Genomic DNA, 57,671 nt, shown 5'->3' with positions numbered 1-57,671 from the left:
AGCGCGTGATGATCGCCATGGCGCTTGCCTGCCGCCCAAAGCTGCTGATCGCCGACGAGCCGACCACCGCGCTCGACGTGACCATTCAGGCGCAAATCCTCAACATCATGCGCGACCTGCAGAAGACACTCGGCATGGGCATGGTCTTCATCACCCATGACATGGGCGTGGTTGCAGAAATGGCCGACCATGTCGTCGTCATGTGGAAGGGCCAGAAGGTCGAGGAAGGTCCGGTCAACGAGATTTTCGCCAACCCGCAGCATCCCTATACCCGCACGCTTCTCTCCGCCGTGCCTCGCCTCGGCAGCATGTCCGGCGAAGATTTCCCGAAGCGCATGCCGCTCACCGTTCTTCAGGATGGCGAACCGACCGTGGTCGGTGAAGAGCGCGTGCAGGACACCGCGAAATACAACGAAAAGCCGCTTCTGTCGGTCAAGGACCTGTTCGTTCGTTTCGACATCAAGAAGAACCTGTTCGGCAAGGCCACCCATCGCTGCAGCGCCGTGCAGAAGGTTTCCTTCGACATCCATCCGGGCGAAACGCTCGCACTGGTGGGCGAGAGCGGGTCCGGCAAGTCGACGATCGGCCGCACGATCCAGCAGCTGCAGTCGTCCATGGGCGGCGAGATCGCCTTCAATGGCCGCACCTATTCGTCCATGTCCGCCGCCGAGCGTTTTCGCATGCGTCAGGAAGTGCAGTATATCTTCCAGGACCCGTTCGCCTCGCTCGATCCGCGCAAGACGGTCGGCTTCTCGATCGCCGAACCGATCAACACCCATGGCCTGATCAACGATAGCAAGGCAGTCAAACGCCGCGTCGATGAACTGCTGGAGCGGGTCGGCCTACCTTCGAATGTCGCCTCGCGTTACCCGCACGAATTCTCCGGCGGCCAGCGCCAGCGTGTCTGCATCGCCCGTGCGCTTGCGTCCGATCCCAAGCTGATCATCGCCGACGAAGCACTGTCGGCACTCGACGTGTCGATCCAGGCGCAGATCATCAACCTGTTCATGGACCTTCAGGCAGAGCGTGGCCTCGCCTATCTGTTCATCAGTCATGACATGGCCGTTGTCGAAAAGATGAGCCATCGCGTCGCCGTGCTTTATCTCGGCCAGATCATGGAAATGGGTTCGCGCCGTCAGGTGTTCGGAAACCCGAGCCACGATTATACGCGCCGCCTTCTCTCCGCCGTTCCGGTTGCCGATCCGACGGCATCGCGAAACACGGCGCTGATTGAGGGCGAAATTCCAAATCCCGTCCGTCGCGTCGGCGACGAGCCGGCCATTCTTTCCCACGAGGAAATCAATCCGGGTCATTTCATCGCCAAAAGCGCCTGAAGAAACCCGGATCACAAACCGCGACACAATCGCAAGCATCTGAAGAGGAACAGGTAATGACAACGTTCAAAAGGGGACTGGCGTCGGCGTTCGTAGCTTTCGCTCTCGCCGGCACCGCACTTTCCGCCGCCCCGGCCTTTGCCGCAGGCAAGATGACCATCTCGTCGCCGCAGGATCCGGGCAGTTGGGATCCGATCGACACGTTCCTTGTTCAGTGGGCGGCGGTTGCCACAAATATCTTTGACGGCCTGACCTATCGCGGTCCCGACCTCAAGCTCGTTCCCGGTCTTGCCGAGAGCTGGGAAGAACTGGACGAAGGCAAGCGCATACGCTTCAAGCTGCGCCAGGGCGTGAAATTCCATAACGGCGAAGACTTTAACGCCGCCGCGGTCAAGTTCACCTTCGAGCGCCTTCTCGGCGAACAGGGTGCCAAGGGCCCGCAGCGTTCCAACTATATCGCCATCGAAAGCGTTGACGTCATCGACGATTACACGGTCGACCTGAAGCTGAAGGCGCCGGATCCGGTCCTCTTGACCAAGCTCGCCGGTTACGGCGCGATGATCGTTCCGCCGAAATACATCACCGAAAAGGGTGAGGACAATTTCAACCTTAACCCGGTTGGAACAGGCCCATTCAAGTTTGTCTCCTATCAGCCGAAGGTCGACATCAAGCTTCAGGCCAACCCGGATTACTGGGGCGGGGCGCCGAAGCTGTCGGAACTCGAATACCGCTTCATCTCAGAGCCAGCGACCGCGGTTGCCGAACTGCAGGCCGGCCGCGTCGATCTCGTCATCCCGCCGACCATTCCGATCGGCATGCTGCCGGTCATCCAGGGCGACGACAAGCTTGAGATCGTTTCCGTTCCCGGCCCGACCGTCGATGCGCTGCGTTTCAACACCCGTGACGGCATCACCGCCGATCCGAAGGTGCGCAAAGCGATCATCATGGCCGTCGATCGCGGCACGATCGTTAAGTCGATCCTCGCCGGCCAGGCCTCCGAGATCACCAGCTTCCAGAGCGCGCTTTCCTTCGGTTTCGATCCGGACCTGAAGGCGATCCCGTATGATCCGGCAGGTGCGAAGAAGCTACTGGCGGAAGCCGGCGTAAAGGCTGGTGCGACGCTGCAGATCGACATCCGCGGCAATGACGCGACGATGAACGAAGTTGCGCAGGTTATTTCCAGCTATCTGTCGATGGTTGGCATCACCGCCACGATCAAACCTTACGAAACCAACGTTCTGCTGAACGACATCATCCCGCAGGGCAAGACCGGCGCGATGTTCCAGCAGAAATGGGGCGGCTGGACCTTCGATTACGACAACACGGCGTATTCGATGTACCACTCGGGCGAAAAGTGGAACCCCTACGACAAGGACGAAAAGCTGGACAAGCTGCTGGAATCGCAGCGCCCGCTGACCGACCGTGCCGAGCGCGAAAAGATCCTCAAGGAAGTCGGTGCCTATGCATCCGAACGCGCCCTTGAGCTGCCGCTCTACAACACCAACGCGATCTTCGGCATCAATAAGCGGGTCAAGGGCTTCATCGCGCCTCCGGACAACCGCATGAAGCTGACCGACGTCACCGTCGAATAATCTTCGCGGCGATTTTTCTGTCAAATCGCTTCGCCCGCGTTGCGGGCGAAGCTGAACTTCTCTTTTAGGAACTAGAACTTGGCCGGTTTCCTCATTAAGCGACTGCTACAGGCGATCTTCGTCGTTATCGCCATCACTCTCGTTGTCTCCTTCGCCATTCGCCTGACCGGTGATCCGGCAGTGACGATGTTTCAGGGCGGTGGCAGCATGACGGAGGACGATCTTGCGCGCATTCGTGCAGCGCTCGGCACCGACCAGCCGTTCTTCGTGCAATATCTCAACTTCCTCAAGGGTCTGGTCACGCTCGATTTCGGTCGCAGCTTCTCCGGCGGCACCTCTGTCTCACTGCTGATCGGCCACGCCCTGCCCGCCACGCTGCTGCTCGCCTTCATCTCGATGTTCGTGTCGATCGCGCTGTCTATCCCACTCGGCATCAAGGCCGCCACCTCGCGCGGCAAGGCCGCTGACCAGGCGATCCGTATCTTCTCGCTAATTGGCCTGTCCTTCCCGAATTTCTGGCTGGCAACCATGCTGGTCCTACTTTTCGCCATCACGCTCGGCTGGCTACCGCCAAGCGGCATGTCTGGCTGGGCAAGCTATGTCATGCCGGCTGTCACCATGGGCGTCATCCTGACAGCGACCAATGTCCGCCTCGTGCGCACGTCGATGCTGGAAACCCTGCAATCACAATATATCATGGTGGCCCGTGCCAAGGGGCTTTCCGAAAGCAAGGTTCTCTACAAGCACGCGCTGCGCAACTGCGCCATTCCGCTGATCACCTATTTCGGCCTGCAATTCGGCGGCCTGCTTGGCGGCATCGTCGTCATCGAGCGCGTCTTCAACTGGCCGGGCATGGGTACGCTAGCCTTCGATGCCGTTGGCGCACGCGATTTCCCGGTGCTCCAGGCCGTCATCACCGTTCTGTCGCTGATGATCGTCGGCATCAACCTTCTGGTCGACATCGCCTATGGCCTCGTCGACCCGCGCATCCGCACGGAGTAACCGACCATGGCTTCCAAAACCTCCCGCCTGTCGCGCTTCGCGAACCTGGAATTTATTCTCGGTGCAGCACTGACCATCATCATCTGCCTCGCCGTGCTGTTCTCCGACCTGCTGTTTCCCGGTGGCGCAGACAAGATCGACCTGATGGCACGTCTGGCAAAGCCCTTTGCGTCAGCGGCGCATCCGTTCGGCACCGATCCGCTTGGGCGTGACGTGCTGGCCCGTGTCGTTGCCGGCGGCAAGATCTCGCTTCTGGTCGGTTTCACCTCCGTCATCGGCGCCGTCATCTTCGGCGTGGTGGTCGGCCTGATCGCCGGTTACTATCGCGGCTTCTGGGACATGCTGGTCATGCGTTTTGCCGACCTGCAGCTCGCCATGCCGTTCATCCTTCTCGCAATCACCTTCATCGCCATCGTCGGCGGCAGCCTGACGAACACGATCATCCTGCTGATCGTGTCGCAATGGGTGCAATATGCCCGCCTCGTGCGCGGCTCCGTCCTGACGCTGCGCGAGCGTGAATTCATCCTTTCGGCGCGTGCCATCGGCGTGAAGGACTGGCGCATCATCTTCCAGCATCTTCTGCCGAACCTGATCGGCCCGGTAATCGTGCTGATGACGCTCAACGTCGCCAACAACATCCTGCTTGAAAGCAGCCTGACCTTCCTCGGCCTCGGCGTTGATCCGACCATTCCGAGCTGGGGCGGCATGCTGGCCGACGGCCGCACCTATCTGCAGACCGCATGGTGGGTCAGCGTCTTCCCGGGCCTCGCCATCTTGCTCACCGTGCTTGGCCTCAACCTGCTCGGCGACTGGCTGCGCGACAGCCTCGACCCGACCGGTCGCACCTCAAGATAAACACTTCGATACACAGCAAGGCATGACACCATGACCACGATATTCGAGACTTCAATCGAGCGTACTCTTGAAACTCTGGTCACCGGTGCCAAGCCCGGCCTCGCTTTCGAAGCCTGGACATTTGACGATACAAAAAGCCGCCGTGCCACCGAGCAGGCGCTGAAGGACAACGGCATCACCGCCCGCATCCGCAGCGCCTACAAGCCGCTTCTCTTCACCTTTCTGGAAGAGATCGACCTTACCGGCGTGACGGAAATCGAGGTGCGTTATCCGGTACATGCCAATGCCCCGGCAAACCGTTTCCGCCTCGAAGCTTATCCGCTTGCATCGCTCGTTGGTGACGCGAAGATCGAATTCATTGCCCGCGAGGACGGTGAGTTCTTTTACGACGTGACGCTGACCCGCAATGGCCAGAGCGAAACGCTGAAAATTCTCGTGCCGAACCGCGTCCACGAAGATGTCGTAGGCGAAACCAATGTCTCGCCAACCGGCTGGTATCGCGCCGAAGGCGATACGACCGGCGAGCGTCTGGAAACCGATTACGAGCGCCTGTTCCACGGCGCAATCAACGCGGTTGCCGGTTACGATTGGGGCTCCACCGAACCCTATTTCGAAGAGCTGAACATTCGCGTCGCGCACCCAGCCGAAGACATGGACCTGCCGGTCGGCGACGAAGTCGTCAGCCTGCGTGAAGCCCTTCACGAGGATTTCTACTTCTCGCTGCTTGAATTTTTCCAGAAGAAATCCGGCCGCCCGCTCGGCGACCGTGGCCTGAAGCCCGGTCAGATCGTGCCGGAAATCATTCAGAGTGCTGGTGATATCAACATCCGCGTCGAAACCCGGCCTCTGACGACCGGTTTCCTCGACGGCAAGGAACAGGCGATCGATACAGCCATCGAACCACCGGCTGCCGCACAGATGGCCAAGCTACTGGCCGAGATCGGTGGTGAAGAGTTTACCGCCAATTCCCGTTCCGGCCGCATTCTCAAGGCTCACTACGTCAAGGGCAGCGAAGCGGCCGTCATGATCAGCGGCGGCCAGCATCCGAACGAAACGACCGGCATCGTCGGCGCCATCCGCGCCGCACGCGTGCTGAAAGAACGCGCCAACGCGCATTTCACCATCTCGCCGCTAGAAAACCCGGATGGTTACGCGCTGCACCAGCGCCTGCGCGTCGACAACCCGCGCCACATGCACCACGCCGCCCGTTATACGGCTCTCGGTGACGACCTCGAATACCGCACCCGCGAAAATTCAGGCGAGCACCTGAACGAGAAGGCAATCCGCTTCAAGGCGCAGGAAATCAGCGGCGCGAAACTGCATGTGAACCTGCACGGCTACCCGTCTCATGAATGGACACGCCCGCTTTCAGGTTACGTGCCGCGCAATTTCGCCATGTGGACATTGCCGAAAGGCTTCTTCCTCGTGATGCGCCACCACGCAGGCTGGACGGAACAAGCCGAAGCCATGCTCGACCACGTGACACGGCATCTCGGCGCCATTCCAGGCATTCTCGACTATAACAACCGCCAGATCGCGCTTTACGAAACCCATGCCGGCGAAACGGGTTTCCGCATCATCAACGGTTTCCCCTGCCTGTCATCGATCGACGACCGCCACACCGTGCCGCTGACGCTGATCACCGAATATCCGGACGAGACGATCTACGGCAACGATTTCATCACCGGCCACACGGCACAGATGGAAACCGTCATTTCGGCCTACGAATCCTGGCAGATGCTGCAATCAAAGGCATCGGTCTGACAGCCAGACCAGACGGGACGGACGGAGGCTCGCGGCCTTCTGATCCGCATCGTCTGCCATAATCAGATCGGCTGGATCAGCCGATCTGTACCACATGTCCGGGTGACACTTCCTTGTATTCCCGCTTCGGCGGCTCATAACCCATTGCCCGCACCGGGCTCTTCAGCTCGTCGTTGGAAATGCCGCGACGGATGCCGCGTCGCGCCGGGTCCGGCACCGGTACTGCGGACATCAGCTTCTTCGTATAGGGATGCTGCGGATTGTCGAAGACCGCCGCGCGCGGCCCGATTTCGACGATCTCGCCCAGATACATGACCGCAACCCGATGGCTGACCCGCTCGACCACCGCCATGTCATGGCTGATGAAAAGGAAGGCGAGGTTGAGGCTCTGCTGCAGATCGAGAAGCAGGTTACAGACCTGTGCCTTGATCGAAACGTCGAGCGCCGAGACGCTTTCGTCGGCGACGATCACCTTCGGGTCGAGAGCCAGCGCGCGGGCGATGGCAATGCGCTGACGCTGGCCGCCGGAGAATTCGTGCGGATAACGGCTCGCCATATCGGCGGAAAGACCGACCTTTTCGAGTAGATCCGCCGTTTTTTCCTTCGCCTGTTTTGCCGTGCCCAGACGATGTTTGATGAAGGGTTCGGAGATCGCCGTGCCCACCGTCATGCGCGGATTGAGCGAGGAGAACGGATCCTGGAAGATCATCTGTACCGACTTGCGCATCTGCCGCAGACCCATCGTGTCGAGCCGCATGACGTCATAACCGTCGAGCGCAACGTCACCTCCGGTCGGTTCGACGAGACGCATGATCGAACGACCGGTCGTTGACTTGCCGCAGCCGGATTCGCCGACCAGCGACAGGGTTTCGCCCTGGAAGAGATCGAAGGAGACGTTTTCGACCGCATGGACGGCACCCGTCTGACGCGACCAGAGGCCGGAACGGATCGGGAAACGGGTGACGAGGTTCTTCACCTCTAGAACCGGACGCTTCGACAGGACGACGGTATCGGCCACCTCTACCGGTTCGGCCGGTCTACCCGTCTCGGCGTCAAGAACCGGGAACCGTGTCGGCCAGTCGTGCCCCTGCATCGAGCCGAGCTTCGGTACCGCCGAGAGAAGTGCCCGCGTGTACGGGTGCTTGCCGCGGTGGAAAATCTCCTCGGTCGGGCCGGTCTCGACCTCGTCGCCGCGGAACATGACGATGGTGCGGTCGGCGATTTCTGCAACGACACCCATGTCATGGGTTATGAACAGGACGGACATGCCCTCCTCTTCCTGCAGCACCTTGATCAGGTCGAGGATCTGCCCCTGAATGGTCACGTCGAGTGCGGTCGTCGGCTCGTCAGCGATCAGCAGCTTCGGCCGCGAGGCGAGCGCCATGGCGATCATCACACGCTGGCGCATGCCGCCGGAGAACTGGTGTGGATATTCATCGAAACGGCCGGCAGCATTGGGGATGCGAACCTTTTCGAGTAGCCGGATCGTTTCGGCACGGGCTTCGGTCTTCGACATCGCCTTGTGTCTGACGAGAACCTCGGAGATCTGCCTTCCGATGGTAAAGATCGGGTTGAGCGAGGTCATCGGCTCCTGAAAGATCATCGAGACCTCATTGCCGCGCACCGCCCGCATCTCCTTTTCAGACAGCGCGAGAAGATTGCGGCCATTCAGCATGACCTCACCTTCTATGCGGCTGGTTGCCGACGCCAGAAGACGCATCAGCGACAGCGAAGTGACGGACTTGCCGGAGCCACTTTCGCCGACGATGGCGACAGTCTCACCCGGCGCAACATCGAAGGACATGTTGCGGACAACGCTCTTCCATTCTCCATCGACGAGGAAAGAGGTCGAGAGGTTCTTGACGGACAGGACGGGAGCTTGGGTCATAGAGGTTTCCAGGGTGTAGCAAAGGAGGCGGGGGCACGGCCTTCCGCGTCGCGGGCAGCCTCGAGGGCAGCAATTTTCTGATCGATGACCGAACGGTCGATCATGCCATGTGGATTGTCACGGGTCGGCATGGTCTCGGCCACATGGAGATACCGCTCCTGCGCCACGGCATAGAGCCGGCGCAGTTCCGCAAGTGGCGCTGCGTGATCGTCGGCATGAATGCGCAGCCACGGATAATCCTGATCGCGATAGATGACGATCGCCGCCGACTGTCGCCCGCGCTTATCGCCGCCTGCCGCCTCGCCTGCATCCATCGCGTCGAGCAAGCATTCGGCCATCGGCATGCCGGAGGCTGCACGGTCTCTGTAGACCCGCAGCGTCTCTGCTATGACTTCAGGCCCGATAAGCATGTTTCCGGCGACGGAAACATTCTCCGCGACCAGATGGCCCGCCCAATCAACGCATTTTTCGCCCGTGAAGGCAGCGTTGCGGCCCTGACCGTCGATCAGATGCATCTGGCGCTGGCGATGGCCGTCGTCACGCGCGGTCAGCGTCGCAATGATCTCCTCCGGTGCAAGCCCCTCTTCGAGGAGCTTGAGGCCATCGGTTCCGTAGATCGGGCTGACAAAGGCCTGGGTGGCGATTGCCCCCACTCTGCCTCTGATATGCGGCACCGCGCAGCCGACCGCGAAAAAGCGGCTGGCAACTGCAATACCGAAATCTCCCGTTTTGGGATCACGTGCGACGATCGACCAGGTCATGGTGTCAGCGTCCTATCGCATAGGCCTGCATCAGGCGCGGAGTTGCGGCAGCCCGCAGCAGGCCATCGGCATCGCGGCGGGCGGCTGTCAGGCGACCGACCGACCACGCGTCGGCAACCTTGACCTTGTGGCCGCGGCGGCGGAGTTCTTCGAGCGTTGCTTCGCCGATTGTGCTTTCCACCATGATCTCGCCCGGCGAGCTGGTGCGCGGATAGAACGAGCCCGGGAAATGGGACGTGTGGAAGAGCGGCATGTCGATCGCCGCCTGCAGGTTCTTGCCGTGATGGGCATACCGCAGGAAGAAAGGCAGCTGCCATTGGTCCTGCTGGTCGCCGCCCGGCGTGCCGAAAACCATAGAGGGCTTGCCCTGATGCAGCGCCAGCGACGGGGTCAGCGTCGTGCGCGGACGCTTGCCCGGTGCAAGCGAAGTCGGCAGGCCGTCCTTCAACCAGAACATCTGGGCGCGGGAATTCAGCGCGAAACCGAGCCCCGGCACGATCGGCGAGGACTGCAGCCAGCCGCCCGACGGCGTGGTCGAGACCATGTTGCCCCAGCGGTCGATGACGTCGATATGGACGGTATCGCCACGCTTTTCGGTCAGGTGCGACATGGTCGGCTCGTAAACTGTGCCCGTGCCGCTCATCTCGGCCAGCATCGCCATGGTCGCGTCGACCTGATGCTCGTAACCCGGCACTGTACCCGGGCGAAGGTCGAGCGAAGCCGTCGAGCCGATCAGCTTGCGTCGCTCGGCATTATAGCCTTCCGAGAGAAGATATTCGGTCGGGATCTGACCAAATTCCGGATCGCCGTAATAGACCTCTCGGTCGGCGAAGGCGAGTTTCATCGCCTCGACCACCGTATGGACGAAATCCGGGCCAGACGGGTCCATGGCGGCAAGATCAAAACCCTTCAAGAGCGCGAGCGACTGAAGAAGCACCGGCCCCTGCCCCCAAGCCGGCGTCTTGGCGATCGTCCAGTCCTGATAATCCAGCGTCTGCGGTGCTTCGACGGTGGCGCTCCAGTTCGCCATGTCTTCAGCGGTCAAGACACCCTTGTGCTTGGAACCGCTCGCATCCATGACTTCGGCGGTCTTGAGGTAGCTATCGATCGTTTCCGCCACGAAGCCGCGATAGAAGGCGTCACGCGCCGCCTCGACCTGATTTTCGCGGCCGGTCCTGGCTTCCGATTCCGCGATGATGCGCTTGTAGGTCTCGGCCAAGACCGGGTTCTTGAAATTGGCATGTGCTTCCGGTGCCGAACCACCCGGTAGCCAGGTTTCGTAGGAGGTCGGCCATTCCTTCTTGAAGAAATCGGCAAGGCCCTTGATCGTATTCGACACGCGCGGCAGCGTCGGATGACCGTGCTCGGCGTAATAGATCGCAGGCTCCAGAACCTCGCGCACGCTCATCGTGCCGTAATCGCGCAGCATCAGCATCCAGCCGTCGAAGGCGCCGGGGATGACCGTGGCAAGCAGACCGTCGCCGGGGATCAGCTTAAGACCTTCCGACGTGTAATGCTCGATCGTGGCACCGGCCGGAGCCGGGCCCTGTGCGCAGATGACCTCAACCTTGTCGGTCTTCTTGGAATAAAAGACAGCCGGCATGTCGCCACCCGGACCGCAGAGGTGCGGCTCGACGATCTGCAAAACGAAGCCGGTGGCAACAGCGGCGTCAAAGGCATTGCCACCCTTTTCGAGGATGGCCATGCCGACGGCGGATGCGATCCAATGCGTGGAGGTAACGACGCCGAAGGTGCCGAGGATTTCGGGGCGAGTGGTAAAATCGGACATTCTTGGAATTCCCTATGAGATTTCAGGCTTCGCCCAGTCTTAGGCTTCGCGAGGATCGAGTGCGTCGCGCAGGCCGTCGCCAAGCAGATTGAACCCGATGACGACGAGGAAGATTGCGATACCAGGCCACATGGTCATCCAAGGTGCCTGGCTCAGAAAGTTCTTGGCGGTGTTGAGCATCGAACCCCAGCTTGGTGCTGGCGCCTGCTGGCCCAGCCCGAGGAAAGAAAGGCTTGCTTCCGCGATGATCGCGGTCGCCACCGTAAGCGTTGCCTGAACGATGATCGGGGCAAAGACATTGGGCAGGATGTAGCGGGTCATGATGTCGAAATGGTTCAGGCCGATCGAACGAGCGCCCTCGACATAGTCCTCCGTCTTGACCGCAAGCACCTGGCCGCGGGTCAGCCGCACGAAGATCGGCATGGCCGAAAGACCGATGGCGATCATCGCATTGGTCAGGCTCGGGCCGAGAAAGGCGGCAAGCGCAATCGCCATGATGAGAAAGGGCATGGCAAGCAGAGCCTCGGTGACACGCGAGATCACCATGTCGACCCAGCCGCCGAAATATCCGGCGAGCAGGCCAAAGGGCACGCCGATCACCACGGCGATCAAAACCGAGACGACACCAGCCATCAGCGAGGCCTGCGCGCCGTAGATCATCCGCGAGAGAATGTCGCGTCCGAGATCGTCAGTGCCGAGCCAGTGGGCGGCGGATGGTGCCTTGCGGATCGCGCCCCAGCTTGTGGCAATTGGATCGGCGATCGGCAGGATCGGAGCGGCGATGGCGAGAATGGCGAAGAAAAGCACGATGATCAGGCCGGCAAGGGCCGACCTGTTGCGCTTCATCTTCTTCCAGGCGCGGCTCTCCTGTCGCTTGGCGGGGATGGAGACGGTTGAGTTGATGGAAGTCATATCGTCGTCCTCAGATAGTCGCCCTGAGGCGCGGATTGAGCAGGACATAGGCAATGTCGGCGAGAAGGTTCATCAGGATGAAGCCGACGGCGGTGCACAGCACGATGCCCTGGACGACGGCATAATCGCGGGTGAACACGGCATCGACGGTCATCTTGCCGAAGCCCGGAATGGTGAAGATCTGTTCGGTCAGGACGGCACCGGCAAGCAGCTCGCCGAAGAGCAGCGCCAGAAGCGTGATGACCGGCAGAAGCGCGTTGCGGAAACTGTGCGACAGGATGATTTCGCTTGGCGACAGCCCTTTGGCGCGGGCGGTGCGGATATAATCGGAGCTCAAAACCGCGACCATGGCCGAGCGGGTATGGCGCATCAGGGTTGCGGCAAGCGCGTTGCCAAGCACGAAAGCCGGCATGATCATCGTCTGGATGGAGCGGACCGGATCGACGAAGATCGACTCGTAACCGGAAGCCGGAAGCCATCCGAGCTGCACTGAGACCAGCAGGATCAGCATGATGCCCAGCCAGAAATTCGGGATGGAGAGGCCGGAAAGCGCCACGATATTGGCGGTGTAGTCGATCCAGGTATTCTTCTTCACCGCAGCCAGAATACCGATCGGGATGCCGATGATCATCGCGAAGAACATCGCCATGACGGCAAGCTGAATGGTGACCGGCAGTTTCTGTCCGATCAGTTCCAGCACAGGCTGGTTGGTTCTGAGCGAAATGCCGAAATCGCCTGTCACGACGCCGCCCAGCCAGTTGAGGTACTGAATCGGCATCGGATCGTTGAGACGATATTTCTCGCGCAGGAATTCGATCGTAGCCGGATCGCGTTCTTCACCGGCCATGGCCAGAACCGGGTCACCGGGCAATAGCTTCTGCAATGAAAAGACGAAGATCGAAATGATCAGCAGCGTCGGGATCGCGACCAGTAGTCGCTTGCCGATGTAAACAGGCATGGCATCGCCCTCGTTCAGGCTAGGTCTCGGTATGGTCAGTGTGGGCGCCGCACGAGGAATGTCCCCGTGCGGCTGCCTTTATGAAATTAGCGATCAGTCCTTGCTGACGCCGAGCAGACGGATCATGCCGTCCGGCGACGGAGCCCAGCCCTTGACCTTCTTGGAAAGGGCGTAGGCATAAGGCTGGTGGCCGAGGTAGATGATCGGCATGTCCTCATCGAGGATCGTCATGGCCGCGTCATACTTTTCCTTGCGGACAGCGTCATCGGTTGAGGCGCGGGCCGCGTTGAGCAGCTCGTCGACCTTCGGGTTGCAATATTTCACGTCGTTAATGCCGCCCTTGCAGGTGACGAACTGGTGAATATTGCCATCCGGATCGATACGGCCGGACCAGTCCGAACGGGACAGCTGATAGTTGCCGGCGGTCTGTTCGGAAAGAAGCGTGGCGAATTCGGTTGCCTTCAGCGTGACGTTGAAGCCGGCTTCGGCCACCATCGACTGGATGACCTGCATCATCTGCGTTTGGGTGGTATTGTTGGCGTGCTGCAGCTCGATATCGAGCTTCTCATAGCCCGCTTCCTTCATCAGCTGCTTGGCCTTTTCTATATCGCGGGCCGGAACCGGGATATCCTTGTCGAACCAGGGACTCGACGGCGGGAACGGCTGGTTGCCGGCCTTGGACGTGCCTTCGAAAACGATCTGGCCGATTGCTTCGCGATCGATCGCCAGCGAAAATGCCTGGCGCAGGCGCTTGTCCTTGCCCAGCGGATTGTCCGCACGCGGGCCGTTGCCGATGTTGACATACATCGCCATGTAACCCGGACCGATGACGTCGGCATAGGTGAGGTTCGCGTCGTTCTTCACCGATTCCGCGTCGGAAGCGGAAATACGCTCGGCCATGTCGAGATCGCCCGAACGCAGGTTGGCGAGCTTCACGGTCGTGTCGGGGATCGGCAGGTAGGTCACCTTGTCGACCAGAACCTTATCCTTGTCCCAGTAGTCGGCGAATTTTTCCAGCACAATACGATCCTGCTGGATACGCTCGACGAACTTGAACGGGCCGGCGCAAACCGGCTTGGAGCCGAAATTGGCGCCGAGTTCCTTGGCAGCCTTCGGCGCAACGATCATGCCGGCGCGATCGGAGAGCTGGGCAAGCAGCGTCACGTCAGCGGATTTCAAGGTGAACTTGACTTCCAGCGGACCGGTTGCCTCGACCTTGGCGACCGAGGAAAGCTCGCTCTTGCGGCGCGATTCCGGCAGCGTCATGTTGCGTTCGATGGTGGCGACAACGGCTGCAGCATCGAGCACTTCGCCGTCATGGAACTTGACGCCATCACGGATCTTCATCGTCAAAACCTTGCCCTCTTCGGACCAGGCCCATTCGGTGGCGAGCTGCGGGACGACCTTCATGTCCTGGTCGATATCGACAAGCTTGTCGCACATCGCGGTATAGACGATGCGGCCGACAAAGGTGCGCGACTGGGCAGGATCCAGCACGTCCGCGTCGTCGTTGAGACCGATGCGTAGTTCAGACGACATGGCCGGCATGGCCATCAAGGCACTGGCGAGCAGCGCCGCACTCAAAGCGGTAATTCTCTTCATGTTCTATCCTCTGGTCTGACTATCTTTGACGTTATTTTTCTTGTTGGCCGGCCCGACGGGCCAGGCGGTCTTCAGTCGGCGGATCACGAGGCGGCGCTGATGTCGCCTCCGTCGGTTTCCTCCGTATCGGACGACGACACCGCCGAAGCAGTGTCGTCGAGAAACTCAAGTGAGGTGGCGCGGATCAGGCGCTCCTGGTGCATCAGAAGGTGCTGGCGCATGGCTTCGCCCGCCCGCCCGGGATCCCGGGCGGCAATCGCATCGACGATCGCCATGTGCTGTTCGTAAGAGGTTCGCCCATTGGTTCCGGTGCGCCGGGCGCGTTCGCGGATGGACTGCCATGCCTCGTCCTGACGAACGCGGTTGACCAAGTCGAAAATCGACAAGAACAGGCCGTTGCCAGCGCTCTGGGCGATCTGGCGATGCAGCGAACCGTCCCAAAGCTCCTTGGAATCGGCATCCGTGCTCTGGCCGGTCTTTTCAGCGAGAGCGCGCATCCGCTCGATCTCGGAAGGCTTGGCACGCATTGCCGCAAGTTGCGCAAGCTGCGGCTCGATGCGAAGGCGAACCTCCATGATTTCCATGAAGTCGGTACCGGCAACCAGTTCATCGACCTGAGCAGACCAGCCATCCGGCTTTTCACCCAGAAAGGTTCCGGCTCCCTGACGCCGCCAGACCAGCCCCTCCGCCTCCAGGACTTCCAGCGCACGGCGGACTGCCCGACGGCCGACATTCAAGGTCTCCGCAAACGCCCTTTCCGTCGGCAGGCGGCCATCTTTCGCCAGTTCTTCATTGCGGATGAACTCGCGAAGCCTCGCCAGCGCAAAGTTGGAATTGTCGTTAGGGTTTGCAGTCAACTCGCACTATTTGGTCGAACCAATTGTCTATTGGTTCATCTTGGAGGATTTTTCTCACGCCCGTCAAGCCATTTTTTAGGCTTCGCCAACCATCGCTCAAAATGTAAGCAAACAAGGTTAGTTGGTCCGGCAGTCTTCAACCTGCCGCCACATCTGCACAGCAAAACGCCAGCATCTCGGGTGAGGCGCCGGCAAGGTTGCAGACATCGGAACTGGTGCCGGAGACGGTGTTTCAGACCGTTGCGCGCATGATGACGCGTGGGGACTTTGTGAGGCGAATACCGCCCTGCTTGGCGACCACCACGGTTTCACTAAAGCCGAGGCCCTGCGCTGTGGCATAGAGATGGAAGACCATGCCTTCCTCCAGCGGCCAGTCGGATGTCGGCAGGAAGGTGCCGGAAAGGTCACTGGTACGCGGGGTCCGGGTGTAGAGACCGAGCGTATAGGCAGTGACATTGTCGTAGACCGGCCGCAGGCCGGAATCGAGCGCGCCGTTGCGCATGATCGCGTCGACATCGCTGGCGATAGCGCCGGGTTTCATCGCAGCGATCTGCAGATCCTGTAGCTCGATCAGCTTCCCGGCAGCGGCTGTAAGCGCATCCGATGGCTTGCCCACCACGATCGGCCGCATCATCCGCGCGCCGTAATTGCCGACGCGTGGAATGAGCTCGACATGCAGCACGTCGCCCTCCTCGATCGCCTCGGTCTTGAACACGCCGTGAAGAAACTCATGGCTGCCGGAGGCCTTGACCACCGGACCGACCTCACCGGTATCGGCGCCCTCGCGCAGGAACACACCTGATGCAATGGCGGCTGCATCGCGCGTCGTCATGCCGGGCTTTGCCTGTCTTGCGATCTCCGCCATCGCCTTATCGGCAATTTCGGATGCCTGGGCAAGAACGGCAATCTCTTCCTCGGATTTCACCCAGCGCAGGCTGTCGCTCAGGCCGGGCATCGGCACGAAAATGGCTTCGGGCAGAAGCGCCTGCAGCCGCATGAAAGTGGCGGCACTCATGCTGTAGGAATTTGTATCGAGAGCAATCCGCGCTCTGCCAAAACCGTGGTCGCGGATGCTTGCGGTAACGGCCGACTGCGCTTCATCGGTATCGGCAAAGCCGACGACATCGGTAATCCAGCTCTTCTCCCGGCATGGGGCTTCATCGAGCGCACGCAAACAAAACCAGGCTTCACCTTCGCGCGGCAGGAACGCCGCGCGATACATGGTTTCGGAGACAGTATAGCCCGTCAGCCATGCGAGAAGTTCGCCGCTGTCGACGAGAAGCAGATCGGCGCCAGAAGACGCCATGGCGTCCCGGGCGAGAGCGATACGACGATCATATTCCGCCCGGGAGAACATCTTATGCCACCTCGCAGATATCGAGGATGGTCAGCATGTAGACGCGGATCATGTCGAGGAAGTCGATGATATCGACGCGCTCGTCCGGCATGGTGTTGTACCGGCCACCCGGACCGCAGACGATGCCTTCCATGCCAAGTTCATGATAGAGATGGCCAGCATCGGTGCCGTAGAAACGCGTGGGGGTGATAGCACCGGTTGGCTGCTTTTCGCCGCGAACGGCTTCGTAAGCGGCATTGATCGACTTGACGATGCGGCTATCCGGCGAAACCTCGAAAGGCGGCATCAATGGGCGGCCTTCGATCATGTCCGGAACCAGCTTGGCCTGAAGCCCGGGGAAGCGGCCTTCGAGCAGACGCAGCTCCTTTTCGACGTCTGCCAGCACGCTCTCCTGCGTCTGGCCCGGCGCATACCGCAGCGAACCGCGCAGACGAACGAAATCGGCCACCTGCGGCGGACGCCATTCGGCGAAGTCGCGGCCGAGCGCGCCATGCACGACACCGACATGGCCGCGGTTGATCGAGCGATGCGCATCGCTCTTGGCGCCGCTGAAGGTCATCGCATTGATGCGCGGAATGATATCGCAGGCCGCTGCAATCGCATCGACGGATTCTTCACGCTTCGAAAGATGACGCGTATCGCCAGTCAGTTCGATGACATAGCTGAGTGCCGCCGCATGCATGGTGACGGCAACGAGGTCGCTCGGCTCGCTGTTGATGAAATAGTCGGCCTTCACGCCGCTCCTGATCGCAGCCAGCGTGCCGACGCCGCCCTGCAATTCGCCAACGACGAAGGTCAGGACCACATCGCCCTTCAGCTTGACGCCCGCATCGAGCAGTGTCTTCACCGCGCAGAAATAGGCCGCATCACCGGCCTTCATGTTGGACACGCCGATGCCGTAGATGAACTTGTCGTCGACGAGGCCCGCGTAAGGATCGACCGTCCAGCCTTCGGTCACCGGATTGGTGTCGAGATGGCCGTTGAACAGCAGGCTCTTTCCGCCGCCCTCACCCTTCAGGTGACCGATCGTGTTGAAGCGGCGGCCTTCGTCAAACGCCTGAAGCTCGGCCTCGACGCCGATCTTTTCGAGTTCCTTGGCCATCCAGCGGGCGAGATCCTTCTCGCCTTCGGTCTCCGAATGGCTCTTGTGCTGGACCATTTTCGACAGGAAATCGAGGCAGGCCTTTTCGTCGATCCGATCCACGAGGGACTTCGGGTCCATTGTCATGCTCCTTGATGCAGTATCACTGGTATTGGTCATTGAAATTGGGCGGCCGCGCGCGGCACCGCTTCGATCAGCCGGCGGGTATAGTCGGCCCGATCAGGGCTATCGATCTCGTCTGCCTTCACCACCTCGATCAGGTCGCCGCGATACATGACGGCGATCCGGTGGGCGATCTGGCGGATAAGGTTGAGATCGTGGGTGATGAAGAGATAGGCCGTGCCGCTCGCCTTCTGCAGTTCGAGCAGCAGCTCTACCACGGAAGCCTGAACTGAAACGTCGAGCGCCGAGGTGATCTCGTCACAGATGACCAGCTTCGGCTTCGAGGCAAAGGCACGGGCAATTGCCACACGCTGTTTCTCGCCACCGGAAAGCTGGTGCGGATAACGGTTGGCATGGGTGCGTGGCAGGCGCACCTGTTCCAGCATGTCGCCGACCTGCTTTTCGAGATCGCTCCCATCACCGAACAGTTTCAGCGGCCGCGAGAGGATCTCAAAGATCTTCTGGCGCGGATTGAGCGAGGCATCCGGATGCTGGAAGATGATCTGCACGTCCTTGCGATAGGCATTGTCCATATCGCCGAGATGCCGGATCTCACGCCCGTCGAACCAGATCTTGCCTTCGAACCGGTTGAGGCCTGTCATGGCCTTGGCAAGCGTCGACTTGCCCGACCCGCTCTCGCCGACGATGCCGAGAATCTCACCCGGATTGACGCTGAGGCTGATCGCGTTATTGCCGGTAACACGATCGGTCTTCTTGCCGGTCAGTGCCGCGAGGAACGACTTGCGGCCGAAATGCACGCTGACATTCTCGACCTTCACCAGCGGCTTTTCGGCCACGACCACATCCTCCTTCACCAGACGGTGAGCCGGGTCAGGAACGGCATCGATCAGCTCGCGGGTATAGTCCTGCTGCGGATTGGTGAAGATGTCGCGGACCGGGCCCTGCTCGACGATATCGCCACGCTTGATCACGGCCACGCGGCTTGCCGTGCGGGCAACCAGCGCCAGATCATGCGAGATATAGAGCGAAGCGACACCCGTCTCGGCCTGCAACTCGACGAACAGATCGAGGATCTGCCGCGAGGTAATCACGTCGAGCGCCGTGGTCGGCTCGTCGAAAATGATGCATTCCGGGTTGCAGGCAAAGGCGGATGCGATGACGACACGCTGCTTTTCGCCGCCGGAAACCTCATGCGGCATGCGGTGCATCATCTGCCCCGGCGTCTTCAGCCCCACATGCGCAAGCCGTTCCTCGCCTTCCTTCCACGCCTGCTGGCGGGTCAGACCGCGATGGCGGATGAGAACCTCCGAGAGCTGTGTCCCGAGCGACAGCGTCGGGTTGAGCGACGTGCTCGGGTCCTGAAACACCATGCTGATACGCCGGCCGCGGATGGCCTCCATCTGCCGTTCGGATTTATCCAGCAGGTTGTCGCCGCCGAGCAGGATGCGACCGCCCGGTTCACGGGCATTTTTCGGCAGGTAGCGCATGATCGACCATGCGAGCGAGGTCTTGCCTGAGCCGCTTTCGCCGACGAGGCCGAGGATTTCGCCGCGGTTGATGGCGAGATCGATGTTTTTCAGCGCGTGAAACGTGCCGTTAGCGGTCTCGTAATCCAGCGAATAGTTCTCGATGGAGAGCACCGGCTTGTTCTCGGTATTTGTCATGGGTGTCACCTCAGGTCCGCGGATTGAGGGCATCGCGGAGACCGTCGCCCAGAAGGTTGAAGCCGACGGCGACGATGGCGATCGCCACGCTCGGCCAGATCAGGATGCCGGCCGACAGATGCATGTAACGACGGGCTTCCGAGACCATCAGGCCCCATTCGGCCGCCGGCGGCTGTGCGCCGAGACCGAGGAAGGAGAGCGTCGCAAACAGCATCACGGCAAACGAGACACGAATGGTCATCTCGACGATGATCGGCGCGATCACGTTCGGCAGCATTTCGCGGCGGATGATGTAGGAAGAGCTCTCGCCGCGGGCGATCGCCGCATTCACATAGTCCTGCTTGCGCACCGACAGCGCCACGCTTCGGGTGATACGGGCCATGCCGGGTGCGAATGCGATGGCGACGGCAACCAGTGCATTGATCGTGCTGGAACCGAGAAGGTTGACCACCAGCAGCGCGAAAAGCAGGCTCGGGATCGACATGACCGCATCGATGGTGCGCATGATCAGCTCATCGGCGCGGCCGCCGAGGAAGGCGGACGCAGTGCCGATCAGGGCGCCGATCAGCGTGCCGGCAATGGTGGCGAGGACCGCCATGACGACGGTGGCGCGCGCGCCGATCAGAAGCCGGCTAAAAATGTCGCGACCATACTGGTCAGTGCCGAGCCAGTATGTCAGGCTCGGTCCCTTGTAGCGGGCAAGCGGCGACAGCTTTTCCGGATCGTAAGGAGCAACCATCGGGCCGAACACGACGATCGCGAGGACCAGCACCACGAGAAAAGTGCCGATCGCGCCCTGAGGCGTCTTCAGCAGGCGTTTCAAAAACTCAGTCATACTGGATCCTCTTGTCGAGCCAGGCATAGAGGATGTCGGCAATGAAATTGACGATCGAATAGGTGGCAGCCATGATCAGCACACCGGCCTGGATGGCAGGCAGGTCACGCGCCTGGATGGCGACGATCAGCTGGCGTCCGATACCGGGAATGGCGAAGATTTCCTCGACGACAATAACGCCGCCGAGAAGATAACCGACATCGAGCGCGACGATGGTGATGGTCGGCAGAAGCGCATTGCGCAACGCGTGGTGGCGCAGCACGTGACCGCGCGACAAGCCTTTCAGCCTCGCGGCGCGGATATAGTCCGTATGCAGCACATCGACGAGTTCGGAGCGCACCATGCGGGACACGTGGGCGATCAGGATGATCGAGATGACGCAGACCGGCAGCACCAGATGCGCGATACCGCCGAAGAAATCCTCCGTCAGTGGCACGTAACCGGTCGGCGGCAGCCATTTCATCCAGTCGGCAAAGAGAAGAACGGCGATCGTCGCCGTAACGAATTCGGGAAGTGCTACGCCGGCATAGGAAATCAGGCTCACCACCATATCGGCGATCTTGCCGCGACGGATGGCGGCGATGATCCCGAGAGGAATGGCGAGGATAAGCATCAGGCCGATCGAGAAGAATGCCAGAATGAGGGATCGACCAAGCGCTTCGAACATGGCGGGGCCAACCGGCTGGCCGGTACGCAGCGACGTGCCGAGATCCCCCTGCACGACATGCCAGAGCCAGGTCGCATATTGCTGCCAGATCGGCTGATCGAGGCCCATCGTCTGGCGCAGCGCGTCGAGCGCTTCCGGGGTGGCGTTTTCGCCCAGCATCATCACCGCCGCGTCGGCGGGCAGGATCTGGGTAATGGCAAAGACGATCAGCGACACGACAAGAAGCGTGTAGACGATCATCACTAGCCGCTTGGCTATGTAGTTCGGAGACAGGGGCGTGTTCCTTGGTCAAGAGGGCCGGACGCCATCATGGCGCCCGGCGATATTGGCGGTCGGATGAATCAGCCGCGCTTCGGTGCCTTGTCGGAAAGCGAAGCGTAGTCGAGGCGATAGACGGATGCGCGCGGATGGGCTTCGAAACCTTCGACCCAGCTGCGCTTGGCGGCCAGAACGTCGAAGAAGGACGGGATGATCGAGGGCACTTCCTCGTTCATGATTTCCTGTGCCTTGGTGTAAAGCTCGGTGCGCTTTGCCTCGTCGGTCGTGCCGCGGGCTTCGCCGACCAGCTTATCGAATGCCTTGTTGTTCCAGCGCGTCTCGTTCCAGGCCGCATCGGACGTGTAGAGCAGCTTGAAGATGCCATCCGGGGTCGGCTGCATGTTGTAGAAGCCGACGTAGAACGAACCCTTCTTCCATACCTGCTCCAGATAGGTCGCATGCGGCATGGTCTGGACATTGATGTTGATGCCGGCTTCCTTGGCCATTTCACGCAGTGCGACGGCAAGCTGGGTGCGCACCGCCGGGCGGTCGGAGGCGATCAGGGTTGCTTCGAGACCATTCGGGAAACCTGCCTCAGCGAGAAGCTTCTTGGCTTCGGCGATATTGGCCTCACGCTGTTTGACCTGTTTGAAGAAACGGTAGGACGGGTTGAGCGGCGTGTCGTTGCCGATCGTGCCAAAACCTTCGGTGACGAAACCGACCATGGCTTCGCGGTCGACGGTGAGCGCAATGGCGCGACGGACGCGCGGATCGTTGAACGGTGCCGTGTCGCAACCGAAGTTGATGTTGCAGAACTGGCCCGACGGCGTACGCAGCGTGGTAATGCCGTCATTGCCATCGACGCGCATGAATTCCGGCGGCTGGATGGTGGAGATGATGTCGATATCGCCGGACAACAATGCAGAGCTTTCAGCCGACGTATCCGGGAAGACATGCACTTCGACGCGGTCGAGATAGGGGCGTGCCGGGTCGTAATACTTTTCGTTGCGTTCGACGACGATCAGACGATCCGGCTCGTAGGAAACGAGCTTGAAAGGGCCGGTGCCGACAGCCTTGGTCGACAGGCTTTTCAGGTCGCCGGTGGCGATGGCGGCCGGAATGATACGGGCATTCGTATAGGCCATCGAAACGGGCAAGTCGGCATAGCCGCCGGAAAGCTTGAACAGCACGGTCGCATCGTCAACGGCAACGATATCGGCGATCGGGCCGACATTGTTGCGGCCCGGCGAAGCCGTTGCCGGATCGAGGATCGCCTTGAAGGTCGCGACGACATCCTTGGCGGTGAAGGCGGAACCGTCATGGAAGGTGACGCCAGTGCGCAGCTTGAAGGTCCATTCGGTCAGCGCATCATTGGCCGTCCAGCTCTCGGCCAGATCCGGCTCGACAGACATGTCGACGCGTAGGCGCGTCAGATTGCTGTAGAGCAGCTCAGTGACGAGATATTCCGGGTTGACGCGAGTAAGCAGCGGATGGATGACGCTTGCCGCCTGGTCGACAGAGATCTTCAGCGTGCCGCCCTTGGCCGGCGTCGCTTGGGCAAAGCTCATCGAAGGTGCTGCAAGGATGGCGGCGGTGCCCGCGAGGAAGAAGCGGCGTTTCATTTCCAGCATGTTTCAGTTCCCTTGGTTATTTGCTGCGGTTTTCAGGAATGGCGTATTTCTGGGATCGAATCGGCGGCAAAATCCGCCGCGAGATAGGCGAGAATGCTTTTGGCGAGCGCGATAATGTCCTGTCGCGTCGTGTGTTCTTCCGGGCTGTGGATGCAGCTTTCCGGCCGGCCGAGGCCGCCGAGCAGCACTTCCGGGCCAAAACCTGCCTTCTGCACGTAACCGAAGTCCGAGCACGAGGCCGCGCCCCATTTGGCAAAGTCTTCTTCGCCGTAGCCGAAACCTTCCGACAACGCCTTCTGCCAGCGCGGCCAGTGCGGCCCGTCCGGATCGTCGGTCGGGATCAAATGCCCGACGAGGTCGACGGCCAGCTTGAGATCGGTTCCATCCAGGCAGGCGCAGATCGCGGTCTCGATCTCGGCGCGCGCCGCTTCATAATTTTCTTCCGGCGCATAACGACGCGAAACAAGGATCTTGATTTCTGCCGGCACCTGCCCGCCCGCCGTCCCGCCATTGACCGCCGCAATCGTCAGCGATGGCCGAAGCGGGCCGGTCGCATGCGGCGGCGGCGCGAGCTTCGATTCCCGCTCGGCGACGGTGGGCTTCAGCGCAGCAAGAGCGTTCAGCACAGGCAGCGCGCCCTCGATGGCGTTGACGCCTGCGCCAGTCCTGTTGCCCTCCCCGGCATGAACCGCATGACCGGTGATCGTCACTTGCAGATTGAAGATACCGAAACAGCCGGCCCAGACACGCGGCGCAGCCGAGCCGTTGAAATTCAGGATATGGCCCTTCAACATGCCCTGTTCAGCGAGATAGCGGATGCCCGGATAAAGGCCGCCTTCCTCATCGGTGCAAAGCAGCAGCATCGGATCGTAGGCAAGCGGCACGCCGCATGATTTGGCGGCGCGCAGCGCCAGAAGCGTTGCGGCGATCGTGCCCTTCATGTCGGCAGCGCCCAAACCATAGAGATTGTCGCCCTCGATCGTCAGAGAGAGCGGGTCGCGCGTCCAGCCGGGAGCAACCGGAACCGTATCGACATGATAATAAAGACCACAGACCGGCTTGCCGCTCTCGCGTGTCGCAACCAAGTTCGTACGCTCGCCGGATGCCGGACCACCGGCAACATGCCAGAGGTCGCGCGGTACCGTCACACGCTCAAAATCAAAGCCGAGCGGCGTCAGCAATTCGCTCATCAGATCGGCAAATGGCCCATAGCCTTCGCCTGGCGGAAAGGACGTATCGACCGCAACCATGCGTGACAAATCCTGAACCGCGATCTCGACATCGCGCTCAATCGCTGTCATGGCAGACTTAAGAGGGGCGTGATGAAGATCGGGCTGCGGCACGGTCATTGTGGTATCCTCGGCCTCCGGCGCTCGCCTCCTCAGCTTGCGCTTTAATATAAACTATATAGTAATACTGCGTAGATCGGGATAGCGAGTCAACTCCAAAGAAGAGGCAAATAATTGCCGGAATTGCCCAATATATCATCAGATGCCGGAAAGCTCGGCGAGCTTTCATTACCGCTTTATGAAGTGGTTAAGCGGCAGATCACGGAAGCGATCATGATCGGCAAACTTGAGCCTGGGTCGGTTCTGCCTAGCGAAGTGGCATTGTCGCAAACCTACGGGGTCGCCGTCGGCACCATCCGTCGCGCCCTCATGGATCTCACCAATGACGGCATCCTCAGCCGCCGCCGCAAGACCGGCACGGTCGTCACCGGCCGCAAGCCGCAGCACAGCCTTCGCCTGTTTTTCCAGTATTTTCGCCTTCACGGCCTCGATGGATCGCTGAGCAAGTCGGTAACAACGGTGACCTCACTTGATCATGCGACGGCATCCGCAGATGACGCTGGAAAGCTGCAGATCGAAAAAGACGCGCCAATCGTCCGTTTCCATCGTTTCAGAAGCATCGATGACCGACCGATCATGCACGAGACGCTCACCCTCTCACGCGAAAAGGTGCCGAATTTTCCGGAGAGGAAAGAGGATATTCCGTCGCTGTTTTACCTGCATCTTCTGGAACATCACGGCCTTCGCATATCTGCGGTGCGCGAACAGATCGGCGCTGATCTTGCCAACGAGGATGATGCCCGCTGGCTGGATCTGAAACTGCCGGCAGCCGTGCTCACCATCGATGAAATCGCCTATGACCAGATGGCAGTGCCCGTGCTGATTTCGGCGCACCGGGCAACGACTGCCAACCATCGTTATGTCAACGAAGTCCAATGATCTCGACGCCGGACCGATATCTCGGTCCGGCTAATACCACCCTGTTCAATAACCCTCGTCGCAAAGCCTTGCGACCTCATCGATCGTCAGTGCATCGATACCGAGCGCCGGCAGAAGATCATTCTGTCCCGGCAGGTCGTGGCCGGTCGCGGCCGACATCATCGCAATTCCCGCATCATGCAGCATCGTCGGCTTGCCGGCGAGACGGCCAAGCAACGAGGTCGGCACGAGGCCGAAGGGCACGTCCTCGTAGATGTAGCGACTGTCGACCGTCGTCGGGCCAAAGCCGCCGCGACCTTCCGCATGCATCTGCTGGTTCATCTCCGACACGCTGCCCATCGGCACATGGAAGGAAAGCGAGAAATGTTCGCGCACGGTGCGCACCGAAAGGCCGAGCGTCGCGGCAATCGCAAGACGTTCCTCGTCGAGCGTTTCGATGACGCGGCCGACGGTGGGAGTGATGTTGTCGCCCTGCCCCCAGGTCTCGCCCTTTTCCATGCGAGTGAGGTTGAGAAGCGCAATGCCGAGATGGTTCTGCGGGTTGAGATTACTGAGCGAAATCGCCATCACGCCATCGCGTTTGACGAAACGATCGCCGAAAAGCTCCGTGCAAAGCGCGTGCCCCGCATCGATGTCGGATTTCGGCAGCGTCGCGATATCCACCTTCTGGCGAACCGTATTCACCTTCACCGTCGTCATGTCCGGCTGCACCCGGCCGGTCAGAAGCGTCGTGCCCCAGACGCTGATCGGCAGTTTCACACCACGCGCAGCAAGGCCCTTCGAGAGATAAAGCGCGCCAAAAGAGCAATGCGACGAGATGATCACCGGCTGGCCGGATTTGAGGTGCGGGATCGCGGCATCGAACGCGGCCTTGTGGCCGTAACCCGGCAGGGCAACGACGATGACGTCGGCAGAGGTCACCGCCTCTTCGCAATCCCTGGCGATACGCACCCGGCCGGAGAATTCGAAAGCGCCATTCGCCATCAGTTCGGCACCATCGGCCAGCGCCTGCGCGCTCTTTCCGGATGGTGACCACAGCATGGGGTCATGGCCTTCCTTTGCAAGATAGGCGGCCATTCCGAATGCGATCGATCCGGCTCCGAGGATACTGACGCGCATGGTTTCATCCTTGATGATTGAGACGATTTATAAACGTAGGGGTGGGCGCTACATGTATTTGGTCGGCAGCGCCGTTGTAAACTTCATTTCCTCCATGGCGATGGAAGAACTGAGGTCGGAGAATTCCAGCCGGCTGATCAGGTTCTTGTAGACCTGGTCGTAAACATCGATATCCGGCACCACGACGCGCAGCAGATAGTCGGCGTCGCCGGTCAGGCGATAGGCCTCGAGAATTTCGGGAATTTCCTTGATCTCCTTGCGGAAGTCATCAAGCCATGTCGTGGTGTGGCGCGGCACTTTCACCGAGATGAAGATCGTCATCGGCACATTTGCCATGCGCCGGTCGATCAGCGCCACCTTGGAGCGGATCAGCCCGATATCCTCCATCCGCTTGATCCGGCGCCAGCAGGGCGTGTGCGACAGGCCTACTTCCTCGGCGATCTCGACAACCGATTTTTCGGCATTCTGCTGGAGGATTTCGATGATCTTCCGGTCGATTTGGTCAAACATGACGGCTCCGGGATAAATTTGCGCTTTGACAAGTTTGCGTGGGAATTTTTTCCATCAATCGCGGCAGCAATAACGAATGATTGTTCGCGCAGGAGCGTATCGAGCGATATTTTGCGCGCACCCCACCCTCCCGGCGGACGGACATCCGCCCAAAATCCATGCAGCGATGATCAAAATTTAAACGATCCACCAATTCTGTCAAATCATCCTATCAGATTCGCCAGTTGCTAGGATGACATTGCAATATTAATCTGATCATTGTCAAAAAAAGCAATCCGTCTCCATGCCCGTTTGTCTACCCTCTTTCCAAACACAACAACCTGATGGGTGGAAAGATGAAAAGGATTGGTCTGATTGGCGGCATGAGCTGGGAAAGCACTGCTGTCTATTACCGTCGCGTCAACGAGCAGGTGCGCGAGCGGCTCGGAGGGTTAAATTCTGCGGACGTGGTAATGCGTTCCGTCAATTTTCAGGATATCGTAACCCTTCAAAAACTGGGGGCCTGGGAACAGGCGGCAGGCGAATTGAGCAAGGTTGCGAGAGATCTGGAGCAGGCTGGCGCGGACATGATCCTGATCTGCACCAACACGATGCATCTTCTGGCAGACGACGTGCAGAACTCCGTCGACGTGCCGCTGCTGCATATTGCCGACGTGACCGGAGAGGCCGTGACGGCCGCAGGCTGCAAGCGTCCGCTGCTTCTGGCCACCCGTTACACGATGGAACAGGATTTCTACCGTCGCCGGGTGGAAGACAAGTTCGGGCTGGAAGTTCTGGTTCCCGATGCGGAAGACCGGCAGGACATCCACGACATCATTTTCGGCGAATTGTGCTGCGGCGTCGTCAAGAGCGCCTCGCATCAGCGCTATCTGGATATCGTCGCCAAGGGCAAGGCGGCCGGTGCCGACAGCGTCATCCTGGGCTGTACCGAGATCGGCCTTCTGGTGAGCGCCGAGGATTTCGACATTCCGACATTCGATTCGACCCTGCTGCATGCCGATGCCGCGGTCGACATATCTCTTGCGGCGGCCCGAGCGGCCAAGGCGGAAACAGGGCTAGCAGCGCCGATACACTAACTGGGGGTGTGAAGTCTGCAATGCCTAGGGGAACCCGGACAGGAAAGTAAGGAGACTGACATGCGAGACTTCACACAGACACGCCGTTCGACGCTCAAGATGCTGGCCGCTGGGACCGGCATCCTGGCTGCACCGTCGATCATCCGCCCTGCCATGGCGCAGAGCAAGGTGGTCAACATCACCACCTATGACAAATTCGTTCCCCAATCCTTCATCGACCAGTTCCAGAAAGATACCGGCATCGAAGTCCGCATCCGCCTGACCGACGACCAAGGCAAGCAGTACAATCTGCTGGCTGCTGAAGGCAACGCACCGTCCACCGATATCGTCACCGTCACCGGCCATCGCCTGTCGCAGTTCATCACCTCCAACCTCCTGTCCCCGCTCGACACCGGCCGGATCGGAAACTGGAACAAGCTCGCGCCTGCCTATGCCGGCGCGCCGCAGCTGACCATCGACGGCAAGACCTATGGCGTGCCGCTTCTCGCCGGGTTCGAAGGTCTTGTGCGCAACACCGATTACACCAAGGCTTCCGACAGCTGGGACATCATGTTCGACGAGCAGTACAAGGAACTGACGTCCTACATCGTCTCCGACTTCCTTTCGATCACCATGAAGTATCAGGGCACCGACGGTGATTACGTCACCTACGAGGGCAAGGAAGCCGAAGCGCTTGCAGCCACCAACAAGGCCCGCGACTACCTGATCAAGAACAAGAGTCAGGTCCGCAAATATTACGATGCCGGTTCCGAAGTGCAGCAGATGTTCGTCAACGAGGACATCTATGTCGCGCAGGCATGGTCCGGCCCGGCCGCCAAGCTGATCATGGACGGCCATCCGATCGAGCTGTCCATCCCGAAGGAAGGCACCTACGGCTTCCTGTACTCGTTCAACGTCGTCAACAACGCGCCGAATGCGGAAGCGGCCTATCAGTTCCTCAACGCCATGCTGGCCTCGCCGGAAATCGGTGCGGCGATGACCCGCCAGTCCGGTTTCGCGTCGGCCTTTGCCGGTGTCGACACGGTCCTGACCGACAAGGAACGCGCTGCCATGACACTGCCGGACGAACAGATGCAGCGCATCCAGTTCTTCAGCTCGAAGAACCGCAAGATGAAGAACGACATGATCGACAAGGCTTCGGCCGAAGTTAAGGCCGGCTGAGCCGCCCATCCGTGACACCGACGGCCGGTCCCACAACAGGGACCGGCCGCTCGGAACTGCAGTCAAAAGCAAAAAGACGAATGGGAACGTAATGATGGTCGACAGTAGTATGAGCGACACCGCGAAAGTGTCTCCAAGGGCCGGCCCCTCCTATGCCGGATGGATCGGCAAGCTGGCGAATTCGCCGATTTACGCCGCAACGATCGGCCTCATCGCCAACAGTCGCATGGCCCGCCTCGCGCTGCTTCTGGTAATCCCGCTGGTCTGGATCATCACGCTCCATATCGGCCCGATCTACCAGATGGCCCGTATCAGCATAATGGACAACTATCCGCCGGCACCGGGCGGCGCGATCTACACGCTCGACAACTACCGACAGTTCTTCCAGGAACCGCTCTATTTCATGCCGTTCCTGCGCAGCATCGTATTTGCCGTCTGCGTCACCGCCACGACGCTGGTCGTTGTCTATCCCGTCGCCTATTACGTTGCCAAAGTGGTCAAGCCGGAAAACCGCACCCGTGCCCTGCTGCTGCTGCTGACGCCCTTCTGGGCCGGTGAGCTGATCCGCACCTTCTCGGTCATCATGTTTCTGGCAAACCGTGGCGCCGTGAACGTCTTCCTGCGCGAGATCGGCTTCATCGATCGCCCGATCATCCTGCTCTACAACTATTTCTCGTTGAGCTTCGGCGTCATCTACCTGATCTCGCTGTTCATGCTCCTGCCGCTCTATTCCGCGATCGAAAAGATCCCCAACTCGCTGGTCGACGCAGCAGCGGATCTCGGCGCGGGACCATGGCAACGTTTCCGCCGGGTTATCCTGCCCTTGTCGAGGGACGGCATCATCTCGGGCTGCAGCCTCGTCTATCTCACCTCGATCGGTGTCTTCGCCGCCCCGCTTCTTCTCGGTGGCCCGAATTCGACGATCTTCCCGGAAATCATCGCCAGCCTTTTCCATGGTTCCAGCGACAAATGGCCGGAAGGTGCCGCCTTCTCCATCCTGATGCTTGCCGTATCGCTGTCGACCGTTGGTCTGTTCATGCGTGTCGTCGGCGGCCGTACCGTCAAGCTGATGTGAGGATCTGACCCATGCGCTCGTATTTTTCCGACTTCCCCAAAACCGCGCTTCAGGCCTCCTACTGGCTGTTCGTCATCTATCTGCTCCTGCCCCTTGCGCTGATGATGGCGATCTCCTTCAAGGACGCCAATTTCGTCGCCTTCCCGATCGATAAGTGGACGCTCAAGTGGTATGCGCAGGTGCTGCAGGACAAGCAGTTCCTCGAAGCCTGCGCCTATTCGATCTTCATCGCCCTGATGACGACGCTGTTTGCGACGATCGTCGGTGTGTGGATTGCGCTGCTGATCACCACCGAGGGCATGATCGCCCGCTCCGTGATCTTCGCACTCGCCTGTCTTCCGGCGGTTGTGCCGGGCCTGATCAATGCTATCTCGATGCGTATCTTCATACGCGTTCTGGACATTCCGACCGGCACCGGGGCGATCATTCTCGGGCACACCGTTCACGCCGTGCCCTTCGTCGTCATCATGGTGCTGACCCGGCTGCGTTCGATGCCGAACAATCTCGTCGATGCGGCCCGTGATCTCGGTGCCGACAGTTTTGTTGCCTTCATGCGCGTCACGCTGCCTTATCTGGCACCGGCGCTCGCCGGCGGCATGGTCTTCTGCGTGCTTACCAGTATCGACGATTTCGTCCGTACCTTCTTCCTGGGCGGTTACCAGACCACCCTTCCCATGCTGATCTTCGCCAAGGTGCAGGGCGGCATGTCACCTGAAATCAACGCCATAGCGACCCTCGTGCTGATCGTAACCGCAGCCGTCGGGCTTTATGCCGAACATCTCACCCGCCGTTCGAGGACTTAGATCCATGCAGCCAGTCGTTCATTTCCGTAACGTCAACAAATCTTACGGCTCCTCGCTCGCAGTCGATAATCTCGATCTCGCCATCGAACCCGGCCAGTTCGTTACACTTCTCGGCCCTTCCGGCTGCGGCAAGTCGACGACGCTACGCATGCTCGGCGGCTTCGAGACGCCGACGTCCGGCGAGATCTTTCTCGACGGCCAGGAGATCAGCAAGCTCCCGCCCAACAAGCGCAACGTCAACATCGTCTTCCAGGACTATGCGCTCTTCCCGCACTTGAACGTCCGCCGCAACGTCGCCTTCGGCCTTGAGCTGAAGGGCATGGCATCGGATGCGATCCACAAACGCACGATGGAACTCCTGTCGCTGGTCAAGCTCACCGATTTTGCCGAGCGCATGCCGGGTCAGCTTTCCGGCGGCCAGCGCCAGCGTGTCGCGCTGATGCGCGCGCTTGCGCCCAATCCGAACGTCCTGCTGCTCGACGAGCCGCTTTCCGCACTCGACGCCAAACTGCGCCAGCAGATGCAGATCGAACTCAAATCGATCCAGAAAACCACCGGCAAGACCTTCATCTTCGTCACCCACGACCAGGAAGAAGCGCTCACCATGTCGGATGTCGTCGTCGTCATGAATGCCGGCCGCATCGAGCAGATGGGCGATCCCCATACGCTCTATGCCAAGCCGCGCAGCCGTTTCGTCGCCAACTTCATCGGCGAGACGAATTTCATCGAAGGCAAACTGAAGGCGATCGATGGCGGGCTCGCCGCCATCGAATGGAACGGCAGCGTTGTCCATGCGAACCTCAACGGTCAAAGCCCGGCGGTCGGCAACACGGTTGCAGCAGCGCTGCGCCCGGAAGCCATTTCCGTTCTGTCGCAAAAGCCAGCCAACACGATTGCCGTTTCTGGCCGCATTACGCAGAGCATCTTCAAGGGCGATCATACATCCCTGACCGTCAGCCTCGCGAATGGCCAGTCGGTTGTCGCCCAGCTCGATCCGGTGGCGCTTTCGGCCATAACCGGCGACGATGTCTGGCTGACATGGCGCGAGAATGACGCCGTGGTGCTGGCCGACTGACCATAACAGCCGGCATCCCCGGCATCTTGCCCGGCCGTGTCACGCGGCCGGGACCGTGGAAGATTTGAACCGAACAGGACCTGACCCATGAGTCCCGAACCGATCCGCAGTTTCAACGATCCCAAGCTTTCAGATCTCAACGCCCGCGTTGCGCAGGACCTCGAATATCTGAACTATCCGCCCGCCAACTGGTCGCCTGCTTCGGCCAAGGTTGATGGCAGACCGGTCAGCGATGTGGTCATCATCGGTGGCGGCATGTGCGGTCTCGTCGGCTGGTTCGCGCTTTCGCGCGTCGGCATCCGCAATGTCAGGATTATCGACAAAGCCCCAAAGGGTCGCGAAGGCCCCTGGAAGACCTTCGCCCGCATGGAAACCCTGCGCTCGCCGAAAACCCTGCTCGGCCCGGCAGCCGGCATGGCATCGCTCACCTTCCGCGCCTGGTACACAGCACTTTTCGGCATCGCCAAGTGGGAAGAACTTTACCGCATCCCCCGCCCGATGTGGATGGACTATCTCGACTGGTATCGCGACGTTCTCTCCATCCCGGTCGAAAACGGCATCCACGTCACCCGCATCATCCCGCGCGAGGACGGTTTGCTCGAACTCGAAATCGCCAATGGCGCGGAAGAGCCGATCCTTACCCGCAAGCTCGTGATGGCAACCGGCCGCGATGGACTGGGTGCCGCCGAGATTCCCGATTTCGCCGAGGGCATGCAGCGCGGCAAGAGCTGGGCGCATTCGGCCGACGAGGTCGATTTCACCACTCTCAAGGGCAAGCGCGTCGTCGTCATCGGCGTCGGTGCTTCCGCCGTCGACAATGCCGCGGAAGCGCTGGAAGCCGGTGCCGGCGAAGTGCGCCTTCTCGCCCGTCGCAAGAAGATGCCGACGGTCAACAAGCTGATGGGCATCGGCTCCTACGGCGTCACCGCCGGGTTCCCGAAGATCGATCCGAAATGGCGCTGGCGCCTGATGGATTATTCCACGAGGCAGCAGACCCCTGCCCCGCACGGTTCGACGCTACGCGTCAGCCGTCACGCCAACGCTTTCTTCCACTTCGATTGCGGCATTGCTTCGATGAAGGAGGAAGGCAGCGAAGTGGTCATCACCACGACGAACGGCCGCATCTTCCGCACCGATTTCGTCATCCTCGGCACCGGTTTCACCGTCGATCCGCTGGCCCGCAGCGAGCTTGAACCCTACAAGGATCAGATCGCCTGCTGGGAAGATCGGCTCACACCGCCGGCCGACGAGAAAAACCCCAGCCTTGGCCGTTTCCCCTGGCTGGAGGACGACTTTTCCTTCACCGAAAAGACGCCCGGCACTGCGCCCTGGCTGAAGAACATCCATTGCTTCAACTACGGCGCGACGATGAGCCTCGGCAAGGTCAGCGGCGATATCCCGGCGATCAGCGAAGGCGCGCAATGGCTTGCCCGCGGTGTGGCTGCAGGCCTGTTCATCGACGATATCGATTATCACTGGGAAGCCTTGCTCGCCTATGAAAAGCCGGAACTCGACGGTTCCGAATGGGTCGATGCCGACGCCGATCTCCCCGAACAGAAAACAGCCTGAGGAAACCGATGCGCAAGACAGTCTATTATTACCACGCCCTCAGTTCTCCGTGGGCCTATCTCGGCTGGCCGCAGTTCAAGGCGCTGATCGAAAAGCATGATCTCGACGTCGTGGTGCGCCCGACGCGCATCGTCACCGAAAACGGCGGCGTGCCCCTGCGCTCCCGCCCGCAGCCGCGGCAGGACTATCATGCAGTCGAACTCGATCGCTGGCGCAAGCGGCTCAACATGCCACTGGTGCTGAAACCCAAATATTACCCGACAAATAACGAGTTTTCCGCCCGCATGGTGATCGCGGCCGACAGGCTCGGCCTGCCGGCGCTCGATCTCAGCCACGCCCTGCTTCACGCGCTCTGGAGCGAGGAACTGGACGTGACCCAGCCGGACGTGCGCATCGATGTCGCCAACCGCCTCGGCCTCGACGGTGCAAAACTGCAGGCGATGGAAGATCAGCCGGATATCATGCAGGCCTGGCTCGACAGCCACGAAGAAGCCGGCAAGCGCGGCGTCTTCGGCACCCCGACCTGGATCTACAGAGACGTGCTCTATTGGGGTCAGGACCGCCTGGACTTTCTCGACGAAGCCCTTTCGCAAGATTGAGGAATAAAATCATATGACGACCGAAACGACTGTCGATGTGATCGACAAGGTACTGGGCCTTTCCCCCTCCTCACCGCTGCTTGCCCTGCGCGAACAGCGCTCCAAGCTGAAGCACCTCACCCAGACCAGTTATGTCGCGGCCCTCCACCCGACCGACCCGCGCAACCTTTCCTATGCGGAACGCGCCACGCTTGCCGCCCGCATGGCCGCACTCTGGGCCTCGCAGGAGCTTCTCGCGCATTACCGCGATCTCGCCACGGCGGAAGGCGCAAGCGGCGATGTCCTCTCGATTGCCGATCCCGCTTGGACACCGGAAGACGAGGCAAGCCGGCTTTCCGTCATCCTGCGCCATGTCGATCTGGTGACGAAGAACCCGAAAGCGGCAACCCGCGAGAATATCGAAAAGCTCTATGCCGCAGGCCTCGACGATCGCGATATCGTCACGCTCGCCGGCATCATCGCTTTCGTCAATTACCAGGTCCTGGTCGTCGCCGGCCTGAAGATGCTGAGGGACAACTGACATGTCTGACGCGGTTCACGAATTCACCCTCGATGCGCTCGAATGGCAGCCTTACGTCAAGCCGGTCGACCTGCAGACGGCGACGCCCGAACAGCTCGATGCGCTGAAGGTCACCCCGTCCAATACAAAAGTTTCCGCCTATGTGCTGGTGCTGGCGCAGGAAACCGAGATGCTGGCCGAGCGCTCGCCGCTGTTCAACGACATCATGTATAGCGATGGCGGCCTGTCGCGCGGCGGCCGCGAACTCGGCGCGCTTGCCGCCTCCTTCGTCAACCACTGCATCTATTGCGCCCAGGTTCACGCCAATCGTTTCATCCAGCTGGAAAAACGGCCGGAAGTAGTGGACGAAATCTACAATAACGGTCTCGACGCCGATCTTGGCGAATACGATCAGGCGCTGTTCAATTTCGGCGTCGACCTGACCGCCCATCCGGATAATGTCGGCGTCTACCAGTTCTACCACTTGCGCGAAACCGGCCTGAGTGATCTGGAAATCCTCGACCTCATTCATTCTGTGGCGATCTTCGGCTGGGCCAACCGGCTGATGCACACGCTCGGCGAACCGCACCGGAAAGACTAAGTGGCAACCGCAACGACGGCAGACAGCGCCCCCTCCTTCGATGTCACCCATCGCGAAGTGCTGCGCATCGCGATCCCGATGATGATCGCCCATTTCTCGACCCCGCTCGTCAGCCTCGTGGCGACGGGCGTGATCGGACAGTTGGGGCAGGAGGCACTGATCGGCGGCGTCGCGCTCGCCGCCGTAATTTTTGACGTGCTGTTCGTCACCTTCAATTTTCTCCGCGGCGCGACCACCGGTTTCACCGCCCAGGCTTTTGGCGCGGGAGACCGACGTTTTGAGCAGCGCATGCTGCTCGGCGGCCTGACCATTTCCATGGTCGCCGGCCTCGTCATCCTGCTTCTGCATGTGCCAATCGGCAATCTCGGCCTGACCGTACTTGGCGCCGATGGTTCGGTTGCGGAAGCGGCAAAAATCTATTTCTCCTGGCGCGTCTGGTCGGCGCCCTTCGTGCTGTTCAATTTCGTCGCCTTCGGCTGGATCATCGGCCGGGGTGATGCACTCACCGCCATGCTGCTGCAGGGCCTGTTGAACGGCCTCAATCTGGGCCTCAGCATCTGGTGGGTACTCGGTCTCGATGGCGGCGTCGCGGGCCTCGCGATCGCCAGCCTCGTCTCGGAAATCGTCACGGCACTGGCCGGTGCCGCCATCATCCTCTGTCGCACCGACAAGTCGAGCTGGAATTTACCGGACATGAAAAGCCTGCGACGGCTTTTCTCGGTCAACGGCGACATGATGATCCGCTCGTTTGCTCTTCTGATCGGGCTTTCCTTCTTCACCCGCCAGAGCGGCGAACTCGGCATCGATATCCTCGCCGCCAACACCATCCTGCTGCGCTTCTACTTCTTCGGCGTCGCCTTCCTCGATGGCATCGCCACCGCCGCTGAACAGCTGGCAGGCCGCGCCGTGGGTGCCCGCAACCGCATCGCCTTCGACCGGATGATCAAGCTCACCACGCTCTGGGCTTTGGTCTTCGGCGCGCTCGTCGCGCTCTCCTTCATGGCCGGCGGCTGGTGGGTCATCGATCTAGCCTCACCCAATTCCACGGTCGAACAACTGGCCGAAGGTTTTCTGCCCTATGCCGCGATCATGCCCTTGGTCGGCGCCATCGCCTTCCAGATGGACGGCGTTTATATCGGCGCAACATGGTCCCGCGAGATGCGCAATCTCATGCTCTTGTCGCTCGCCACCTATTTCGCCGCCTGGGCCGTGCTGCAGCCGCTCTTCGGCAATCACGGCCTGTGGATCGCGCTGCTTCTCTTCCAGAGCGCCCGCAGCATCGCCTTCCGCCTGATGCTGCCGAAACTGACGGCAAGAACGCTCGGATAGGGCGGCCTGTCCCCATCCTCACTCCAGCGATGATGCGTGCCTGACGGTAGGCTCCTCTGCCTCGGCATCGTGCTCCTTCACGCCCTGGATCATCTCGTCGGTCACGCGGATCTCGGCCCCGATCGGCGACATCGCGGTCGCCGGCGCGAACGGCGCAACCTGCGTGGCATCCGGCCGCGCACCGCGCCGCCAGATGAAGAACGCCACCATCAGAATGTTGAGCACCGCCAGCGACCAGAACAATCCCGACGCTCCAAAGGCGCTCATTACAGCAGAGATCGAAATCGGGCTGATCGCAGAACCAAGCGAATTGACCAGCAGCATGCCCTGTATCATCGGCACCAGCGATGCCGCCGAGGCCCTGTCAGCCGAAAAGCTGATGGCTACCGGATAGATGGCAAAAATGCCGCCACCCAGAAGGAAGAGGGTAATCATCAGCGTGGTCGCATCATGCGGCAACAACAGGATGACCGCGCAGAGCAGCAGGCAGGCAAAGGCGAGCGTGATGAGCACCACGCGCCGGTCCTGGTTGTCCGACCAGCGCCCGACGGGATATTGCAACACCATCGCGCCGAGAATGACACAAGCCATCATCATCCCGACCTCATCCACCGGCATGCCATTCGTCTGCAGATAGAGCGGAAAGAGCGTATAGACGGCCGCGATCGCTACACCCGATCCGAAGCAGCCGATCACGCCGCTCGGCGACATCTGAAACAGCTGCAGGGGTTTGAGCGCCTCCACCCGTTCCATCAGTGGCATTTCGCGCGGCAGGATGACGATCGGCAGAACCGACAGCGACGCCAACATCGCGGCCGCGATAAAGGGCGCGAACTCGCCCAGCCCGTCGACCGTTCCCGAAAGCGCCTGCCCGACGGCACCCGCCCCGTAAAAGGCGATCATGTAAAGCGCCAGAAACCGGCCGCGCACGGTCTGGTCGGCAACCAGCAACAGCCAGCTTTCGATCACGAGAAAAACACCGACCGTCGTCCAGCCATAGATCAGCCTGACAAGGATCCACAGCATCCAGTCGGCAGACAGAACCTGCATGAGAATGCTGACGACGCCGAGCGAGGCAAAACTGGCATAGGCGCGAATATGGCCGATCCGCACGATCAGCCGGTCATGAAACATCGCCCCGAGCGTCAGCCCGACAAAATAGGCGGAGGACACCACACCGATCATTGCGGGCGAAGCGCCGGCAGCATCTAGACGCAGGGTGGTCAGCGAGGACAGAAAACTGTTGCCGACGCTCAGGATGAACAGGCCGAGAAGCGGCGCCATCACAGTCGTCAGGGTTTGCCTAGACATGAAGGTCTCGTTTTTATGATTTTGAAAAATGGCGATGCCTGATCCCGGCATCTTGCCTCGCCGTGGCGGTAGCAACGACCGCGAGAATTGTTGCGCGTGACCGATACGGAATCATCAACGCTTCGATGTCTGGCTATTTACACGAAAATCAACCCAAGGATGCTTGAGACAGGCCGCTGCCAATGCCCGTCTCGGATGTTCAAAATTCGACACCTCTGTCGTCTGATTGCGACAATACTTCTTGCCTGAAAACGGCATCATCATGTCGCAAATGCATCAATCAGCAATTGCTTGAATTTGGGAACGGATCAGTCCCCGAGAAGCTGGCGGTCATCGCCATCGCGGTTGCGCACCAGTTCTTCCTTGATCGCGCGCAGCGATTTCAGCGCTTTGGTACGATCGGCATAGGCGACCATGTTGGCGAGAATGTCGACCGCTGCCAGATAGGCATAACGTGTCGAGGTCGGCCGAAAGATGTTCTTGCCCTCGGGCATCTCGATGGCGATCACCAGATCCGCAGCGCTGGCGACCGGCGAACCGCCCTGCGTCATCACGATAGTCGGGATCGAGCGCTCGCGCAGTAGGTTGAGGCAATGGACAAGCCCCATGTCGCGGCCGGTAAAGGACGAGCCGAAAACGACAGTGCCCGGCTGAGCCGCTGCCGAAATCATCAGGTTCATCCCATGGTCGCTCGATGCATTGACCCGGCAGCTGAGACGAAACAGCCGGTTATGCAGCTCGTTGACGATCATTGCAGAATTGCCGCTGGCACCGAAAGCCTGGATGAACTCGGCAGCCCTGAGCATCTGTGCCGCCTTTTCGATCACTTCCAAATCGAGCTGGCGGTGGACCTCGAACAGCGCGTTCTGCGCCTTCGAAACGATATCCTGCGCCACTTCCTCCGCCGTTGCCGTCGGCGCTTCCGGCGTCAGGTAACGCAGGCCCACATAGGCGATTTTTGCCAGCTGCACCTTGAAGTCGGAATACCCCTGGCAGCCCAGCCTGCGGCAGAAACGCGTCACCGTCGGCGGCGACACGCCGGCCTTTTCCGCGACTTCGATAATCGACGCATTGACGACGAAATCGACATTTTCCAGCGCAAACTGTGCAAGCTTCGCCTCCAGCCCGGAAAGCCGGCCATCCTGATCGGAAAGGGCATGAAACAGATCCATTCGGTCTTTCCTTCAGATTGGCAGCACTAAAAAAATGCATGCGCCTGTGAAAATGAATTTCACTGTTCTCGTATTTGATAGCATAATGCCGGCCAGCATCAACGAAACTTGGTCGTTCCAAGAAAATAAAAACAACCTTCCCCGCGTCGATGCCGCTTCAGGCACGGTCGCTTCATCCCGATGAGGTCTCTCCATGAACTATCCCTGGCCCGAACCCGGCACGCCGCTCAATGAGGTTGCAACCCCGATGCCGGTCATCGACGAGGCGCGGCTTGCCGCCAACATCGCCCGCGTTCAGGCCTATTGCGATCAACACGGCAAGGCGTTCCGCCCGCATATCAAGACCCACAAAATCGCAGCCGTCGCGCACCAGCAGGTGGAAGCCGGGGCCGTCGGCCTCAACTGCCAGAAGGTCACCGAGGCGGAGGTGTTTGCCGATGCCGGCTTTGAAGACATCCTGATCACCTACAACATTCTCGGCGCGGCAAAGCTTGCTCGCCTCAAGGCGCTCAATGCCCGAGTTGCGAAACTCGCCGTCGTTGCCGATAGCAAGACGACGGTCGCAGGCCTTACGGCAACGTTCGATGCCGACAAGCCGCTGACCGTGCTGATCGAATGCGACACCGGCGCAAAACGCTGCGGCGTGCAGACACCGGAAGCAGCCGTGGCACTCGCCGAAAATATCGCGGCTGCACCGGGCCTCCGTTTCGGCGGCATCATGACCTACCCGGCCACCGGTGGTGCCGAGCAGGTCGAGGCCTTCATGTCGAAGACCATGGCGCTGCTTGCCCAAAAGGGCATCGATTGCCCTGTCCGCTCCAGCGGCGGTTCGCCGGACCTGTTTTTCGCCCATCTCGTGCCCTCGGCCACCGAACATCGCGCCGGCACCTATGTCTATAACGACCGCAGCATGGTCCGCGCCGGCCATTGCAGCAATGACGATCTGGCCATGCACATCCTCGCCACCGTCGTTTCCCGCCCGGCACCGGATCGTGCCGTGCTCGACAGCGGTTCCAAGGCGCTGACATCCGATCTTCTCGGCTTTTCGGATTACGGTTCGATCGCCGGCTACGAAGGCGCAAAGGTCGTTTCACTTTCGGAAGAACATGCCGTGGTCGATATTTCCGCCTGCACGACGCCCTTCCCGGAGATCGGCGCACAGGTAAAGGTCGTTCCGAACCATACCTGCGTCGTCACCAATCTCTTCGACCGCATGGTCTTCCACAAGGACGGCTTGGTCACGCGGGTTGAAAATGTCGATGCCCGCGGAACGGTCTGGTAAGGCCCGTCTTGAAAATTTTTCTCGCGCCGACCCGATAGACAGCGACCCCGCTGCCACGGTTCAAGCGACATGATGAAAATCGGGCGCCTGTCGAGGGCGCCCTTTTTCATGGCGGATTTTCTCTCCGCAGCTAGTGCCCCATGTTCACGGCTAGGGAAATCATTGATTCAAAACGGATTGCGGTTGCGACAACTCACGCAGCGGAATCCGGCATCTCCAGCCGGCATGAAAATTTTCCGCGAAATTCCCGTTCAAGAAAATAAATTACACAAAATAGTGCGAAATCTGAAAATCCATTGACTTGGCTTTGATTTGGCGCATTATGAAGAAAATAAATTACACCGAAACGGTGAGCGGGCGAACTTGAGGAAAACGGGAAATCGAATGATCCGAGAGCATCACGACTGTCGCTAAGCGACATCCAGGCGGTAGCTCCGGCAGACTTCAAATCAGCACAACATGGCAACGGCATTCGGGCACGGCAGCGTCGCCCTGAGGCCGAAGTGTATTCGGATAACAAGACATGCGCATCTTCACCGCCTCGCTGGCGACCGAAACGAACACTTTTTCTCCCGTGCCGACGGATATGAACGCCTTCAAGGCGGCGTTTTATGCCGGACCGGGCGAACATCCCGATACGCCGACCCTGTGCTCCTCCGTCGTCCCGATCTTGCGCCGCCGCGGCAAGGCCGAGGGTTTCACCGTCATCGAGGGCACATCCTGCTGGGCCGAACCCGCCGGCCTCATCCAGCGCCAGACCTACGAGACGCTGCGCGACCTGATTTTGGCAGAGTTGCAAGCCGCCCTGCCCGTCGAGGGCGTCGTTCTCGGCCTGCACGGTGCGATGGCAGCCCAAGGCTATGACGATCCCGAGGGCGATCTTCTTTCACGCGTCCGCGAAATCGTCGGCCCCGATGTGCTGATCGCCGCCGAATTCGATCCGCACAGCCACCTCACCGCCCTGCGCGTTGCCAACCTCGACATCATGGCCGCCTTCCTCGAATTCCCCCATACGGATTTCGAACAGCGTGGCGAGCATGTGGTGGAACTCGCGCTCCAGGCGCTGCGTGGAAAGATCAAGCCGGTCATTTCCACCTTCGACTGCCGGATGATCACCATCTTCCCCACCAGCCGCGAGCCGATGCGCTCTTTCGTCGATCGCATGCAGGCGATGGAAGGCAAGGACGGCATCCTGTCCGCCTCCGTCATCCACGGCTTCATGGCTGGTGACCTGCCCGACATGGGCACCCGCATCGTCGTCGTCACCGACAATGACAAGGAGAAGGGCGACGCACTGGCCGCAAAACTCGGCCGCGAACTCTACAGCCTGCGCAAGACGACCGCGATGCCGATGTTCGATACGGAGGCCGGCCTCGACAAGGCCATCGCCATTCGCGCCGCGCATCCGGAAAAACCGGTCACCATCGCCGATGTCTGGGACAATCCCGGCGGCGGCGTGGCGGGCGACGCCACCTATATCCTGCGCCGGATGATGGAACGCGGTATGGACGATTTCGCCGTGGCCACCATCTGGGACCCGATCGCCGTCACCTTCTGCCATGCGGCGGGTGAAGGCGCGGAACTGGCACTGCGCGTCGGCGGCAAGTCGAGCCCGGAAGGCGGCGATCCGCTGGATCTGCGCGTCACCGTCAGACAAGTTTTCGATGCCGGCTGGCAGAGCTTTCGCAATTCGCGTGTCACGCTCGGAAGCGCCGCCGTCATTCGCCCGGTCGGCACCAATATCGATATCGTGCTGATCACCAGCCGCACCCAGACTTATGAGCCGGATATCTTCGCCAATCAGGGCATCGATTTCGCGCGCAAGTCCTACATGCTGATCAAGTCGACCAACCATTTCTACGCAGGCTTCCAGCCGGTCTCGTCAGAGATCGTCTATATCGCCGCGCCGACCTCCTATCCGACCAACCCGGCGACAACGCCCTATCGCAAGGCGAGCCTGAAGCTCTGGCCGCGCGTGGCCGATCCGCTGGGACTGGATGCCTGAAATCCCGGCCGGACAGGAAAGCCGGCCGCTATATTAAACGCAACAAGGGGATGACCATGAAAAAGAGTGCACTTGTTCTGATGACGCTGGCGGCCTTGGCCGGCACCAGCAGCCTCGCAATGGCGCAGGCGAGCGACGGCGTATTGACCGTTGCCACGATCGGCGAGCCGCCGACGCTCGACGTCATGCAGACGGCGACCGATATCGTGCTGACAATCGACCAGCACATTTTCGAAACGCTCTACACCTATGACGCCGAATGGAAGTCCGTGCCGCTGCTGGCAGCCGGCATGCCGAAGATTTCCGAAGACGGTCTCACCTACACGATCCCGCTGCGCGAAGGCGTCACGTTCCATGACGGCAGCACCTTCGATGCCAAGGACGTCACCGCCTCGCTGAAGCGCTGGATGGCGGTCAATTCCAAGGGCAAGCAGGTCGCCGGCATCGTCGAAAGCCTGACGGAAGAGGGCGATCTTGCCGTCGTCTTCAAGCTGAAGTCGCGTTATGCGCCGCTGCTCGCCACGCTGTCGCAGGCTTCCGTCATCCTGCCATCGGAAAAGATCGCCGACACGCTGACCGAATTCGTCGGCACCGGTCCTTACGCCCTGAAGGAGCGCAAGCCGGACCAGTACACCCAGCTTGTCCGCTTCGACGGCTACAAATCGCCGGAAGGTGCGCCGAGCAACTATGCCGGCAAGCGCGAGGCGATCGCCAAGGAAATCCGTTTCGTTCCGGTGCCGGATGCCAACACCCGCGTTGAAGGCCTGATCTCTGGCCAGTTCGATTATGCGGACTCCCTTCCGGTCAGCGCATTCGAGCGCGTCGAAAAGAGCGGCAATGCCAAGCCCGTCATCTTCCGCGATGCCGGCTGGGCCTCGATGAACATGAACATGAAGGAAGGTCTTCTCGTTAAGAAAGAGCTGCGTCAGGCGGTTCAGGTTGCGCTCAACCCGAACGACATGATGATGGCCGCCTTCTCTGACGACCGCTTCTTCAGCGTCGATGCCTCGATTTTCCCGGAAGGTTCCTTCTGGCACACCGAAGCCGGTGTCGCCCGTTATGGCGATGGCAATCCGGAAGAAGCCGCCAAGCTCTTGAAGGATGGCGGTTACGACGGAACCCCGATCCGCCTTCTGACCAGCCGCCAGTACGAATTCCACTACAAGATCGGCGAAGTCGCCAAGGCCTATCTCGAAGCCGCCGGCTTCAAGGTCGATCTGCAGGTGGTCGACTGGGCAACGCTGACGACCCGCCGCGCGGATTCGAAGGCATGGGATATCTTCATCACCCATTCCAACTTCCCGGGTGACCCGACGACGATCAACACGATCACCGACACCTATCCGGGCTGGTACGTTTCCGATCAGAAGGCAAAGGCTGTCGCCACCTATATGGACGCCACCACCGATAATGCCAAGAAAGCAGCATGGGACGGCATCCAGACGGTCATCTATGATGATGCACCGCTCTACAAGGTCGGCAACTTCAATGCCGTTTCCGGCGTCGCCAACGGTGTTTCCGGTTACGAGCCGACCTACTGGCCGCATTTCTGGAACGTCGCCCCGAAGAAGTAAGCTGAAGCAATTCCGGCCAAATCCGGCAACCGGCTTTAGGTCCGGAATTGCATGACAACAAAGAGATGGAGCAGCTCCGCCTTTCTTGGAAACGCGGAACTGCTCAAAAGAAACTAGGAACCGACTATGGCAAGGATCGCACAAGCGCTGCTGAAACGGCTGGGGGGCATGGCAATCGTGCTCGCCCTCGTCGTGACGGTGGTCTTCATCATCGTTCGCGTCACGCCCGGCGATCCTGCCGCCGTCATGCTGGGGTCGGATGCGACCCCGGCCGATATCGCGCAATTGCGTGAGAAGATGGGGCTCGATGCGCCGCTCCTGATGCAATACGGCCAGTTCGTTCTGGGTATATTGCAGGGCGATCTCGGCCAGTCGATCTTCCTCAATCAGCCGGTCACGACAGCACTTGCCGCCCGTGCCGAGCCGACCTTCTTCCTCACCCTCTTCTCGATCCTGATCGCAGTCGGTATTGCGTTGCCGGTCGGCATCCTGTCTGCCGTCAAACGCGGCACGATCTTCGACCAGATCGTCGTGACGCTCACCATGGTCGCCGCCAGTGTCCCGAGCTTCTGGCTCGGCCTGATCCTGATCCAGGTTTTTGCCGTCGGCCAGGGCTGGTTCCCGGCCTCCGGTTACGGCGGGCCCGAAACGCCTTTCTTCGAACGCCTGCACCATCTCGTGCTGCCGGCAGTCGCACTCGGCGTCGTCAATTCGGCTCTCATCACCCGCTTCACCCGCGCCGCCATGCTTGATGTCCTGGGCGATGATTACGTCCGCACTGCCCGCGCCAAGGGTGCCGGCGAGGGCCGCGTCATCCTCAAGCACGCCCTGAAGAACGCGATGATCCCGATCATCACCGTCATCGGCCTGTCGGTCGCCATGTTGGTCGCCGGTGCCGTCGTCACCGAAACCGTCTTCGGTCTTCCGGGCGTCGGCAATCTCGTCGTCTCGGCCGTCCTGCGCCGCGATTATCCGGTCATTCAGGGCGCGCTGCTCGTCGTGGCCGCCATCTATGTCCTCATCAACTTCATCGTCGACATGCTTTATATTCTCGTTGATCCGCGGGTGCGCCTATGAACACGATGGCCTCCCTCTCCATGCCTTTCGCAGCCGGCCTGCGTCGCCTGTTCGGCAACCGTGCCATGCTGTTCGGCGCCATCATCCTGGCGATCGTCATTCTGGCTGCGCTGCTCGCTCCCTGGGTCGCGCCTTACGCGCCGAACAAGCTGTCGATCATCAACAAGCTGAAGCCGCCGTCGATGACGAATTTCTTCGGCACCGATGAATTCGGCCGCGATATCTTCTCCCGCGCCATTTTCGCCGGCCGTATCTCGCTGCTCGTCAGCCTCGGTGTCGTCGTCATCTCGACGGTGCTCGGCGTCATCCTCGGCGTCGCAGCCGGCTTCTTCCGCAGCCTCGATGCGCCGATCTCACGCCTGCTCGATGCGATGATGTCCTTCCCCGACATCCTGCTCGCCATCGCACTGGTTGCGGCCCTCGGCCCATCGCTGACGACGGTCATCCTGGCCCTCGGCATCACCTACGCCCCGCGGCTTGCCCGTATCGTCCGCGGCTCGACGCTGGTCCTGCGCGAACTGCCCTATATCGAGGCGGCCGTCGCCATGGGCTTGCCGACCTGGCAGATCCTTGCCCGCCACGTGCTGCTCAACCTCGCATCTCCCATCCTCGTGCAGGCCACATTCGTCTTCGCCTCGGCGATGCTGGCGGAGGCGAGCCTCTCCTTCCTCGGCGTCGGCGTTTCCACCGATATGCCGACCTGGGGCACGATGCTGGCATCCGGCCGCGAATACATGAACAACGCTCCGTGGCTGATGGTGTTTCCGGGCCTTGCCATCGTCTTCTCGGTTCTCTCCCTGCAATTGCTGGGCGACGGCCTGCGCGATCTCGTCGATCCGCGTCTCGCCAAGGAAAGCTGATCATGACCGATATAACGACCACCAAACGGCCGGTGCTTGCGGTCGAGAACCTGACCACCTCGTTCAAGACTGAAGGTGGCTGGAAAGCCGTCATCCGCAATATCAGCCTGCATGTCGATGCCGGCGAAACGGTTGCGATCGTCGGAGAATCCGGCTCGGGCAAGAGCGTCACCGCTCTGTCGACCATGCGGCTTCTGCCGGCCGGCCGTGCGCGCACCGAAGGCCGGATCCTGCTCGACGGCAAGGACCTGCTTGCCGCCAGCGAAGCCGAGATGCGCAAGGTGCGCGGCGGCTCGATCGGCATGATCTTTCAGGAGCCGATGACCTCGCTCAACCCGGTCTTCACCATCGGCAACCAGATTGCGGAAGCTCTCGTTCTGCATCGCGGCCTGTCATGGAGCGAAGCCGAGACTGAGACTGTGCGCCTGACGGAGCGCGTCCGTATTCCCGCGGCCAAAGCCCGTCTTCACGAATATCCGCACAAATTCTCCGGCGGCATGCGCCAGCGCGTGATGATCGCCATGGCGCTCGCCTGCCGTCCAAAACTGCTGATCGCCGACGAGCCGACCACCGCCCTCGACGTGACGATCCAGGCCGAAATCCTCCACCTGCTGCGCGAGTTGCAGCGGGAGGAAAACATGGGCGTGCTGTTCATCACCCACGACATGGGCGTGGTCGCAGAAATCGCAGACCGCACCGTTGTGATGTTCCGCGGCGACATGATCGAAACCGGTAAGACCGACGAAATTTTCGCCACGCCGAAAGCGATCTACACAAAATCCCTGCTCGCCTCGATCCCGCGCCTCGGCACGATGGGTGCCGCCGCCGCCCCGAAGCGTTTCCCCGAGGTCGATGCCTCGACCGGTATTGCCGTCGATGGCCGCGAGATGAACCCGGTCGCCTTGAGCGTCGAGCCGATCCTCAAGGTCGATAATCTCGCCGTCCGTTTCGACCTGCCCAATGGGCGCGTCCATGCGGTGGAAGATGTCTCCTTCGACCTGCGTCCAGGCGAAACCCTGTCGCTGGTCGGAGAGAGCGGCTGCGGCAAATCCACGACCGGCCGCGCCATCATCCGCCTGCTCAATCCCTCCGCCGGTTCGATCGTCATCGGCGGTCAGGATGTCACCAAGGCCGGCACGCGGGAATTGCGGACCATGCGCCGCACCTCGCAGATGATCTTTCAGGACCCGTTCGCCTCACTCAACCCGCGCATCACCGTCGGCTCCGCGATCGCCGAACCCATCCTCGCCCACGGCCTGATGGGTCGGAAAGATGCCAAGGCCCGCGTCTCCGAACTGTTGGAACAGGTCGGCCTTTCCGCCGCCATGGCCGATCGCCACCCGCACGAATTCTCCGGCGGCCAGCGCCAGCGAATCTCGATTGCCCGCGCGCTCGCCCTCGACCCGAAATTCATCGTCGCCGACGAAGCGGTCTCCGCACTCGATGTGTCGGTCAAGGCGCAGGTCTCCAACCTTCTGCTCGACCTGCAGGAAAAGAGAGGCCTCGCCTATCTGTTCATCAGCCACGACATGGCGGTCGTGGAGCGGATGAGCCACCGCGTGGCGGTGATGTTCCTAGGCGAAATCGTCGAGATCGGCCCGCGGGTGGCGATCTTCGACAACCCGCAGCATGCCTATACGCAGCGCCTGATCTCGGCCGTGCCGATCCCTGATCCGTCACGCCGCGGCCAGACCCCAGCACCGCTTTCCGAAGAGATCAAGAGCCCCGTGCGCCCCTTCGATTACGTCGTGCCGAAGCGGACCTATCGCGAGGTTTCCCCCGGCCATTTCGTGCAGGATGCCCACTGAAACAATGCCGGCAGAAGCGTAAAGCAGTTGCCGGCATTGCGAAAACAGGCAAGCCCGGCCCCTACCCCACTGGAATAGAAAGACCACCCCATGACCAGCAAGAAACTCATCCGTTACGATGTCGCCGACGCCCAGGCCGGCGGCCAGCGCCGCCCCTTCGCCAAGGCCGTCCGCGCCGGTGATTTCGTCTATGTTTCGGGCCAGGTGCCGACCGTCGATGGCGAAGTCATCGTCGGCAATATCGTCGCCCAGACCGAACAGGTGATCGCCAACATCAAGTCGGTTCTGGCGCTTGCCGATTGCACGCTGGAACATGTCGTCAAGGTCAATGTCTGGCTCGACGACGCCCGCGATTTCTCCAGCTTCAACGCCGTCTTCCAGAAGCACTTCATCGACCACCCCCCGGCCCGCTCCACCGTCGAATCCCCGATGATGGTCGACGTCAAGGTCGAGATGGACGTGATCGCGTATAAGCCGCTGGATTGATCGGGAAAGACCGGCGGGAGACATTCTGTTTCGAAAGTTCGCCGGTTACCTCAAGTGCATCCCCACCACGGCCGTCATCCTCGGGCTTGACCCGAGGATCCAAGTACGAGCTGACAACGACCGACCAAAGCCGATCGTTGTCGTCTTGAAAGCAACACAACGAAAAGCGGCCTGCGTCTGGATCCTCGGGTCAAGCCCGAGGATGACAGCTGAGAGGAAGGCGGCCTCCCTAATGCGAGCGCTTACAGCGCCGCCCGCTTGTCGTGCCTTGCCACCCGCGCCAGCAGGTAATCCACCTCGGCCTTCGCCGTCGCCGTCAGCATCTGGCCCGGCTTGCGCTGTGCGTCCGATGCAATCACGCCGCGGCGTTTGAGGATGTGCTTGCGCACCGCCAGGCCCACGCCGAGCTGCTGCTCGTAGCGGATCAGCGGCAGATGTGCGTCGAACAGGTCATGCGCCTCGTCGCGCTTGCCCTGCTCAAACAGCGACACAAGCTCGCTCAGCATGTCGGGGAAACCGTAACCGGTCATCGCGCCGTCTGCGCCGCGTTCCGGTTCGAAATCGAGGAACATGCCGCCATTGCCGCAGAGGATGGAGAATTCGCGCAACTCGCCGGATTTCTGCATGGCTCGCAGTTTTGAGATCTTTTCCAGACCCGGCCAGTCCTCATGCTTCAGCATCAGGCATGACGGGTGGTTGGTGATGATCTTGGCAACCACGCTGGTGGCGATCACCGTGTTGAGCGTCAGCGGATAGTCCTGCAGCACCCACGGCACGTCTTCACCGACCGCTTCCACGGCACCGGCGAAATAGTTGATGGTCTGCTCGTCGGTCTTTGCACCCTGCCCCGGCGCGATCATCACGCCGGCAGCACCCATGTCCATCGAGCTGCGGGCCAGCGAACGCATCGCGGCAAAACCCGGCGCCGAAACGCCGACGATGACCGGCACCTTGGCGCGCTCGACGACGCGCTTGATGATCGCCCGGCTTTCATCCGCTTCCAGCTTCGGCGCCTCGCCCATGATACCGAGGATGGTGATGCCGGTGCAGCCGCTTTCCTCGTAAAAATCCGTCAGGCGGTCGACCGAGTTGAAGTCGATCGCGCCATCGTCGTGAAACGGCGTGGCGGCAATCGCATAGACGCCCTTGGACTGAGTGCTGAATGTCATGTCTTTCTCCCGGATGCGATATCGATCAAAGCCGCAGCTTTTGATCCTAATTTCTAATCAGATGTTGGCGAGAAGGCCACCGTCGATGCGGATCACCGAGCCGGTGATGTAGGATGCGCGCGGGCTGGCCAGGAAGGTGACGGCATCGCCATATTCCTGCGGATCGCCATAACGGCCGACCGGAATGGAATTGGTGCTTTCCTTCGTCACATCCGCCACCGGCCGGTCCTCGCGCTTGGCCTTCTGCTCGTCGAGAAAGACGATACGACCCGTGGCGATGCGGCCCGGCAGCACGACATTGGCGGTGATCCCGTCACGTCCGACTTCGCGCGCCAGCGTCTTCGACCAGCCGACCAGCGCCAGCCGCAGGCTGTTGGAAATGCCCAGATTGGCGATCGGCGCAACCACACCTGAAGAGGTCGAGCTGATGATACGGCCAAAGCCGCGCTCGCGCATCGACGGCAGGATCGCGTCGGTTACCGCGATCACCGAGCGCACCATGCTGTCGAAATATTTTGACCAGATTTCCGGCGCCTGACCAGTAGCTGGCGTCGGCGGCGGACCACCTGTGTTGTTGACCAGCACGTCCACCGGCCCGAAGGTCGAAGCGATCAGCGCCAGCCGCTCCCCGATCACCGAGAGATCACCAATATCCCATTGCAACGCGAAAGCCTTGTGGCCTTCAGCCTCGATTGCTTGCGCCGTCTTTTCGGCAGCGGCGAGATCGATATCGGCAACGATGACATTGGCCTTTTCCGCTGCCAGCGACCGGGCAATCGCACCACCAAGTCCACCGCCTGCGCCGAATACCAGCGCGGTCTTTCCGCTTAATTGAAGATCCATGAATGCCTGCTCTTGTCTTTTGTTTCGATGCAATTCCGGACGCAAAACCGGTTGCCACTTCTGCTGGAATTGCTCTTGATTTTGGTGTCTGCCGCGCTCAGCAGCAGTAGAGTTCCACCGGAAGGTCGCTGAACACTTCAGGCGCGCCCTCGGTGATCGCGAAGGTCTGGCCGACACCGGCAACCAGCCCGGTTTCCGCGTCGGGGATCATGATGTGGACGAAGAACACCATGCCCGGCGTCATGATCAACGGATTGCCGGAATAGATCATCGGCGGCACGTCCATCCAGGTCGGCTTGAAGGTGCAGCCCAGCGCATAACCGCAGGCGGCGTACCGCGCCTTGGCAAAACCGGCATTGTCGAGCACGCGGCGATGGATATCGTCGAGCGTGCCGAGCGCCGCCCCTGCCCTTGCCGCATCCTTGATGCCGTCGAGCGCTTCCTTCGCCACCTTCAGCATGTCGAACTGCCGCGGATCCGGCTTGCCGGTCACCAGCGTATGCTCGACCACGACATGATAGCGGCAATGCGAGCCGGCGAGTTCAACGAGAATCTGGTCCTGTTCCTCGATCAGTCGCGGCCCGCCGATGCCGCGGCCGTAAAGCGCGCGCGGCCCGGAATTGACCAGCGGCCCGCCGGAGGGAATGTCACCACCGCCGGAAAGCATCGAGGTAAGCGCCGCACCCGAGAGCACGGTGTCGGGAATGCCGGGCTTCGTCACACCGATCGCCGCACGCACGGCGGCATCCGCCAGCTTGCCCGCCATGCGCACATGCTCTAGCTCGGCTGCGGATTTCACCAGTCGCCCGGTGCGGATGATGTCGGACGCATCCTCGGTCACGCAGAAACCATCGAGCGCCGTATCGACCATCCGGGCATTGGCCCCGGTCAGGCCATAGGTCGCGTATTCGACGCCGACTTTTTTGCCGGAAAGCCCCTTCTCGGCCATGATCGCGCGCAGATCGTTGGCCGGGTTGGCATCCTCGGCATTCAGCCAGACCAGAACGTCGTCATAAAGCGACGCGACATTCGCCTGTCTGAGATCCGGCGTTCGGGTCAGAAGCACCGTGTCGCTGCCATCATCGGCCAGCACCAGACCGGCCTGGAAGAAGACGTAACCGGCCGTGTCATAGCTCGTCAGCCAGTAATGGCTTTCCTGCGAAAACACGATCAGCGCATCGAGTCCGCGCTCCCGCATCCGGCGACGGGTTGCGGCCAGACGGGTTTCGAACTCGGCCTGCTTGAACTTCAACAAGACTTGCCGGCCACCGCGCGTGGAACCGGCAAACTCCTGGGGAACATACATGCTCATGCGATTTCAAAAGCCTCCACGGGCGTATGAACCGGCACCGCATCGAGCAGCGCCTTGGTATAGGGATCGCGGTCTTCCGAGCGCGCATCCGGCCTGTCGAAGAAATCGACCAGCTTGCCGTGATGCATCACCGCGATGCGATGGGCGAGCTGGCGGATCAGGTTCAGGTCGTGGGTAATGAACAAGCAGGCCGCACCGGTATCCTTCTGCAGCTTGACCAGCAGTTCGGCCACCGCCGCTTGAACCGACACGTCGAGCGCCGCCGTCACCTCGTCGCAGATCACCAGTTCAGGCTCAGCGGCAAAAGCGCGGGCAATCGCCACGCGCTGCTTTTCACCGCCGGAAAGCTGGTGCGGATAACGGTCGGCATACTCGGCCGGCAGCCGCACCATCTCCAGCAGTTCGGCAATCCGCGCCTTGATTTTTTCACGCGGGACAACGCCGTAGAGTTTCAGCGGCCGGGCGATGATCGTGCCGATCTTCTGGCGCGGGTTGAGCGAGGCGTCCGGATGCTGGAAAACGATCTGCACCCGGCGACGATAGGCCCGGTCGATCGCCTTGCGGCTGCCCACCGTCTTACCCTCGATTTCCAGATTGCCCTGAAAATCCTGCAGGCCGGCCAAGACCTTGGCGATGGTCGACTTACCCGATCCGCTTTCGCCGACGACGCCGAGAAGCTCACCCTTGCGAACCTCGAAATTGACGTCCTTCGCCCCCCAGAAGCCGACCTTTTCGGCATCTTCCGGCCAGAACATTTTCTGGATCTTCGATGGCGCTCCGTAATGCACGCCGATCCCGTCGAGCTTGATCAGCGTCTTCGGCTCGGCCGGCGCATCGACACCGATCCAGCGATCCGGGTTCGGAACCGCACCGATCAGCTGTTTCGTATAGGGCGCGGAAGGCCTGGCGAACACCTCGCCGACAAGCCCACGCTCGACGATCACACCCTTGTGCAGCACCGACACCTCGTCCACCACGCGGGAAACTAGCCCGAGATCGTGCGAGATGTAGAGTGCGGAAACATTCGTCTCGTCGCGCAGCTGGTTGAACAGGTCGAGGATCTGCCGCGCGGTCAGGATATCGAGCGCCGTGGTCGGCTCGTCGAAAATGATCAGTTCCGGCTCGCAGGCAAAGGCGGTGGCGATCACCACACGCTGCTTTTCGCCGCCCGATGCCTCATGCGGAAACCGCTGCAGCATTTCCTTCGGCCGGGTAATGCCGGTGCGGGCCAGCGCCGCTTCGGCTTCAGCCCAGGCCTGCGCTTTGGTCAGGCCGCGATGACGCATCAGCACTTCGGCAATCTGCTCGCCCAGACGAATGGTCGGGTTGAGTGAGGTCGAGGGATCCTGAAACACCATGGACATGCGCCTGCCGCGAATATCGGCCATCTGCCACGGCGTATGGTCCAGCAGTTCCTCGCCGGCAAGGCGAATGGCGCCGCCGGTTTCCACCGCGTTCGGCGGCAGATAGCGCATCACCGACCACGCCATCGACGACTTGCCCGAACCGGACTCGCCGACAAGACCGACCGTCTTTCCCTTCGGGATCGTCAGGTCGATATTCTTCAAGGCGGCGACCAGCCCGTTGGCGGTCTTGTAGGACAGCGAATAGTCGATGATCGAAAGCGCCGGCTTTTCCGCCGCTGCAGTGACGTTCTGGCTCATGGTCTGCACTGTCATCCGTGGCTCCTCTTGGGGTCGAGGGCGTCACGCAGGGCGTCGCCGAAAAGATTGAAACCAAGTGCTGCGATTGCGATCGAAAGACCGGGGATCGCCACGCACCAGGGATTGCGGAACATGAACTGGCGCGCTTCCGCAACCATCAGCCCCCATTCGGTGCTCGGCGGCTGCGCGCCGAGACCGAGGAAACCGAGCGTCGCGCCGATCATGATGGCGAAGGAAACGCGGATCGTCGCCTCGACCACGATCGGGCTCAGCGCATTGGGCAGCACTTCGCAGGTGACGATATAGACGCCGGACTCACCGCGCGCGACCGCCGCCCGCACATAGTCGCGGGTGCGCACGGACAGAACGGCACTGCGGGCGATACGCGCCATGCCCGGTGCAAATGCGATCGAGACCGCCAGCATCGCATGCTCCATGCCGCCGCCGAGAATGGTGACGATCAGCAGCGTGAACAACAGATCCGGCACGGCCAGAAGCCCGTCGAGAATACGCATGATCGTACTGTCGACCCAGCCGCCGGAAACGCCGGCGACAACCCCGATGATCGAGCCGATGCCGACACCGAGCAGGGTGGCACCGACACCGAAGGCGACGGTTGAGGGCGCGCCGGTCAGAACGCGGGAAAGCAGATCGCGGCCGAACTGGTCGGTGCCGAACAGATGCGCCATCGACGGCCCCTGCAGGCGGTTCAGCGGATCGAAGGCCTGCGGGTCATAGGGGGCGATCAGCGGGCCGAAGATCGCAGCGAAAAGGACGATCGAAAGCAGGGCCGTGCCCATGATTGCGGTGGGGGATGAGAAAAAATTACGCATAACGCACCCTCGGGTCGAGCAGGGCAATGACGATGTCCGACAGGAGGTTGGACAGGGCATAGACGGCTGCGAGAAGCAGGGTCACGGCCTGAATGACGGGCAGGTCGCGGTTTTCCAGCGCATAGATCAGCAATCGTCCGAGACCCGGCCAGGCAAAGATTTCCTCCACCACGATGATCCCGCCGAGCAGATAGCCGATATCGAGCGAGATGACGGCGATCGCCGGCGCCAGCGAATTCGGCAGTGCATGGCGGCGGATCACCCGCTTTTCGGTCAAGCCCTTCAGCCTTGCTGCGCGAATATAGTCGGAAGACAGAACTTCCGACATTTCGGACCGCACCTGCCTTGAAATATGCGCCATCAGCACGAGGCCGAGCGTGGCGGCAGGCAGCACGACATGCGCGCCGAAACCGGCGAGATTTTCCCAGGGCGCAACGAAGCCACCGGCGGGAAAAAGCCCGTGCTGCGGTGCTGCGAAGAAGACGAGGAGCAGCGTCGCAGTGACGAATTCCGGCAGCGCCGTGCCGAGATAGCTGAACAGGCCGAGGCCCAGATCCATTCCCGTGCCGCGCTTCAACGCAGCGAGCGCGCCGAGCGGAATGGCGGTGATGGTGACGGCAACCAGCGCCGTCGCCCCCAGCATGGCGGAGTTGACGAAGGCCTCGCCGACGACCTGGGTCACCGGCAAGGAAAGACGCAACGAGGTGCCGAAGTCGCCGTGAAGAATACCGGCGACCCAGCTCAGATATTGAGCATACCAGGGCTGATCGAGATGCAGCTGCTTTTCGAGTGCGGCGACGGCTTCCGGGGTGGCGTATTCCCCCAGAATCATGATCGCTGCATTGCCCGGCAGCATCGTCGTGATGGCGAACACTGCGAAGGTGACGATCGCCAGCACGAGAAAGACGGCCAGCAAGCGGCGGAGAAGATAAGCCCTGGTCATGCGGATCAGGCCTTATTCAGCCAGACATTTTCGGCATAGTAGTAGCGGGACAGAGGCGCGATCGTCCAATCTTGCGCACCCTTGCCGCTGGCGGTCAGGATGTCTTCAAAAATCGGAACGATATAGGGCGTTTCGTCCAGCTGCAGCTGCTGCGCCTTGGCATAAAGTTCCTTGCGCTTGGCCGGATCGACGGTAGCGCGCGCATCCGCGATCAGCTTGTCGAAATCCTTGTTCTTCCAGGCTGTGTCTTCGTAAGACGCGTTGGAGGTGAGTAGCAGGTTGAAGGTGGCGTCTTCGGTTGCCTGCATGCCCCAATAGCCCATGTAGAACTGACCCTTCATCCACACATTGGCGAGATAGGTGTCATGCGGCATGGTTTCGACTTCGATGTCGAAGCCGGCCGGCAGCGCCATCTGCTTCAGCGCGATTGCCACCTGCGCACGGATCGCCGGGCGGTTGGAAGCAACGAGCTTGATCTTGATGCCGTCGGGATAACCGGCTTCGGCCAGCAGCTTCTTTGCGCCTGCCGGATCATAAGCAATCTCGGGCGTATCGATCGCATAGGGGAATTCCGGCGAAACGAGGTTGTCATAGGCCGGGCGGCCGAGGCCTTCGAGCACGATGTCGACCAACGTCGAACGGTCGACCGACATGGCAAGCGCTTTGCGCACGCGCACGTCATCGAACGGCTTCTGGTCCTGACGCATGGTGATATTGACGAAGCGGCCCGATGGAATGCGCTGCGCGGTAATGCCGGTTGCATCGGCGATGCGCTGGAAATCCGCCTGCTGGACGACCAGCATGACGTCTACGGCACCAGAGAGGAAGTTGGCGCTCTCGGCGGCAAGATCGGGGAACAGCATCATGTCGATACCGTCGAGATAGGGCTTGCCCTTGATGAAATAGTTCTCGTTCTTGACGAGACGGACCATGCGGGCGCTGTCATAGGTTTCGAGCTTGAACGGACCGGTGCCGTTCGCGGTCGTGTCGAGCTTTTCGCGCGGGCCGGAAAGGGCGGCCTTGGAGACGATTCGGGCATTGGCATGCGCCGTCGAGATCGGCAGGTCGGCAAACGGCGTCTTCAGCGTGAACTTGACGGTCGTCGGATCCACGGCCTCGATCTTCTCGATCATGTTGAGAACGGAACGCGCGGCTGCCGGAATGTCGGGATTGAGGATCGCCTGGAAGGTGGCAACCACATCGTCTGCCGTGCAGGGCGTGCCGTCGTGGAAAACGATGCCCTTACGCAGATAGAAGGTGAAGGTCTTGGCATCTTCACTGCCTTCCCAGCGCTCGGCAAGATCGGCCATCGGCTTGTTGTCCGGGCCCATGCGAGTCAGGCCCGAATAGAGCATGTCGACCACCGGATATTCGGCAGGGCCTGAGCAGTTCAACACGTTCAGCGTGGCGATACGCGTCGAATGGCTGATCTTCAGCGTGCCGCCGGCCTTCGGCGTATCGGCCGCCAGCGCCTCGGAAAGATCGAGGCCGGGAAGAAGCGCGGTTGCCGCAAGGCCCATCACCATGCTGCGGCGGGAAATCATAAAAGTCGTCATTCTCTTGCCCTCTGAAGTTGTTTTTGACAGAAACCGGGGCGCTGTTTTTTTGTGCTTTTCCCGGCTGTATTCCTCGACCCGTCAGCTGATCACGGTCAGCTCATCGGGTAATCCGGTCAGCACTTCCGGTGCTCCGTCCGTCACCAGCAACGTGTGGCCCACGCCCATCGCCAGACCGGTATCGGCGTCACCGTTCATCACGTGGTAGAAAAGCGTCATCCCCGGCTGGCAGACGGTCGGGTTGCCGGAATAGATCATCGGCGGCACGTCCATGCTGGTCGGCGCGAATGTGCAGCCCACCGAATAACCGGTCGCGCCATAACGGGCGCGCTTGTAGCCGCCCTTGTCGAGACCGTCGGCATAAACATCAAAGATCTCGCCGAGCGTCGTGCCGGGACGCGCGATCTCCGTCATCCTGCGCAGCGTCTCCATGCCGACGTCGTACATCTTGCGATGCGCATCGGAGACTTTTCCGAACAGGATCGTCCATTCGGTCTTCACGTTGTAACGGCGGTAGGCGACGGGATATTCGACGAGGATCTGGTCCTGCTCTTCCAGCCGGCGCGGATCGGAAACGCCGCGACCGTAGACGGCGCGCGGTCCGGAATTGAACAGCGGCGCATTCGGCGGCATGTCTGCACCCTGGCCGAGGATCGAGGTGAGATAGGTTGCCTTGAGGTCGCTGTCGAGAATGCCCGGACGCGCAGCGGCAATCACTGCAGTCAGCGAGTCATCCAGAATACGGGCCGCCTTGCGGGTATATTCGATCTCGGCCGGCGACTTGCAGACACGCAGCCAGCGGATCAGGTGACGGTCGTCTTCCAGCTCGCACCAGTTCCCGATCGTCTGCTGCGTGCGATATAGGTTCCAGCCGGTCAGGCCGTGGGTATTGAGCTCGATGGCGATCTTCTTGCCCCCGAGGCCAAGTTCCTCGAGGATCACCTTCAGGTCGGCGGCCGGGTTTGCATCCTCGGCATCCCACCAGATGCGGATATCCTCGATGATGCTCGTCTGACGCGCCTGCACCAGATCCGGTCGGCGGGTCAGAAGCACCGGCTGGCGGCCATCGGTCGGCACGACGAGGCACTGGTAATAGACGAAGCCACCGGTGTCGTAGCCGGTCAGCCAGTACATGCTTTCCTGTGCAAACACGAGCATGGCATCGACGCCGCGCGCCGCAA

Annotated in this window: 49 protein-coding genes (2 of these 49 cut by a window edge); 23 read left to right on the top strand and 26 right to left on the bottom strand. The window is 60.8% G+C overall.

The window, feature by feature from the left end; genetic code table 11:
* From MRBLMR1_RS22455 to MRBLMR1_RS22435, 5 genes are all read left to right on the top strand, one after another.
* Positions 1–1,334 carry the 3' portion of an ABC transporter ATP-binding protein gene (locus MRBLMR1_RS22455; RefSeq protein ID WP_500066305.1) on the top strand. 490 nt of this gene lie to the left of the window's left edge, so 1,334 of the gene's 1,824 nt are visible here — the last part of the coding sequence; the start codon falls outside the window, past its left edge; the stop codon is at positions 1,332–1,334.
* 56 nt (positions 1,335–1,390) lie between these two features.
* Positions 1,391–2,926, top strand: coding sequence for an ABC transporter substrate-binding protein (locus MRBLMR1_RS22450; RefSeq protein WP_500066303.1), 1,536 nt, complete (start codon positions 1,391–1,393; stop codon positions 2,924–2,926).
* 78 nt (positions 2,927–3,004) lie between these two features.
* Positions 3,005–3,928, top strand: a complete 924-nt coding sequence (locus tag MRBLMR1_RS22445) for an ABC transporter permease (RefSeq protein WP_148146652.1) — start codon at positions 3,005–3,007, stop codon at positions 3,926–3,928.
* Between the two features lie 6 nt (positions 3,929–3,934).
* Entirely contained in the window at positions 3,935–4,783 is an 849-nt protein-coding gene (locus MRBLMR1_RS22440; protein ID WP_148146653.1) for an ABC transporter permease, read from the top strand.
* 30 nt (positions 4,784–4,813) lie between these two features.
* The gene (locus tag MRBLMR1_RS22435; protein ID WP_500066300.1) at positions 4,814–6,547 is read left to right on the top strand and encodes a M14 family metallopeptidase; all 1,734 of its coding nucleotides are present in this window, start codon (positions 4,814–4,816) and stop codon (positions 6,545–6,547) included.
* 76 nt (positions 6,548–6,623) lie between these two features.
* Here the strand turns inward: MRBLMR1_RS22435 and MRBLMR1_RS22430 are convergent, their stop codons facing one another.
* The 14 genes from MRBLMR1_RS22430 to MRBLMR1_RS22365 form a co-directional block, all read right to left on the bottom strand.
* Positions 6,624–8,435, bottom strand: coding sequence for an ABC transporter ATP-binding protein (locus tag MRBLMR1_RS22430; RefSeq protein ID WP_500066298.1), 1,812 nt, complete (start codon positions 8,433–8,435; stop codon positions 6,624–6,626).
* Positions 8,432–9,196, bottom strand: coding sequence for a DUF1028 domain-containing protein (locus MRBLMR1_RS22425; RefSeq protein ID WP_500066296.1), 765 nt, complete (start codon positions 9,194–9,196; stop codon positions 8,432–8,434). Before MRBLMR1_RS22425 ends, MRBLMR1_RS22430 begins: the two co-directional genes overlap by 4 nt.
* Positions 9,197–9,200: 4 nt before the next feature.
* Positions 9,201–10,985, bottom strand: a complete 1,785-nt coding sequence (locus MRBLMR1_RS22420) for a gamma-glutamyltransferase family protein (protein ID WP_404946278.1) — start codon at positions 10,983–10,985, stop codon at positions 9,201–9,203.
* 39 nt (positions 10,986–11,024) lie between these two features.
* On the bottom strand, positions 11,025–11,897 hold the full coding sequence (locus tag MRBLMR1_RS22415) for an ABC transporter permease (protein WP_183685509.1): 873 nt from the start codon (positions 11,895–11,897) through the stop codon (positions 11,025–11,027).
* Positions 11,898–11,907: 10 nt separating this feature from the next.
* A complete protein-coding gene (locus tag MRBLMR1_RS22410) occupies positions 11,908–12,855 on the bottom strand; it encodes an ABC transporter permease (RefSeq protein WP_148146659.1) in 948 nt (315 codons plus the stop codon).
* A gap of 93 nt (positions 12,856–12,948) precedes the next feature.
* Positions 12,949–14,457, bottom strand: a complete 1,509-nt coding sequence (locus MRBLMR1_RS22405; RefSeq protein ID WP_148146661.1) for an ABC transporter substrate-binding protein — start codon at positions 14,455–14,457, stop codon at positions 12,949–12,951.
* 83 nt (positions 14,458–14,540) lie between these two features.
* On the bottom strand, positions 14,541–15,314 hold the full coding sequence (locus MRBLMR1_RS22400) for a FadR/GntR family transcriptional regulator (protein WP_500066293.1): 774 nt from the start codon (positions 15,312–15,314) through the stop codon (positions 14,541–14,543).
* A 232-nt stretch (positions 15,315–15,546) separates the two neighbouring features.
* A complete protein-coding gene (locus MRBLMR1_RS22395; protein ID WP_500066291.1) occupies positions 15,547–16,671 on the bottom strand; it encodes a M24 family metallopeptidase in 1,125 nt (374 codons plus the stop codon).
* Position 16,672: 1 nt separating this feature from the next.
* Positions 16,673–17,893, bottom strand: coding sequence for a M20 family metallopeptidase (locus tag MRBLMR1_RS22390; protein WP_500066289.1), 1,221 nt, complete (start codon positions 17,891–17,893; stop codon positions 16,673–16,675).
* A gap of 35 nt (positions 17,894–17,928) precedes the next feature.
* Entirely contained in the window at positions 17,929–19,560 is a 1,632-nt protein-coding gene (locus MRBLMR1_RS22385; protein ID WP_500066288.1) for a dipeptide ABC transporter ATP-binding protein, read from the bottom strand.
* A gap of 10 nt (positions 19,561–19,570) precedes the next feature.
* Positions 19,571–20,395 carry an ABC transporter permease gene (locus tag MRBLMR1_RS22380; protein ID WP_500066286.1) on the bottom strand — a complete coding sequence of 275 codons (825 nt, stop codon included), beginning with the start codon at positions 20,393–20,395 and terminating at the stop codon, positions 19,571–19,573.
* A complete protein-coding gene (locus tag MRBLMR1_RS22375; protein WP_220326432.1) occupies positions 20,388–21,335 on the bottom strand; it encodes an ABC transporter permease in 948 nt (315 codons plus the stop codon). The genes MRBLMR1_RS22380 and MRBLMR1_RS22375 overlap by 8 nt, the downstream gene beginning before the upstream one ends.
* Before the next feature lie 68 nt (positions 21,336–21,403).
* Positions 21,404–22,951 carry an ABC transporter substrate-binding protein gene (locus MRBLMR1_RS22370; RefSeq protein ID WP_500066284.1) on the bottom strand — a complete coding sequence of 516 codons (1,548 nt, stop codon included), beginning with the start codon at positions 22,949–22,951 and terminating at the stop codon, positions 21,404–21,406.
* 32 nt (positions 22,952–22,983) lie between these two features.
* Complete coding sequence (locus tag MRBLMR1_RS22365; RefSeq protein WP_500066282.1) at positions 22,984–24,300, bottom strand: M20 family metallopeptidase; 1,317 nt, start codon at positions 24,298–24,300, stop codon at positions 22,984–22,986.
* Positions 24,301–24,414: 114 nt separating this feature from the next.
* Here MRBLMR1_RS22365 and MRBLMR1_RS22360 point away from each other — a divergent pair, with 114 nt between their 5' ends.
* Positions 24,415–25,179 (top strand): GntR family transcriptional regulator, encoded by a 765-nt coding sequence (locus tag MRBLMR1_RS22360; protein WP_148146675.1) that lies wholly within the window; start codon positions 24,415–24,417, stop codon positions 25,177–25,179.
* 45 nt (positions 25,180–25,224) lie between these two features.
* Here MRBLMR1_RS22360 and MRBLMR1_RS22355 read toward each other — a convergent pair whose 3' ends face one another.
* Positions 25,225–26,298, bottom strand: coding sequence for an NAD/NADP octopine/nopaline dehydrogenase family protein (locus MRBLMR1_RS22355; RefSeq protein ID WP_500066279.1), 1,074 nt, complete (start codon positions 26,296–26,298; stop codon positions 25,225–25,227).
* Positions 26,299–26,346: 48 nt separating this feature from the next.
* Positions 26,347–26,808 carry an Lrp/AsnC family transcriptional regulator gene (locus MRBLMR1_RS22350; RefSeq protein ID WP_148146678.1) on the bottom strand — a complete coding sequence of 154 codons (462 nt, stop codon included), beginning with the start codon at positions 26,806–26,808 and terminating at the stop codon, positions 26,347–26,349.
* A gap of 335 nt (positions 26,809–27,143) precedes the next feature.
* Here MRBLMR1_RS22350 and MRBLMR1_RS22345 point away from each other — a divergent pair, with 335 nt between their 5' ends.
* The 10 genes from MRBLMR1_RS22345 to MRBLMR1_RS22300 all read left to right on the top strand — a co-directional run bounded on the left by MRBLMR1_RS22345 (position 27,144) and on the right by MRBLMR1_RS22300 (position 36,595).
* The gene (locus MRBLMR1_RS22345) at positions 27,144–27,884 is read left to right on the top strand and encodes an aspartate/glutamate racemase family protein (protein ID WP_148146680.1); all 741 of its coding nucleotides are present in this window, start codon (positions 27,144–27,146) and stop codon (positions 27,882–27,884) included.
* Positions 27,885–27,944: 60 nt separating this feature from the next.
* Positions 27,945–29,045, top strand: coding sequence for an extracellular solute-binding protein (locus MRBLMR1_RS22340; RefSeq protein ID WP_148146681.1), 1,101 nt, complete (start codon positions 27,945–27,947; stop codon positions 29,043–29,045).
* A 94-nt stretch (positions 29,046–29,139) separates the two neighbouring features.
* Entirely contained in the window at positions 29,140–30,120 is a 981-nt protein-coding gene (locus tag MRBLMR1_RS22335) for an ABC transporter permease (RefSeq protein WP_500066274.1), read from the top strand.
* 11 nt (positions 30,121–30,131) lie between these two features.
* Positions 30,132–30,923, top strand: coding sequence for an ABC transporter permease (locus MRBLMR1_RS22330; RefSeq protein ID WP_148146684.1), 792 nt, complete (start codon positions 30,132–30,134; stop codon positions 30,921–30,923).
* Between the two features lie 4 nt (positions 30,924–30,927).
* The gene (locus tag MRBLMR1_RS22325; RefSeq protein ID WP_148146686.1) at positions 30,928–31,998 is read left to right on the top strand and encodes an ABC transporter ATP-binding protein; all 1,071 of its coding nucleotides are present in this window, start codon (positions 30,928–30,930) and stop codon (positions 31,996–31,998) included.
* 87 nt (positions 31,999–32,085) lie between these two features.
* The gene (locus MRBLMR1_RS22320) at positions 32,086–33,567 is read left to right on the top strand and encodes an NAD(P)-binding domain-containing protein (RefSeq protein WP_500066269.1); all 1,482 of its coding nucleotides are present in this window, start codon (positions 32,086–32,088) and stop codon (positions 33,565–33,567) included.
* An 8-nt stretch (positions 33,568–33,575) separates the two neighbouring features.
* Entirely contained in the window at positions 33,576–34,166 is a 591-nt protein-coding gene (locus tag MRBLMR1_RS22315) for a 2-hydroxychromene-2-carboxylate isomerase (protein WP_500066268.1), read from the top strand.
* A 13-nt stretch (positions 34,167–34,179) separates the two neighbouring features.
* Entirely contained in the window at positions 34,180–34,686 is a 507-nt protein-coding gene (locus tag MRBLMR1_RS22310) for a CMD domain protein (protein ID WP_500066266.1), read from the top strand.
* 1 nt (position 34,687) lies between these two features.
* Complete coding sequence (locus MRBLMR1_RS22305) at positions 34,688–35,266, top strand: peroxidase-related enzyme (RefSeq protein WP_500066264.1); 579 nt, start codon at positions 34,688–34,690, stop codon at positions 35,264–35,266.
* Positions 35,267–36,595, top strand: a complete 1,329-nt coding sequence (locus MRBLMR1_RS22300; RefSeq protein ID WP_500066262.1) for an MATE family efflux transporter — start codon at positions 35,267–35,269, stop codon at positions 36,593–36,595. It begins immediately after the preceding gene.
* Between the two features lie 18 nt (positions 36,596–36,613).
* Here MRBLMR1_RS22300 and MRBLMR1_RS22295 read toward each other — a convergent pair whose 3' ends face one another.
* Positions 36,614–37,906, bottom strand: coding sequence for an MFS transporter (locus MRBLMR1_RS22295; RefSeq protein ID WP_500066260.1), 1,293 nt, complete (start codon positions 37,904–37,906; stop codon positions 36,614–36,616).
* A 308-nt stretch (positions 37,907–38,214) separates the two neighbouring features.
* Positions 38,215–39,078, bottom strand: a complete 864-nt coding sequence (locus tag MRBLMR1_RS22290) for a MurR/RpiR family transcriptional regulator (RefSeq protein WP_148146694.1) — start codon at positions 39,076–39,078, stop codon at positions 38,215–38,217.
* A gap of 193 nt (positions 39,079–39,271) precedes the next feature.
* Here MRBLMR1_RS22290 and MRBLMR1_RS22285 point away from each other — a divergent pair, with 193 nt between their 5' ends.
* From MRBLMR1_RS22285 to MRBLMR1_RS22255, 7 genes are all read left to right on the top strand, one after another.
* The gene (locus MRBLMR1_RS22285; RefSeq protein WP_500066258.1) at positions 39,272–40,360 is read left to right on the top strand and encodes a D-TA family PLP-dependent enzyme; all 1,089 of its coding nucleotides are present in this window, start codon (positions 39,272–39,274) and stop codon (positions 40,358–40,360) included.
* A gap of 523 nt (positions 40,361–40,883) precedes the next feature.
* Complete coding sequence (locus tag MRBLMR1_RS22280) at positions 40,884–42,365, top strand: M81 family metallopeptidase (protein WP_148146697.1); 1,482 nt, start codon at positions 40,884–40,886, stop codon at positions 42,363–42,365.
* Between the two features lie 56 nt (positions 42,366–42,421).
* Positions 42,422–43,939, top strand: a complete 1,518-nt coding sequence (locus MRBLMR1_RS22275) for an ABC transporter substrate-binding protein (protein WP_500066256.1) — start codon at positions 42,422–42,424, stop codon at positions 43,937–43,939.
* 135 nt (positions 43,940–44,074) lie between these two features.
* Positions 44,075–45,016 carry an ABC transporter permease gene (locus MRBLMR1_RS22270; RefSeq protein ID WP_180356004.1) on the top strand — a complete coding sequence of 314 codons (942 nt, stop codon included), beginning with the start codon at positions 44,075–44,077 and terminating at the stop codon, positions 45,014–45,016.
* Complete coding sequence (locus tag MRBLMR1_RS22265; protein WP_148146703.1) at positions 45,013–45,876, top strand: ABC transporter permease; 864 nt, start codon at positions 45,013–45,015, stop codon at positions 45,874–45,876. The genes MRBLMR1_RS22270 and MRBLMR1_RS22265 overlap by 4 nt, the downstream gene beginning before the upstream one ends.
* Before the next feature lie 2 nt (positions 45,877–45,878).
* Positions 45,879–47,684: an ABC transporter ATP-binding protein gene (locus tag MRBLMR1_RS22260; RefSeq protein ID WP_500066254.1), complete on the top strand. Its 1,806-nt coding sequence runs from the start codon at positions 45,879–45,881 to the stop codon at positions 47,682–47,684.
* 90 nt (positions 47,685–47,774) lie between these two features.
* On the top strand, positions 47,775–48,170 hold the full coding sequence (locus tag MRBLMR1_RS22255) for a RidA family protein (RefSeq protein ID WP_112456178.1): 396 nt from the start codon (positions 47,775–47,777) through the stop codon (positions 48,168–48,170).
* A 242-nt stretch (positions 48,171–48,412) separates the two neighbouring features.
* Here MRBLMR1_RS22255 and MRBLMR1_RS22250 read toward each other — a convergent pair whose 3' ends face one another.
* The 8 genes from MRBLMR1_RS22250 to MRBLMR1_RS22215 all read right to left on the bottom strand — a co-directional run.
* Positions 48,413–49,339 (bottom strand): dihydrodipicolinate synthase family protein, encoded by a 927-nt coding sequence (locus tag MRBLMR1_RS22250; RefSeq protein WP_148146706.1) that lies wholly within the window; start codon positions 49,337–49,339, stop codon positions 48,413–48,415.
* A 57-nt stretch (positions 49,340–49,396) separates the two neighbouring features.
* Positions 49,397–50,182, bottom strand: coding sequence for an SDR family oxidoreductase (locus MRBLMR1_RS22245; protein ID WP_148146708.1), 786 nt, complete (start codon positions 50,180–50,182; stop codon positions 49,397–49,399).
* 97 nt (positions 50,183–50,279) lie between these two features.
* On the bottom strand, positions 50,280–51,494 hold the full coding sequence (locus tag MRBLMR1_RS22240) for a M24 family metallopeptidase (RefSeq protein ID WP_148146709.1): 1,215 nt from the start codon (positions 51,492–51,494) through the stop codon (positions 50,280–50,282).
* A complete protein-coding gene (locus MRBLMR1_RS22235; RefSeq protein ID WP_286195031.1) occupies positions 51,491–53,173 on the bottom strand; it encodes a dipeptide ABC transporter ATP-binding protein in 1,683 nt (560 codons plus the stop codon). The genes MRBLMR1_RS22240 and MRBLMR1_RS22235 overlap by 4 nt, the downstream gene beginning before the upstream one ends.
* Positions 53,170–53,991: an ABC transporter permease gene (locus MRBLMR1_RS22230; protein WP_148146711.1), complete on the bottom strand. Its 822-nt coding sequence runs from the start codon at positions 53,989–53,991 to the stop codon at positions 53,170–53,172. Before MRBLMR1_RS22230 ends, MRBLMR1_RS22235 begins: the two co-directional genes overlap by 4 nt.
* Complete coding sequence (locus MRBLMR1_RS22225) at positions 53,984–54,934, bottom strand: ABC transporter permease (protein WP_148146713.1); 951 nt, start codon at positions 54,932–54,934, stop codon at positions 53,984–53,986. The genes MRBLMR1_RS22230 and MRBLMR1_RS22225 overlap by 8 nt, the downstream gene beginning before the upstream one ends.
* Before the next feature lie 5 nt (positions 54,935–54,939).
* A complete protein-coding gene (locus MRBLMR1_RS22220) occupies positions 54,940–56,490 on the bottom strand; it encodes an ABC transporter substrate-binding protein (protein WP_148146715.1) in 1,551 nt (516 codons plus the stop codon).
* An 81-nt stretch (positions 56,491–56,571) separates the two neighbouring features.
* Positions 56,572–57,671, bottom strand: partial view of a M24 family metallopeptidase gene (locus tag MRBLMR1_RS22215; RefSeq protein ID WP_500066326.1) — the 3' portion only. Its footprint extends 70 nt past the window's final position; only the last 1,100 of its 1,170 coding nucleotides appear in the window; its start codon lies beyond the right edge, outside the window; the stop codon is at positions 56,572–56,574.

Origin of the sequence: Neorhizobium sp. LMR1-1-1.1 (assembly GCF_040675795.1) — a bacterium.
GTDB lineage: Bacteria > Pseudomonadota > Alphaproteobacteria > Rhizobiales > Rhizobiaceae > Neorhizobium > Neorhizobium cellulosilyticum.
Note: the sequence above shows the minus strand (reverse complement) of the source record. Positions and strands in the feature narration are given on the sequence as shown.

Bases quoted from the DNA above. Each gene is read 5' to 3' on its own strand.
- MRBLMR1_RS22450 (WP_500066303.1), top strand. From the start codon at position 1,391: ATGACAACGTTCAAAAGGGGACTGGCGTCGGCGTTCGTAGCTTTCGCT.
- MRBLMR1_RS22440 (WP_148146653.1), top strand. From the start codon at position 3,935: ATGGCTTCCAAAACCTCCCGCCTGTCGCGCTTCGCGAACCTGGAATTT.
- MRBLMR1_RS22435 (WP_500066300.1), top strand. From the start codon at position 4,814: ATGACCACGATATTCGAGACTTCAATCGAGCGTACTCTTGAAACTCTG.
- MRBLMR1_RS22430 (WP_500066298.1), bottom strand. From the start codon at position 8,435: ATGACCCAAGCTCCCGTCCTGTCCGTCAAGAACCTCTCGACCTCTTTC.
- MRBLMR1_RS22425 (WP_500066296.1), bottom strand. From the start codon at position 9,196: ATGACCTGGTCGATCGTCGCACGTGATCCCAAAACGGGAGATTTCGGT.
- MRBLMR1_RS22420 (WP_404946278.1), bottom strand. From the start codon at position 10,985: ATGTCCGATTTTACCACTCGCCCCGAAATCCTCGGCACCTTCGGCGTC.
- MRBLMR1_RS22415 (WP_183685509.1), bottom strand. From the start codon at position 11,897: ATGACTTCCATCAACTCAACCGTCTCCATCCCCGCCAAGCGACAGGAG.
- MRBLMR1_RS22410 (WP_148146659.1), bottom strand. From the start codon at position 12,855: ATGCCTGTTTACATCGGCAAGCGACTACTGGTCGCGATCCCGACGCTG.
- MRBLMR1_RS22405 (WP_148146661.1), bottom strand. From the start codon at position 14,457: ATGAAGAGAATTACCGCTTTGAGTGCGGCGCTGCTCGCCAGTGCCTTG.
- MRBLMR1_RS22395 (WP_500066291.1), bottom strand. From the start codon at position 16,671: ATGTTCTCCCGGGCGGAATATGATCGTCGTATCGCTCTCGCCCGGGAC.
- MRBLMR1_RS22390 (WP_500066289.1), bottom strand. From the start codon at position 17,893: ATGGACCCGAAGTCCCTCGTGGATCGGATCGACGAAAAGGCCTGCCTC.
- MRBLMR1_RS22385 (WP_500066288.1), bottom strand. From the start codon at position 19,560: ATGACAAATACCGAGAACAAGCCGGTGCTCTCCATCGAGAACTATTCG.
- MRBLMR1_RS22380 (WP_500066286.1), bottom strand. From the start codon at position 20,395: ATGACTGAGTTTTTGAAACGCCTGCTGAAGACGCCTCAGGGCGCGATC.
- MRBLMR1_RS22370 (WP_500066284.1), bottom strand. From the start codon at position 22,951: ATGCTGGAAATGAAACGCCGCTTCTTCCTCGCGGGCACCGCCGCCATC.
- MRBLMR1_RS22365 (WP_500066282.1), bottom strand. From the start codon at position 24,300: ATGACCGTGCCGCAGCCCGATCTTCATCACGCCCCTCTTAAGTCTGCC.
- MRBLMR1_RS22355 (WP_500066279.1), bottom strand. From the start codon at position 26,298: ATGCGCGTCAGTATCCTCGGAGCCGGATCGATCGCATTCGGAATGGCC.
- MRBLMR1_RS22350 (WP_148146678.1), bottom strand. From the start codon at position 26,808: ATGTTTGACCAAATCGACCGGAAGATCATCGAAATCCTCCAGCAGAAT.
- MRBLMR1_RS22345 (WP_148146680.1), top strand. From the start codon at position 27,144: ATGAAAAGGATTGGTCTGATTGGCGGCATGAGCTGGGAAAGCACTGCT.
- MRBLMR1_RS22340 (WP_148146681.1), top strand. From the start codon at position 27,945: ATGCGAGACTTCACACAGACACGCCGTTCGACGCTCAAGATGCTGGCC.
- MRBLMR1_RS22335 (WP_500066274.1), top strand. From the start codon at position 29,140: ATGGTCGACAGTAGTATGAGCGACACCGCGAAAGTGTCTCCAAGGGCC.
- MRBLMR1_RS22330 (WP_148146684.1), top strand. From the start codon at position 30,132: ATGCGCTCGTATTTTTCCGACTTCCCCAAAACCGCGCTTCAGGCCTCC.
- MRBLMR1_RS22325 (WP_148146686.1), top strand. From the start codon at position 30,928: ATGCAGCCAGTCGTTCATTTCCGTAACGTCAACAAATCTTACGGCTCC.
- MRBLMR1_RS22320 (WP_500066269.1), top strand. From the start codon at position 32,086: ATGAGTCCCGAACCGATCCGCAGTTTCAACGATCCCAAGCTTTCAGAT.
- MRBLMR1_RS22315 (WP_500066268.1), top strand. From the start codon at position 33,576: ATGCGCAAGACAGTCTATTATTACCACGCCCTCAGTTCTCCGTGGGCC.
- MRBLMR1_RS22310 (WP_500066266.1), top strand. From the start codon at position 34,180: ATGACGACCGAAACGACTGTCGATGTGATCGACAAGGTACTGGGCCTT.
- MRBLMR1_RS22305 (WP_500066264.1), top strand. From the start codon at position 34,688: ATGTCTGACGCGGTTCACGAATTCACCCTCGATGCGCTCGAATGGCAG.
- MRBLMR1_RS22295 (WP_500066260.1), bottom strand. From the start codon at position 37,906: ATGTCTAGGCAAACCCTGACGACTGTGATGGCGCCGCTTCTCGGCCTG.
- MRBLMR1_RS22290 (WP_148146694.1), bottom strand. From the start codon at position 39,078: ATGGATCTGTTTCATGCCCTTTCCGATCAGGATGGCCGGCTTTCCGGG.
- MRBLMR1_RS22285 (WP_500066258.1), top strand. From the start codon at position 39,272: ATGAACTATCCCTGGCCCGAACCCGGCACGCCGCTCAATGAGGTTGCA.
- MRBLMR1_RS22280 (WP_148146697.1), top strand. From the start codon at position 40,884: ATGCGCATCTTCACCGCCTCGCTGGCGACCGAAACGAACACTTTTTCT.
- MRBLMR1_RS22275 (WP_500066256.1), top strand. From the start codon at position 42,422: ATGAAAAAGAGTGCACTTGTTCTGATGACGCTGGCGGCCTTGGCCGGC.
- MRBLMR1_RS22265 (WP_148146703.1), top strand. From the start codon at position 45,013: ATGAACACGATGGCCTCCCTCTCCATGCCTTTCGCAGCCGGCCTGCGT.
- MRBLMR1_RS22260 (WP_500066254.1), top strand. From the start codon at position 45,879: ATGACCGATATAACGACCACCAAACGGCCGGTGCTTGCGGTCGAGAAC.
- MRBLMR1_RS22255 (WP_112456178.1), top strand. From the start codon at position 47,775: ATGACCAGCAAGAAACTCATCCGTTACGATGTCGCCGACGCCCAGGCC.
- MRBLMR1_RS22250 (WP_148146706.1), bottom strand. From the start codon at position 49,339: ATGACATTCAGCACTCAGTCCAAGGGCGTCTATGCGATTGCCGCCACG.
- MRBLMR1_RS22245 (WP_148146708.1), bottom strand. From the start codon at position 50,182: ATGGATCTTCAATTAAGCGGAAAGACCGCGCTGGTATTCGGCGCAGGC.
- MRBLMR1_RS22240 (WP_148146709.1), bottom strand. From the start codon at position 51,494: ATGAGCATGTATGTTCCCCAGGAGTTTGCCGGTTCCACGCGCGGTGGC.
- MRBLMR1_RS22235 (WP_286195031.1), bottom strand. From the start codon at position 53,173: ATGACAGTGCAGACCATGAGCCAGAACGTCACTGCAGCGGCGGAAAAG.
- MRBLMR1_RS22230 (WP_148146711.1), bottom strand. From the start codon at position 53,991: ATGCGTAATTTTTTCTCATCCCCCACCGCAATCATGGGCACGGCCCTG.
- MRBLMR1_RS22225 (WP_148146713.1), bottom strand. From the start codon at position 54,934: ATGACCAGGGCTTATCTTCTCCGCCGCTTGCTGGCCGTCTTTCTCGTG.
- MRBLMR1_RS22220 (WP_148146715.1), bottom strand. From the start codon at position 56,490: ATGACGACTTTTATGATTTCCCGCCGCAGCATGGTGATGGGCCTTGCG.